Below are 57,218 nucleotides of genomic sequence, written 5' to 3' on the forward strand. Positions count from 1 at the left end.
TCTTGGCCTTAAGAGTAATAAAACTGAATTTGAAATTTTCACCAATAGTCCGCCTGACATAAAAAAACACCTTTGCCCTGTCCTGCAATATGGACATGGCTGGATTATTATGAAAAAAATCTCTGCTAAAATACCTGCTAATAAACAGTTTGATAATCAAATACTGCAGCTGCAAAATAAATTCATAAGCCACGGAATTATACCGAATGACTTTAAGAAGGCAAATTTGGCATTATCCAAAAAGCAGACCCTTACAGTTATTGATTATGGCAGTTTTATTCAGAAGTAATCCTCTTTTCAAATCTTGCTTCAATATCCCTTCCTCCCCATTCCCGATATTTCATTGTAAAAACCCGCAATAAATATTGCGGGCAAGCTTCATTTTTTACATAAACCCGGAAAACCACAGTCCAAGCGCGGTTCCAACATAGTTGCCAATGATATAGCCCAGCGTTCCTACAACGAGTATCGGTCCGATCAGGTCCTTCCAGCCCTTCGCAATGGCCATGGCCGCTGCGGTGGTTGGACCGCCAACATTCGCATTGCTGGCCAACAGGATTTCTTCGAGGTCATATTTTAATAGTTTGCCTGCAGCCAGAGATACGCACAGATTTACAACGACAATGATGAACACAAACACCAGCAGCAGCGGGGCATTTTCAATAATCAGCGGGATTGATGCCGGGATGCCGATCACGACAAAGAACAGGTATATCAGGAATGTGCCGATTTCCTGACTTCCGTTAATAGACTCGAAGTATTTTGGGAACATGGCCAGAGCAAGAAACGTCATGGTCGTCAGCATCAAATACTTATCTCCAAACAGACCATTTACGAGATTGGTAAAAAAAGAAACACCTTCTCCCGTTGGAATAGCTGTGTCCAGGAACTCAGCTATTTTAAAAGAAACAATCACCAGCAAAAAGGCTGTTCCCACGGATAACGCGATATCCTTTAAGGAAATGTCCTTTCTCTTCCAGAAGCTTTCCGCCAGTGTCTTCCCCTCTTCTCTTAAATTTCCGCTTTCCACCTGATCTGCATGTGGTGTTTTGAACCGGCGCCGAAAAAAACCAATCGCCGGTATCAGCATCAAAACGACGAAGTAAATGGCCATCATTAAATTATCGGCGACCACTGCTGCAGAAACCATTTCTCCAGGCGCTTCAAATTTGGCCGCCATGGCAGCGAAGTTAACTCCGCCTCCAATATAGGATGCGCTTAGCATCGCCCCCAATTTATCGAGTACTGGTATATGATCTTTCAGCAGGAAAAAGCTGATGATCACGCCTGCGGCAGTTCCAATGGAGCTGATCAGAAAGATAATCAGGAGCCTTCCGCTTTCTTGCCAGATTCTTTTGATCTTCACATGAAAAAGAAGCAATGGGATCGCAAGCGGAATGATAAATGTCCAGACTGCATCATAAACCGGCGATGCTGTCGGAATAATGCCCGTATTAGAAAGAATGATGGCACCAATCAGTGCAACAATCGCCCCTGAAATTTTTGCTGCTAAAGCGTAACGCTGCTCCAGAAAAATGCTTACCGAGGCCCACACCACAATAATTCCCCATAGCGTGACATAATCATCGGCTTTAATAAGTGTCTGCTCCAATAGCAATTCCTCCCCTTTTTCAGTTTCACTACTATTATAGTAGCCTACCTCTTTCTGAATTCAAAATATTCAAATCTTTCGGAGTGGTTTCGACAAAATTCGGGTGGTGCCTGTCACCAAAAATTTCTTTTTATTTTTTTGAAGCCGAAAGGGGTGTTTCGTACGTCTAGATGGCAGAGACTTTTTTAGAAGGAAGGTTATGGTGTGATAGAAGTTAGAGATTTGAGCCATGCGTTTGAGATTGGCAAGAAGGAGAAGAAGTCGGTTATTCCTGTATTGGAGGGTGTTTCTTTTTCAGTGGAGAAAGGCGAGATTGTCACGATTGTGGGCAGGAGCGGTTCCGGGAAGTCGACGCTTTTGAATATCATCAGCGGCTTTATTAAGCCGAAGCAAGGAGAGGTCTGGATACAGGGTGAAAAGGTCAGTGATTATAGCGAAGGTAAATTTTCTGATTTCCGCCTTAAGAATCTCGGATTCATTTTCCAGAGCTTTCAGTTGATTCCGAGTATGACGGCTTACCAGAATGTCGAGCTCCCTCTCATTCTCAAAGGGATGACAGAAAAGGATAGACAGCAGAAAACCGAAGAGACGTTAAAGCGTGTAGGACTAAGCGAATATAAGGATCATTATCCAAGTGAGCTTTCCGGCGGACAGCAGCAGCGTGTCAGCATCGCCCGGGCGCTCGTTGTCAATCCTCCTCTCATTCTTGCAGATGAACCGACAGGCAGCCTGGACAGCGAAACAGAAAGCGAACTGCTGCAGTTTATTCAAGAGCTGAATCGTGATCTGGGTATTACGTTTCTGATAATTACTCATGACGAAAAAGTAGCAGCCATCGGCCATAAGACAATTGAAATCACAGATGGAAGGGTTATGGAGGGTGTATTGGCATGAAATTGAAAGATCAATTCCGATTTGTAAGACAAAATATGAAAAAGAATAAAACCAGGCTGTTTATGACGATTTTAGCTACAGCCATTGGATGTACCTTCCTCATTGTACTGGCATCCGTCGGCTTCGGCCTGCATAAATCAATCATTCAGGATGTAATGGAAGACAGCCTTGTGACGGAAATTCAAGTTCACGGCAAGGAAGAGGGCGAAGGAAATTATCAGGGCATCCAAGATAAAGATATTCAGTATTTCAAAGAAATAACCGGGGTAAAAGCAGTCACCCGCAGGCAATCCCTGCAGCAAACCCCGACTTTTAAAACTGGGGAATATACTGTTCAAACAGAAACCGTTTCGGCTTATTTTCCCGAAGAAGTGAAGGCCGGGTTTGAGCTGTCTGAAGGAAGGCTGCCAGAGAAAGAGAATGAAGTGGTAGTGGGCTCCTCCTTTGCAGACAATCTGGCAAAGGAACCGAAAGAAGGAGAAAATGCCTTTAATGAGGATGGCTCCATAAAAGAAGAATACGCCTACAAGGGTGAGTTAGTAGGAAAGAAGCTTGAAATGGAAGTTATTAAAACGGAGGATGGCAAAGAAGTCAAAAAGTCCATTCCCCTGACCATAACCGGGGTGACGAAAAAGCCTTCTAAAGAATGGCTGCAGATCCAAACAGTCTTCATTTCCGAAGATATCTTTAAAGAAGTGGAAACGTTCACCGGCACACCTGCCGGCAATCCGGAGCAAATGGAAGAGGCTCCCGTGGATACTGGAAGAACATACGATAGAGTGAGCCTTTACGCTAAAAATGTAGAAGCTGTTACAGGCATTAATGAAACATTGAAAGACGGCAATTATATGGTTTATTCCATCGTGAACGAGATGAAGCAAATCAATATGGTGTTTACGATTCTAAAAATTGGCCTGCTCTTCATCGGAACGATCGCTTTGATCATTGCCTCCATCGGTATTTATAATACGATGACGATGGCTGTTACGGAGCGCGCCCCCGATATCGGCATTATGAAAGCAATCGGTGCCCATCCGAAAACGATTAAACGGATTTTTGTCCTTGAAAGCAGCTATATCGGTCTGCTTGGCGCCCTGTTTGGCACCATTGTCGCTTATGGAATCAGCTATGCAGTCAACCTGGCCCTGCCGCTCGTGCTGGAACGAGTATTTGAAGAAGCCCCGCCTGAGGGCCTCATGCTTTCCTATATTCCATGGTCCCTTACGCTGATCAGTGTAGCGATTTGCCTGACCGTCACCATCTTCTCCGGCTGGCGTCCGGCCAAGCGTGCAACACAGGTGGATGTGCTAAAGGCAATGAGACGGGAAGTCTAATAGAAAAAACATCGCTGGCATTAGCCGGCGATGTTTTTTTATAGTTTGAATGCTTCTTCGCGAACCTTCTGCAGAAATTCTTCAACCACCTTCAGATTGTTTTTATCGCCGCCAAGCTTCAGCATGGCCCTTCCGACGAAGTTAACGCCTTTATTTTCCCCTTCATAAATAAATCTGGTTTGGGATTCATCGATTTTGATCAGAGTAAAGCCGAGGGTGATGGCAAAGGCTTTTCCTAATACAAAATGGATCCGCTTATGCTTTTTATCCTCTGTATCCTCATAGGCCAGTGTTTCGACAATGTAAGTCTCAAGGCGCTTGCCTTCTCTATAGGTTTGCCTGTGCTTAGCACCTGCTTCATTTTCCTTTTTTTCAATCAGGGTGTGCTCTTCAACCTTGGGCATAATTTTCTTTATGTGCCGGTCGGAAAACAGGCTCCACACCTTTTCTATATTCCTGTCAATCATGATTTCTTCCTTCCATTGAATCACGCTTCCTCCTCCTTTCCTGATTCCAAAAAAGCATCAATTTCCGCCATTTGTCCTTCGAGCTCCTCCATTTGCATCTCAATCAGCTTTCTTTTTTGCAGCAGCAAAGCTTCCAGGTTCGCAAATGATTCATCCTCCATCACTGAAATCATTTCCTGAATAGTGAAGCCTAATCCTCTCAGCTTTCGTAAAAGGATAGCCAAAAAATAGCTGCCGTCATCGTAATACCGGTAATGATTATGGGGGTCAATAAAAGCGGGCTCCAGAAGCTTCACTTCTGCGTAATATCGCAATGTTTCCTTCGTTAATCCGGTCATTTCCGCAAACTCGCTAATCTTGTACATCGCTTCCTCCCATTTATCTTAAACTGTGTGGTGCACCACAAGGTCAATGCTTTTTGATATATTATTTTGTTTTATGTATAACACAATGCAAGCCAGATAAAAAGGGACAGAAAAAGCCTCAAGCGGCCTATTGCGCTGAGGCTTATTTGGATTAATCTATTTGGCTCTCTTATTTTTTAAGTTTCGTTAATTCATCTACGATAAATTCCATTTGATTTTCAAGGGAAATGGCATCGTTAAACCAGAAAGATTCGGAATCAAATTCGATCACCCTGTTGTTTTGAACAGCAGGTATTTCCTTCCATACGCTTGTATCCATGAAGGAACCCTTCCCTGTTTCATCTCCTATTCCAACAAACATAATGTCACCGGCATACTCTGGGATCAGCTCAGTCGATATGGATTTATAGCCAGGCCCAAACACATCCTTTTCTACCTTTTCCGGTGCCTTCATTCCTAGGGCCTGATAAATAATTTCCGTTCCCCGTCCCCAATTCTTTCCGTAAATATATGTTTCTTTTCCCATTGTTTCGAGCACGGTTACAGTTACATCCTCACCTAAGGCGGCCTTTACTTTTTCCTTTTCTTCTTTCGCGTTTTCAGTCCATTCTTCAACCCATTTTTCTGCTTCTTTTTCTTTTCCGACAATTTTTCCAATTTCAACATGCTGCTGTAAATAATCGTACTCTGTATTTGTCAGGGCAACAGTTGGGGCGATTTCTGAGTATTTCTTTAAATTCTTATCAGATGAAAAAGCAATGATTAAATCAGGCTCTAATTCTATTAGCTTCTCGATGGATCCTTCCGCAACAACCTCTGTATTCTCCAGTTTATCACCGAAAAATTTATTTCCTTTTACCCATTCATTCACCGCTACAGGGGTGATTCCAAGCTTCAATACATTCCCCGCATAAATATGTGCCAATACCGCCACTCTTTTAGGCTTGGCAGGAACCTCGACATCCCCGTTCTCTCCATGGTATGTCCTTGTGCCGGAGTCATCGATTGAGCCTGATTTTTTTGCTGAGCCTTCTCCGCAGGCAGATAACATACAAGCGAACAACAGTGTGATGGCAATTACTATAACCTTCGTACTTTTCATTGTTTTTCATCTCCATTCATTTTCTATCAAATAGCATATGTAAATGATTATCATTATCAATAAGAATAATATACATCACCTAGTTTATCAATATCATTCTGGATAACATATCTTATTTTTGATCAGAATTCGACTTCCTCTAATTAAAAACATCAGACGTTAAGGCCCCCTTCCGTTCACTTCTGCAAGCTGATGCTTCAGCTGCCACGCAATAAAACATGAGGATAAAAAAGCATCGCCCTCCAGTGGCGATGCTTTTTACCCATTTAAAAATAAGGTAGCCGTTACATATTTCTTTGTCAGTGACTTGTAGTAGGCCGATAAAACGGTGAGGGATGCCGTGACAAGAATATTCGAGACGATGTCTTTCTGCTGATCCGTAAAATCCTGAAAGCCAGCCAATGCCTGCAATGCTTCTTGTTTGATGCATGTCTCTATGCCATCATGCATGCTTTCGCCTAATATATTATGATGATGGGTTTTTTCAAAAATAGACGCGTATGCAGCATAAAATGGGATCGGCTCAATTAAATCGTCAGAGCGGTCTTCCAGATCATTAAAAAGGAGAGTCAGTATTTTCCGGATTGAATCAAAATCAAGCGTTGCCTTCAGATCCTCCACGATGAACAGCATCGCTGCCTGGTCGACTGAATATTTTTTGCCGAGGTGCGGACTTCCAATCAGGTCCTTCACATCCCGCTTCACCCAATTCTGAACTGCAGTCGAAGATAAATGAGTGAATTCAATCTGGTTGCCCATTGCAACAATTTCGTTGATGGAAAAGCCGAGTTTCTTCAAATCTGCCCGCAGCAATTTTTCAAATATGGCCGGCATTTTCGTATCCAGAAAAGCCTCTGTTGATATTCCCTTTTTGGCATGGGCGGCTGTCCATGCCTGCTGAAGGATTTGTTTGGGCGAAAGCTCCCCTTCCCCCTTCAGCGATAGAAGGAAATCAGCCATACTTTTCCTTGATAGCTGGAATAATTCCAAGGTAATCATCCCCTGCGTTCTCTATTCAATGCTTTCATCCTAATCTTTTCAATGATGACAGTCAATGTCTATTTCCGTTTCGCCTAGTTATGGCTTGCCATTTTCATAGAAAAATTATATCATATAGTCAGATAACAAGTTCATATGAACTCGAAAATAGATAGGATGGGTGAGAAAATGGGAAAACGTATTTTTTACTTTTTATTGACAAACGTGCTTGTTCTATTAACGATCAGTATTATTTTCTCGCTGATTGGCGGAGGTAATTACATCAATGCCGAGGGCGGCATTGATTTTGGCGCATTGCTTGTTGTCAGTGCAGTGATTGGTTTTACGGGCTCCTTCATTTCTCTGTGGATGTCCCGCTGGATGGCCAAGAAAATGATGAATGTCCAGGTGCTGGATCCGAATGGCTCCCTTTCAGGTGCTGAACGCGAAATCGTAGAGAAAGTTCACCGCCTTTCAAGAGCGGCAGGCTTAACACATATGCCGGAAGTTGGAATCTACCACTCTCCTGAAGTGAACGCTTTTGCGACAGGTCCTTCGAAAAAACGCTCGCTTGTGGCCGTTTCAACAGGATTGCTCCAGGAAATGGACGACGATGCCATTGAAGGTGTCATCGCCCATGAGGTGGCACACATTGCAAACGGAGACATGGTCACCATGACCCTTCTTCAGGGTGTAGTCAACACATTCGTGGTCTTCCTTGCTCGAATTGCAGCATGGGTGGCATCCCGCTTTGTAAAAGAAGAAATGGCACCAATTGTACACTTTATAGCTGTCATCGTGTTCCAGATCGCTTTCTCAATTCTTGGAAGCCTTGTGGTCTTCGCCTACTCCCGCCACCGCGAATTTCATGCGGACCGCGGAGGCGCTGATCTTGCCGGCAAAGACAAGATGACACATGCCCTGCAGATGCTGAAGGCTTACTCCAGCCGCATTCAGGGTGAAGAACAGACAGCCATTTCCACTTTGAAAATTAATAACAGAAGAAAAGCTTCCTTATTCTCGACACATCCTGACTTAGATGAGCGTATTAGACGTTTGAGTGCGAAATAAGAAACTGTTGAAAGAAAAAAGCTATCCTTTTGCGGGATAGCTTTTCCTCATTTTAGTGATTGTTTTCCTCAAAATGGAGGGGTGTTTCCTAATTAGCTGAATCCTTTCCTGCAATAAAATGTTCATTTCCCCAATTTCACTTTTTATTTCTCCAACTCTCTGAAATTTGTTTGCCCCCTCCAATACCGGGGTAACTCCCTAATATATAGCGAGCACGCTGTATGATTACTCATTGTAAGGAGGATAAAAAGATGAACGGTTTCCAGCGTATTGCACTTGTTTTAACCATTATTGGAGCTATTAATTGGGGTCTGATCGGATTTTTTCAATTTGATTTAGTTGCCAGCTTATTCGGGGGACAGGATGCAGTGTTATCAAGAATTGTCTATGGATTAGTGGGAATTGCGGGATTGATCAATTTGGGTCTCCTCTTTAAACCAAACCGGGAATATGAAAGAGAACCTGAATCAAGGCCAGTACGATAAAAGAAATTCCCCCAGCTTTTAGGCAGCGGGGGAATTTTCAATCAAACGTTTGATTGAAACGATAAACCAGGAAACGCTCGTTTTCATTCCCCTCAAGTCTCTCCTCTTTGATCAGCTCAAAGGGAGTGCTGTTTTCCAGATAAAACAGATAATCTTCTGAAGGGTAGTAGAGAATAATATCCATTTTGCGCAGTTTTTCTTCGGCAGAGCGGAGTATGTTGTTGACGACTTTAATAAAAATCTGCACAGAAAACGGATTGAAAAAGTAAAAATGGGTGTCCTGCGGAGTGATATCATACTCCTGAGCCAGCATGCAGTGAAAGCTGATACCTGCTTTTTCCCCTTTGTATGTCCGGTGATTTATCATTGCCTCACGGTAAAAGTCATCACTCATTTCCACACCAGCAGCGGATGCACCAAAGGTATGGTGAATATAAAACGGCAGCCGGCCCTTGCCGCAGCCAAAGTCCACGAGGCGATCACTGCTTTTCAGCGTATATTCACTGAACAGTTTTTCCAGGCCCTCATAAGGAGTAGGTTCGTAGCGGTGGTAGTGAAGGGATTTGGGAAACCCTTTTTGGTCGCCATGTGTATGGATATTCAGCCATTCATCAAAGTCTTTCATAGCAGGCTCCTTAAAAAAATGCCGGCCGCGTTCCGATGAAGACAGCGACAGGCATTTTATATGTACTATTGTTTAGGTTCAATAACTAAATACTCCCGTAAAGTCTGCTGCAAAGTCCCTTTTGTTTCTGCCTGATCCTGGAACATTACACCAGCATGCACCATTTTTCGGACCAGTTCTGCTCGAAGACCTGTGATGACTGCCTCGCAGCCCATCATTTTTATACCGCTTAAAATCTTTTTGAAATGAACGATGACATCCACTTCCATGTCGGCAATTCCGGAAAGGTCCATGATTAAAGTCTGGATTTTAATGGATGCAATATCCATCAGAACCTTTTCTTCAATCGTCTGAATCCGGTATGAATCAATCATGCCAATCAGCGGCAGTACAGCGACAGACGTGCTGACCGGAATAATTGGCACGGATAAATGCTCTACCAGTTTGCGCTGGGATTTGAGCATTTCATCTTTATAATCAGAATAGCTGATAAAGAAATTATTTAAAAATTGGTCCACATAATCATTGACCACTTTTTCCATATGATAAAAGTCTTCCGATACTTTGTCCTGCTTTTTAATTTTGTCATATTGGTACAGAAAGTGCCACATTGTCCGTCTGATCGCCTGCACCCATTCCAGTTTTAAAAAAAGCGTCAGGGAGTGCTCAGCCCAGGCAACGCCTTCCTGTCTGGCAAAAGCAATCAGCTCTTCCTCTTTATCTTCAGCAACATATAAAGCCAATCTTTCTGCATTTTTTAAAAGATCAATATTCCCTCTTTGCAGAATTTCATTGATCTTAGAAGCTACATTTACAGCCTCTGACAATAATTTGTGCTGAAAGTGGTCTCGATTCGCAACAATAAAGCCCGCCATATCGCTTGTTTCTTTGTAGGTTGCTTCCATATCAATCATACGCCCCCTCGTGTTATATATTATACAATTCGTTTAAGTCGAAGAAAATCCTTCTCTTGAATTTGGTATTATAGATTACATCTTCATTTAGGCAGAATCCTACAATTTTATACCCTTTTAGTTTTATCCATAAACCATAAATTTAAATTTTTTTATTAAAAAGTAAAAAAAAAAAGCGTCGGATTGACGCCTCTTTAAATAATTCCTAGTGTGCTCAGGAACACAACCCCAATTGTAACCGGAACAACCACTTTCATCAGGATGCTCCACGCTGTGTACATAGCTGGTGAAATGTCGCTTCCGAGCAGAAATTCTTCTTTTATTAGCCCTTTATCCATTCTAAACGAAATAAAAAGGGCAATCAGCAGGCAGCCCAGCGGAAGCAGGATATTGCTGACAAGATAGTCGGTGGCATCAAAAATATTTTTCCCGAAGACCGTGAAGTCTCCAAACAGGCTGAACGACAGGGCAGCAGGAATACCGGCTGCAAACATGATTATGCCGGAGATCCAGGAGGTTTTTTTCCGTGAATGCTTACCGTTCTCGATGAAGGCTGAGACGATGATTTCCAGCATGCTGAACGATGATGTCAGAGTGGCAAATAAGAAAAGCAGCAGGAAGATCGCCAGGAACAGTTCACCCAAGGGGATCTGTGAAAAGACAGCCGGCAGGACCATGAACAGCAGCCCCGGGCCTTCCGTCGGTTCAAAACCGAATGCAAAGACTACCGGGAAAATCGCTAGCCCAGCCAGGACCGAGATGATGATGTTCATGATAACAACAGATCCGGCTGACGATGGAATGCTGACTTTCTTATCCAGGTATGAGCTGTACGTGACCATGCAGGAAAAACCGACGGCTAACGCAAAGAATGATTGTCCTAATGCATAAAGTGCCGAATCACCTGTGATCTTACTAAAGTCCGGGTTCAGGAAAAACTTGACCCCTTCCATTGCTCCATCAAGCGTTAAAGCACGTATGACAAGCACGATAAAAAAGATAAATAATAGCGGCATCATGTATTTGCTTGCAGCTTCAATCCCGTTTTGGATTCCAAATGTAATCACGACAATGTTAATAAGCAGAAACGCAGCCAGTCCCATGAGTGTCCAGCTTGGTGTAGATGTGATCATGCCAAAAAGTTCCGGATAGGCTGCACCTGGCTTGATGATTTGGCCGCCGATTGAGAGAACTGTGTAAATTAGCACCCAGCCCCCAACAACCGAGTAAAAGCTCAGCAGCAGGAAGCAGCCGATTACCCCTAGTTTCCCGGTAAACGTCCACAGGCTGTTTGGCGCCAGTTTATAATAGGCCGATACGGCTTCCTTCTGTGCACCACGCCCGATAATAAATTCGGAAATGAGCATGGGCAGCCCTACCAGAATCGTAAATACGATAAACATCAGCAAAAAGGCGCCCCCGCCGCTGTTTCCGGCTACGTATGGGAATTTCCATATGGCCCCCAGGCCGATCGCCGCACCGGCCGAGGACATAATAAAGCCGAATTTAGATGACCATTGCTCTCGTTTTGTACTCATCGTTTCCCCCCTGTTGTTATATTTTTAGGTGGTCCAGACTCTAGCTGCAGGTTTCTTGTTGTTTGAGTCCGAAGTTGGACCTGGTTCGGACTCTGACTCCTGTTTTTTCGCTGGTTGTGTCCGAAGTTGATCTTGGTTCGGACTCTGACTTCCGTTTTTACTCTGGTTGTGTCCGAAGTTGGTCTTGGTTCGGACTCTAACCTCCGTTTTTACGCTGGTTGTGTCCGAAGTTGACTCGGGTTCGGACTCTGACTTCCGTTTTTACGCTGGTTGTGTCCGAAGTTGACTCGGGCTCGGACTCTAACCTCCGTTTTTACGCTGGTTGTGTCCGAAGTTGGTCTTGGTTCGGACTCTGACTTCCGTTTTTACTCTGGTTGTGTCCGAAGTTGGTCTTGGTTCGGACTCTAACCTCCGTTTTTACGCTGGTTGTGTCCAAAGTTGGTCTTGGTTCGGACTCTGACTTCCGTTTTTAAGCTGGTTGTGTCCGAAGTTGACTCGGGCTCGGACTCTATCTCCCGGTTTCTTGCCTGATGAGTCCGAAGTTCCCCCAATAGCTTACAGCTCTGTACGGATATCCCAGAGTTCAGGGAAGAAGCGCTGATCCAGTACTTTTTTCAGATAGCCGACACCTGATGAGCCGCCTGTGCCCATTTTGAAGCCAATGATTCTTTCGACCGTTTTCATATGGCGGAAGCGCCACTGCTGAAGCCAGTCTTCGATATCCACTAATTTTTCAGCTAACTCGTATAACTCCCAATACTTTTCAGGATTTTTATACACAGTCATCCAGGCTGCACGGACGGATTCATTTTCCTTGTACGTCCTGGTTACATCTCTGTTCAAAATGTCATCATCAATTGACAAGCCGGCTTTGTGAAGCGCGCGGATGGCCACATCATAAAGGCCCGGTTTTTCAAAGGCTTCTGTTAACCTTGCATGAAGCTCCGGATCTTTTTGATAGATTTTTAGAACATGCTCAGTTTTATACCCTAACGCAAATTCTACCATACGATACTGGTAGGATTGAAAGCCAGATGCCTGACCAAGTGAATCACGGAACTCCATATATTCGGAAGGAGTCAGAGTGGAAAGTACATCCCATGCCTGAATAATCTGCGATTGCGTCTTCGAAACGCGTGACAATCTCTTCTGTGCTGTGGATAAATCATTGTTTTCGATCGATTCGATGGCTGCGCCCATTTCATGAAGAATCAGCTTCATCCACAGCTCGCTCACCTGGTGGATGACGATGAACAGCATTTCATCATGATGGCCGGAAAGCCTGTTTTGCGCGGATAAAATTTTATCAAGCTGAAGATATTCTCCGTAAGTCATGTTATTGGTAAAGTCTGTATGGATGCTCTTTTCAGAGGTTGTTGCGTTTACGTCCTGGTTTTTCTCGTTGATCATTTGAGTTCCTCCTTGGAATTGCTTCTTGTCGTTCTCGATTCGGCCTTGTTGTAATGTCTTGTATGTCAGGGACTGACCCGATTTCATTTAGCCGGTAAATCCCGCAGTTTGGCCGGATATTTATACGATATTGGCCGGTATTTCCTTCAAATCGGCCGATAAAGGTTATTTCTGATGGCTTCAAGGCAGAAAGTCAGCATTTTGCCGATAAATATCCCGCCTAAAGCGGGCGAATGACCGCCCGCACCGGGCTGCCGTCTCCATCTTTGATTGGAAGAGGCAAAGCAATCAGTTCATAATTTCCTTCATCTACGTCATCGAGCATGATGTTTTCCAGTATATGAACGCCATTGCGATATAAGGCATGGTGCGTCGCCATCTCTTTGCTGTCGAGCGCATCAACGGACGGCACATCGACTCCGAGCAGGCGGACTCCTTTCTCGCCAAGGTAGTCTGCCATATCCACGGTCAGTTCCGGAATACGCTTCGGAAACACTTCCGAATTATTCGGAACCGAAGTTTTGAGCAGGACACGTTCCACGCCTTCAAGGTCGAATCCTTTCAGAACTTCCGAATCGACTGTTTCAAAGGCAGATACATCAATTACATGCGCCGGCCCGATATACAGCTCGATGTCCAGATCCAGGATTTTTTCACCTTCATCATTAAAATGGAACGGTGCATCAACATGGGTGCCGGTATGCAGGCTGGTCGTAATCCGTCCGATATTGACAGAACCGGTTTGTTCTTTTGTATAAGCCGTTTCATAGCTGAACGGGGTGTCACCGGGCCAATGGGCAATGTCGCCGGTAAGAGGCTGTGAAATATCAATCCAGTTTCTTTTCGTCATGCGACAACTCCCCTCTTATTTTCAAATTGTTTATATTTCTCCTCTTCCATGATTCCTTTTAAAATTTGAACCGTTTTCCAAACATCCTCAAACGTGTTGTATAGTGCAACCGGTGCCAGGCGGATTCCATTTGGCGCCCGGAAATCCGGGATGACTCCTTCAGCCTTCAGTGCCCTGCAGATCCTAGCTGCTTCCGAATGCTCCAGATAAATATGGCCGCCCCGCTTCTTTTCATCAAGCGGATTGCGCAGGACAAATCCGTGTCCATCAAGCTCCTGCTGAACCAGCTCAATCATATAGCCTGTCAGTTGCAGCGATTTTTCACGTATTCTTTCCATGCCAGCCTCATTAAACATGCTGAGCGATCCGATAATCGGCGCCATGCTGAAGATATTTGGCGTTCCAATCTGATAGGCACCCGCATCTTCAGCCGCCGTCAGCACATGCTCCATATCAAACTGCTTATCCTTGCGGGAACTGAACCAGCCGGCAAGTCCCGGGACCTTTCCGAAGTGGCGCTTGTTCACAAACAGCCCTCCCGTTGAACCCGGTCCGCCATTCAGATGCTTATAATTGCACCAGAACGCAAAATCCACATCCCACTCACTCAAAGCATGAGGGACAGATCCAACTGAATGGCATAGGTCAAAGCCTATCTCAATCCCGCGCTTATGCGCCTCGGCAGTCAGATACTCCATATCCAGCACCTGGCCGCTCCGGTACAACACACCCGGCAGGACAATCAGCGCGATTTCATCCGTCATCGCTGCGACAATATCTTCCTCTTTCAATGTATGTCCATCCGCGCTTTTCACCCGGACAAGATGCTCTCCAGGATCATAGCCCTTCAGCTTCACCTGGCTTTGCAGCGCATAAATATCACTTGGAAAATTAAGCTCATCTGCCAGTATCTTTGTTCTTTTTCCTTCCGGCTTATAAAATGTAGAGACAAGCTGGTGAAGATTAACAGTAGTGGAACCGCTTACAATTACTTCCTCCGGGTTTGCCCCTACGATTGGCCCCATTTCTTTACCCAGTTTTTCAGATAGGTAGAACCAGGGATTGTCCCCTTCTGTCCAGCCGTCAATGGCATGATGCTTCCAGGATTCCAGCAGGTCGAGCAGTGATTTCTCTGCCCGTTTGGACAGCAGCCCAAGTGAATTGCCATCCATGTAAATTCCATCTTCCTTTATATAAAACTCTTCCCGATAGGACAGGTCATTTTGTTCATCCAGTTTGACAGCATACTCCTTTGTTATATCCATAAACTCCCAACCTTTCAGAATATTAATTATTTACGAAAATTATATTGTTTGATTGACACTATGTCAATGATATAATGTCAGTAAGATCAGATAACATATAAAGGATGAAAGTGATGAAAAAAACCGTAGGTCAAATGCCGGCAAGGCAGCAGAAGGCCATGAGAACACGCCAGAAACTTCTCCGAGCCGGAAAAGAGGTTTTTCTCGAAAATGGCTTTCAAAAAGCGACCATCTCCCAAGTGATCAAAAAAGCAAACACAGGCTACGGTACGGCGTATGTCTATTTTAAAAATAAAGACGAGCTTTTCATTACATTAATGGAAGACCACATGAACCAGTTTTACGAAGTGGCAGAGATGCCCTTTAAGCCACAGTCCAAAGAAGAAGCCTATGAGAATATTAAAAAGCAGGTGAGGCTGTTCCTGCAGCTCGCTTTGGAGGAGCGGGACATGATGAAGGCCGTAAAAGAGGCAATCGGCATCTCCCCTGTGATAGAGGAAAAATGGTATGCAATCCGTGAACGCTTCATCGAACGGATTTCCCTTGACATCCGCTACGCCCAGTCCCAAAAGCTTACCAAGGAGGACCTTGACCCGGCCCTCACCGCGAGAGGCTGGTTCTATTCGAATGAAATGTTCATGTGGGAGCTGGTTCTGAACAAGGAAAAGTATAAGATGGATGATGTGATTGTGAACCTTACGAGGATGTATACAGGCGGATTGTACAAATAAAAATGCCCAAAAGGTGCCTCCCCCTCAGGAAAGGCACCTTTTTTCAAATTCGCAGCCCTTCCGAACTGTTCGGAAGGGGCTTGAGATTTAAATCCACTCTTTTCCACGATGACGAATGAAATCAATATCTTTTTGATAGTGTTCATAGTGACCTTCATCAATCATTTTTTGAAAAGCAGGGTCACCTTCGCCGGCTTTTCTTTTCATGTACTGACATAATCCTTCTAACCGGAGCAATACCATCTCCAAATAGTCTTCTTCCATATTCTCCATACCATAGGAGTCCAAAAACAATTTAACTCGCTTTCTTGTGCGGCTGGCATCAAGGGATGGATTATAATGAATGGCTTCTCCTGCTTCATTATGATAATGCCTGCTTAATGGAACGCAGGTGTAAAGAGCATACGCAATGTCCCAGAGTCTTGGTCCTGGTGCCGCAAGGTCAAAATCGATAATGCCTGCCGACTTTTCCTGTCTAAAAATAATATTGTAAATGGCAAAATCGTTGTGGCAGACAACCTCATGGCTATCTGGAGTATTGTCTATTGGCATCCATTCACCAGATATCGGAAAGTCGCTCACAGCATCATGATATTGACGGAGCATCTTCGCTATTTCTATTAAAACATCATTGGACCACATGAATTCTTTTAAAGGGTAATTGCCTGCTTCTCCTTCTATAAACGATAAGATTTCTCTGCCTTTCTCATCTATCCCCAGAAACTTTGGCGCATTGCTGAATCCTTTGCTTTCCAAATGCTTTAATACACGGTGGATTCTGGGACTGTCTGGCTTTAATTCACGCCGGACAGTATCTCCCGATCGATAGACGCGAGAGACATTCCCTCCTGCCAGCAGCTCTTCGTTTTGATTCTTCATTAAAATTCCCCCAGTTCAGGGATTCGGCAGCTGTGTCAATAAAGATGTATTTTTACCCAAAAATAAAAGCAGATCTGCAAAAGGCGTCTGCTTGGCAATGGGAAATTAATTGTCCACACCATATATCCCTTGAATGATTTCAGATAGACAAATAAACGCATCCTTAGAAATCAAGGATCGCCGCCTGTCTCTATCCAATTAATGAATCAGTTCAAGTTAATCCACATGTGTAAAATAGATTCCCCTTTCTTTACATCTCTATTATGATATTATCATAACATTCTAACTTTTCAATAATTCTATTATCTCAAGACCGTACTCGATTCCCTCTTCTCATGGCTAATAAATTCCTCAATAAACTCCCGGTATTATGACAATAAGGACTGCCCTATGCACGGGGCAGTCCTCTTTTAATACTTCCGCAAAGTATTTAATCTACAACCGGAAACCAGCCCGGAGTGTTCACAATGGCCTGCCAGAGCGGATCCGGGATAACCAGTTTTTCCTGATCCTTTTTAGATAGGGTGACAGCAATTTCGGATTCTTTTCCTTCCTGCACCTTTTGCACCCAATCCGGCTCCATAATCAGCTCCCGTCCAAGGGCAACCATGGCTACTCCTGCTTCCAGTGCTTTAGCGGCTTCATCAGGAGTATGGATTGATCCAACTCCGATTAGCGGTACACGGTTATTGATCGTTTCTAATAAATGCTCAATCCTTGTTTTGGATTCGTCGGCTCCGCGTCTTGGCTTGGACCAGAAATCCATCAGGGAGACATGAAGGTAGTCAAGCCCTTTATCTGATAGCACATCGACCAAATGAAGTGTATCATCCATAGTGATTCCCGGAGTGGTCGGTTCCTCTGGAGAAAAACGGTATCCGACAATGAATGGCTCTTTCGCATGCTCTTGCACCGTTTTTTGAACTTCTTCTACCACAGCAAGAGGGAACGCCATGCGCTTTTCCAGACTGCCTCCAAATCGATCCTCACGGCGATTGGAATGCGGTGAAAAGAACTGCTGAATTAAGTAGCCGTTAGCGCCATGGATTTCAACGCCATCAAAGCCTGCCTCGATGGCCCGGCGGGTAGTCTCGCCAAAAGCGGCAATGATATCCTCCACTTCTTTTTCCGTCAGTTCCCTTGGCGTATGGCTGCTTCCTTCAGATGCAACCGCACTGGCGCTGACTGTTTCCCCATTTGGCACCAGCTCCGGCGGACACTCCCTGCCTCCGTGAAAAATCTGCAGAACAGCTTTGGCCCCCTGCTCTTTAATACTTGCAGCCAGTCTCGAAAGACTTGGAATCATTCCATCATGATCCCCGCCAAATTCACCGTGAAACCCTTTTCCGTTCGCGGTCACATTGGTGCATGCGGTAATGACCATACCGACCCCTTTTGAGCGCCGTATGTAATAATCGATCTCGGCATCTGACACCGTCCCATCAGGATGGGAGGAGAAATTAGTCATCGGGGCCAGGACCACCCTGTTTTTTAGTTCCATTTTATTTTTTAACTGCAAAGATTCTACTAGCGGTTTATAACTTGTATTCATCTGCGTCACTCCTTTTTCATTCACACCTAGTTTGGTTAATGTTTACACAAATTAAACGGGCATGAAACCTACTGTAATGGTATAAGTTACAGTTTAGGAAGTCAATTATTGAATTCACAAAAGGAACAGAGGGACAGTTACCTGCCCCTCTGCTTTCTCTTCCTGGTTGTTCAGCCAGTTCCCTGGTCCCAGGATATATTTTCAATAACCACATCCAGCTTGCCGCTTGGGATCGTGAGTGATGTTTTTTCACCCAGATTTTTTAGCAGAAGCTGCCTGCCAACCGGAGATAAAAACGAGATACAGCCATTATCAGGGTCTGACTCTTCCGGGAGGCAAATGTGATAAACTTCCCGGTCATCCTCCCCGTCAAATAATACAGTTACCTTTGTGCCAATCAATACTTTCCGCAAAGGCTGTTCTGCCGGCGCCTGATTGCAAAGTTCAATGTATTGCTCTACTTCCCTTACATAAATACTGAGAAAATCCTTTCTCCTTTCCTTTAGAGGAGTGGAAGAAAGATAAAGGCCATTCAGCTCCTGATGATTTTCATCAATATAGGTCAGCTGTTTAATAAAGAATTCTTTTTCAGTGAGAGCCTCCAGACTATGGTTCATAATAGATAACCCCCCTGCTTGGATCAAACACTCTGCAAAACTTCATTTCTGTGATCATTCTCCCTGCACCATCCTTTTTTGAATATATAAAAAGCAGACCTTTCCCGTTTGCAAAGAAAGGTCTACTTTATATTACCAACATAGCATATAGACACCAGAAAAGCCAGCTAACTTAGGCAGTCATTGGCAAACCCCCAGAGGATTCCCATCAGGGTCAAAGAAGGTAAAAAATCTCGTGCTCCCTTCCCCGCCAATCGGGTTTACACTGACCCCTTTCTCAAGTAGCATTTTATGTGTTTCTTCAATATCCTCGGGAATGAAATTATAATATTTCCCCACGCCAAAATGATTTTCCGGAAACTTCATCGGCTGATGAGGACTGGTTCTCACAAGGCAGACGACCGTTTGAGCATGGTCTCCAATCCGCATGACAGCTGCCTCCTTTTCCATATAAATCAGCTGGAAACCCAGTATTTCTCTGTACCACCTTGCTGATTGCTCCGGGTTTTTTACCGGTATAAAGATTCCTTCCACCCCTTTCAGCAGCGGCTTGCTCATTAGAACTCCTCCTTTTCATCTGTACCATACTCCTGCCTGCCTGTCCCTTCCAGGATTTTGGCATCGCACTCAAACATTCGCACATCCGCCATTACAACCACTTCCTTTGCTATCTTATTACTTCTCCTATTTGTATTATTTTTCCTTTTTGTTCTGCATGAAAAAACGCTCCTGCTTTTGCAGGAGCGTTTAAGTTTGATTGACTCTTTTCTCATACAGCCGGTCTCGGAACTGGAAGGCTGAATACTTTCCCAAATTTTAAGCATTCTAATTGTGTATGGGAGGTGATGGATTTGCCGCGTCAAAACAATAAACCAGCGAACCAGAAAACAAATTCCGCTGCAGTAAACCGCCAAGGTTCAGGGTCAGCATATGAAAAAGAACGTGCCGGGAATATAGAAGGGTACGGTCAGCCCTACCCTGAAAATGGTGCTAAACAATAAGGGTGAGTTAGAGTGAATTGATCTTAATTCACTCTTTTTATATGGCCTTCATCACTTTTGATGGCTTCTCTGCAGGCTTTTTCCATGCAAAAGTTAAACCGGTTCCCGCTGCAGTAACGATAGCTGCGAAGTAGTATGGGTAGTTAATATCGATATCAAACAGCATACCCCCTATAATAGGTCCGCTGATGTTTGCGAGGCTTGTAAACATTGAATTCATTCCGCCGACGAAGCCCTGTTCATTTCCGGCAATATTGGAAAGATAGGTGGTGATAGCCGGACGGAATAAATCGAACCCTATAAATACAATGAAGGTTACAAGCAATATCGCAAAGTAAGAATGAACAACAGTCATTAAAAATACAAGCAGGCCGGATAATAGCAGGCTATAGCGGATCAGTCTGATTTCGCCCCATATGCGGGTCAGGCGGTCAAATAGCAGGACCTGGGATACTGCGCCCAAAATGGCTCCGCCCATGATGACAATAGCTATATCTGAAGGTTTAAACGAAAACTTGTGATCCACAAATAAACTAAAGAAGGATTCAAAAGCAGCAAGCCCAAATGAAGCAATAAAAATCAGGATAAAAGCAAAGAGATACTTTGGTTCCAGCAAGCGTCTGAAGCCGCTCTTTCCTTCTTCTTCGGCTCCTTTATTAGTTTCCTCATTGCGCTCAGGCTCTTTTAATAAAATCAGGGAAAGCACCGCTGCAAGTGCACCAAGTCCCCCTGCAAAGAAAAATGGCACACGTGTTCCAAACTCTGCTAAAAATCCGCCGATCCCCGGACCGATGATAAACCCAGTGCTGATAGCCGCTGACATATACCCAAGTGCCTTCGGTCGGGTCTCAGTTGTCGTAATATCGGCAATAAAGGCTGTTACGGCCGGCATAATAAACGCGGCACTAATCCCGCCTAAAATCCTCGAAACGAACAGAACCTCAATTTCTTGGCCGATCCCGAATAAGAATTCTGATAGGCCAAAAATAAACAGGCCGATGACGATCATGATTTTCCTGCCCCACTTATCGGCTGCTCTCCCTGCAATCGGGGATACAATTAGCTGGGCAAATGCGAATGCGGCTGTCAAATAGCCGACCGTGGTTCCTGTTATGCGCAATTCATTCATCAGCGTAGGCAGAACAGGAATGACCAGGCCGATTCCCAAAAAGGCAATAAATAAATTTGTCAATAATAGCCCCAATGTGATTTTTTGTGTTTTCATCTATATCATGCTCCTTACCAAACAGTCAAACTTGATTTATTTATACGATTTATCCTAGTCTATATAGTAACTATATAGTCAAGGGCAGTGAGGTAAAAATGAGTAAAAAAGATAGAAAATATGTAACAACAGGTGAATTTGCAAAGCTTTGCAAGGTTAACAAGCAGACCATTTTTTATTACGACCAGATTGGAATTTTGTCCCCGGTCATGAAAAATGAAAAAGGCTACCGCTATTATTCGATTCATCAATTAGAGCTGTTTTTTGTTATTGATTTGCTGAAGGATCTTGGCATGTCGCTTAATGATATCCAGCAATACATGCAAAATAAATCGCCTGAAAGCTTTTTATCCATCATGTACCGGAAAAAAGAGGAGATTATAAAGAAGCGTCAGGAAATCGAAATGAAGGAGAAATTGATTGAAGCCAAAATAAGCTTAATGGAAGAAGCCTCCCATCTTGATTTTAACCGTATTACATTTCAGCCTTTGCCGGAAGCAACCCTGTATTTAAGCAGAAACATTCAAAACATATCGGACGAAGAATTTGTAGAAGTCATCTCGGATTTTATTAATGAATTGCAGATCGCACAGCTGGATTCAGGTTATCCGATCGGGTCCATTACAAAGCGTGAGCAGGTGCTCAAGGGGGAATACGCCAATTACAGCTATTTGTATATCGAACAGCCGAATCCAAAGGAAGGCCATCCCTATTTTCGGGCCGTAAAAGGAGATTTCCTTATCGGCTATCATGTGGGAAGCGAAAAAACGATCGGCGAAGCGTATGAGCGGCTTTTTTTTGAAATGGAACGGCTTGGTTTAACCCTGGGAGAGCATGTATTTGAAGAGTACATTTATGATACGGTTGTCCATAATGATAAGGAGCAGTATGTGACGAAAATTATGATGGAGGTTGACGGGGTATAATATTGAACAGGGATTATCCGGACAAATAAAAAGCAGGCTCATAAAGAGCCTGCTTTGAGTTTGACTGGTTTAAGATTAAGCTTTGCGAACGTTAGCTGCTTGAGCTCCACGCTGGCCTTGCTCAACGTCGAAAGTCACTTCTTGACCTTCTTCTAGAGTTTTGTAGCCTTCGCCTTGGATAGCTGAGAAATGAACGAATACGTCTTCTCCACCTTCACGCTCGATGAATCCGAAACCTTTTTCACTGTTAAACCATTTTACTTTACCGTTTTCCATTTTTGTTGCCTCCTTGTGTGTAAACCACACATTGTGTTACTATCCTTGCTCTCAGTGATCATCAAGACGTAAAGTTTTTACTCAAACTATCCTTTACACCGAACAAAAATAATTCTTAATCATCATAACACTTTTCAGAATTATATGCAAGGAAACTTCAAAATTCAAAGCACATTCGCGCAAATCTGTTACACTATTTAGTAAAAACGAGGTATTTCTGCCCCATATAATTGGTTATCGTATAAATGCCTGCCCCCATAAGAACTGCAAGCTCTTCAGGCGATACTTCATAGCCGAAAAGCGTAAAGCTCTTTATAGCCTCTGCAGCCATGCCGCTTATGGAATAAGATAATATATAGCACAGAAATAAAATGAAAATGAAGCGCACAGCACTTCCTGGAATGCTGGTCCCGCTCCTGAAAGTGAACGTTCGGTTCAGTAAAAAGCTGATAACTGCACCTGTACTGTTTCCCAAAAATGTCGCGGTCCAATAAGACATTCCTGCTAAATCCAGGAGCATGAATATCATGGTTAACCCGACTAATGTATTGACTGTTCCAACGATCAAAAAGCGAATAAAGGTATTAGTTCGATTCAGATAATGTTCTAAAGTGAATATCCGCGTACTCATTATCAGTCTCTCCATCAGTCACCATATGCCTCGAAATAGGCAGATTAAAAGCATCTACTTCAATTGAGAACCTGGGTCTTCGTTTTGTCTCTTTATAGATTTTTCCAATATATTCTCCAATTAGGCCAATGGCTGTCAGCTGAAGCCCCCCCAGCATCCAAATCGAGATAATTAAAGATGTCCAGCCAGTTTCTGTTTCTCCAAAATAGCGCAGGCCCAGAAAGTAGAGGCCAAATAAAAAGCTGAGCAGAAAGGATCCGATTCCCAATGCCAATACCATCCGGATCGGCGTCACGGAAAAAGAGGTAATGCCCTCAAAGGAAAAGGCCAGCATTTTTTTCAGCGGATACTTCGTTTCCCCGGCAAGGCGTTCTTTGCGGTCATAGTAAACACTGGCTGTTTTAAAGCCCAGCAAGGGCACAATTCCGCGGAGGAACAGATTGGCCTCCTCATAGCGCTGCAGCTCCTCCAGAGCCCGCTTGCTCATCAGGCGGAAATCCGCATGATTATAGACAAGATCTACACCCATTTTCCTCATCAGCTTATAAAATCCCTGTGCCGTGCTTCTCTTAAAAAATGTATCACTGTCCCGCTTTCTTCTCACACCATAGACAATGTCAAAACCTTCACGGAACTTCAGGATAAACTCCCTGATCACGTCAATATCATCTTGAAGATCAGCATCAATGGACACTGTGCAATCCGAAACTTTCCCCGCTGCCGTCAATCCTGCAAGCAGCGCATTCTGATGTCCTGCATTCCTGGCAAGCTTCAGTCCGCGCACATGGGGATTATTCAGGCTATGTTTATAAATAATCTGCCAGGTCCGGTCCCTGCTGCCATCATCTACAAAAAGGATTTTGCTTTTTTCCGAAACCAGTTCATCATCCATCAGTTCTTCAATCAGCCCATTCAGCTGATTAATGGTATCCGGCAGTACCTCCTCTTCGTTATAGCAAGGAACTACGATGGTAAGTACCGGGTTGGTCATTCTCATTCCCCCTGCTTATATGGCTTTATAAAGATAGATTTTCCATACCGAGCTTTTTGATTCAAAAACCTTCTCCAATACAAGCTGATTCTCTTCGGCATTGTCGATGGGAACGGATGAAAAAAGATAGGAGCCTCCCATGGACTTAAAGGCGTCTGTATTCAATTCCAGGTTCTTCAGCCTTTTTTTCGTGCGCTTTTTGAACATATAATGCTTGCCAAGCTCGTCTGTAAAGATATAGCATCTCCCGCCCCATTCATCATAATAGGTGCGGATCGTTTTATTTTTTTTAAGCTCTTTTTCAATGATTTTCCGAAATTGATATTTATAGGTTAAGGGATAGAAATTATTATAGGAATCCAGCGTGTAGAACCCATTATACTGGGCAATCGCCGGATGAAGCCCAATGCTTGCCACCCTGTAATCCTCCTGAGGAAGACCGATGTATTCTTTAATGGCCGAGAACTGCTCTTCTGCATAAAACTGTTTGAAGGTTGGCTTCTTCTGAAAAAGAATTTCCTCGTTAAAAAAGGACACGGCAACCACCTGGGCAAGCACCAATACAGGGATCAGCCTCCTCCATATCCCCCCGTATGACCAAAGTATTTTCAGCGATAGCGCAAATAAGACATAAACAACCATGGGCCTTAGAAAGTGATATCTCGCAAAGTTGAATGTATCAAGCACGTGAAAACGCTTTGTAAGGGGCACCCAGCCTTTGTAGAACCAGAAGGCATACCATGCAGATAACGCAAAGTTCAGGAAAAACAGGAACAAAAACACCTTCTCTTTTTTCCAATCCTTTTTCCAAAGTATCATAAAAAGGGACACAAACATAACCGGCAAAATAACCAGCGTGTGAATGGTTGCAGCATGATGGTGGCCGATCGCAAAATTCTTGAATGTCAGTCTGACGCAATGCCAAAAAGTGAGCCTCGCATGGAAATATTCATCCCGGCTGTTCGGCTCATCGTCAAAAAGGAAGGAATACACCAGCCTGTATTCAACGATGAAAAAGATTCCGGTCATATAAACAATCGATAAAAGAAACGGCCAGTTCCATTCCCTTTTCCTGATTGCGTCCACCAGCCAGAAAACCCCCATGGCACTCAGGAAAAAGAAAAAGCCCAGGACGATGCTTGCATATAAAGGCAAAAGGGTGAGGACCAGTATATTTTTCCACGACCGCTCCCCCTGCCTGATATTTAAGATGGCCCACAGGGCAAGCGGCATCCCCAGCGTGCTCAGCATGCCGGATGGCCAGAAAGGGGTGAAGGCAAAAGCAAGGGCAGTCCCGATCGTTATAGGTGCCCACTTTTTTTCTTTAAGAAAATGCTTTTTCAGAAGCAAATACATCCCGATAAAAGCAAACACTCTTGTGATTGTCTGGCTGAGTGCATACGCAATCATCGTCGGAAAAAGAGCATACAGCCACACAATTAAGGTAAATTCCGATCCAAACGCATTGCGGGATAAATTCCCGTTCATCACCTGCGGAATGACAGCATCTATGGGTCCTGTAAGCTGCCCGCTTTCAGCAAGGACTTTATACCACGCCAGATTGCTGTCCAGATTATCATGAACGCGTATATGTGCATTTTCACCTAATATGTATAAAGGGGAAACAAATAAAGCTAAAGCAATGCCTGCCAGAATAAGGAGATTTTTCTCCGCCGCCCATTTTTTTAGAAGCAATCTCTACACCTCTGGGTTCATGATTATTTACAATTTTAGGGTTCACGAACCGTGGCAAAATATTCAGGAAGGGATAATACAACCTTCCTCCGACATAAAAATAGAGGGGAAAGGGGGATTGCAATGATTAAAAAAGCGGTCATTCCTGCTGCAGGGCTCGGAACCCGTTTCCTGCCGGCCACAAAGGCACAGCCCAAGGAAATGCTCCCCATCGTCGATAAGCCTGCCATTCAATATATTGTGGAGGAAGCCATTGCTTCAGGAATTGAGGATATTATTATCATAACGGGGAGAAACAAACGGGCGATTGAAGACCATTTTGATAAATCGGTTGAAATGGAGCTGCTGCTGCAGAAAAGCGGAAAGTATAAAATGCTTGAGGAAGTGCGGGAAATCACTAATCTGGCGGATATCCACTATGTCAGGCAGAAGGATCCGCTTGGATTGGGTCACGCCATTTTATGCGCGAGAAAGTTCATTGGCAAAGAGCCGTTTGCCGTCCTCCTTGGCGATGATATCATTGACGGGGATCCTCCTGCCATGCTGCAAATGATGGAGCAATTTAACCAAACGGGATCAAGCATCCTCGGATGCAGCGAGGTTCCTCTCTCAGAAGTCAATAAATATGGAATTGTCGGCTATTCAGAACAAAGGGGCCCATTATACAAAGTGGATAGCCTCGTGGAAAAGCCTCCTGCTGAAAAAGCCCCTTCTGCACATGCCATTATTGGCCGCTATATCTTAACACCTGCGATATTTGACATGCTTGAGAATGGAACCCCGGACAGCAAAGGCGAGCTGCAGCTGACAGATGCTCTCCATGCCTTGCTTCGCCGGGAAAATATTTATTCCTATCTGATCCAGGGAAGCCGTTATGATATTGGAGATAAATTCGGCTTTCTTAAAGCCTCGATTGATTATGCACTAAAAAGACCAGAGCTGAAGGAAAAGCTTTCACTCTACTTAAGGCAAGCCCGCATATGAATTATGATATCCGTCAGGATGGGACCTGTGCCAGCGCCAGGCATCCCCGACAATCTGGCGGATACTTGTTTTTTCGGGCTTCCAGTTCAGAATTATTCTTGCTTTTTCAGATGAAGCTACCAGTTCTGCCGGATCACCAGACCGGCGGGGAGCTTTCGTTACTTTAAAATACCTGTTTGTTACCTCCGCCGCAGCTTCAATTACCTCTTTTACCGAAGCCCCTTTGCTGCCTCCCAGGTTAAAGACATCGCTCTCCCCTCCATCTTCCAGATAGCGGAGTGCGAGCAGATGGGCTTCTGCCAAATCTTCTACGTGAATATAATCCCTTATGCAGGTACCATCCTCAGTTGGGTAATCATCCCCAAAAATGGAGACAGATTCTCTTTTTCCAAGGGCCGCCTGCAGTATAATCGGAATGAGGTGGGTCTCGTTCTGATGGTCTTCGCCAATTTCTCCTGAGCCCTTTGCTCCTGCAGCATTAAAATAACGGAGCGACACGAATCTGGCTCCTGATGCCTGCGCCCACCATTGAATCATCCGTTCAACGGCAAGTTTCGTCTCACCATACGGGCTTGCAGGCGCAAGCGGTGCATCCTCCCGTATTGGCTGGCGTATTGCCTCACCATATACGGCTGCAGTGGACGAAAACACCAGTTTTTTTACCTTATGCGCTTCCAAAGCCTTTAACAGGCTATGGGAACCAAGCACATTATTATTATAGTAATTTAGCGGATCTTTCATCGATTCCCCTACCAGGGATGATGCCGCAAAATGAAAGACCGCCTCTATTCTCTCACGGGAAAGGACACTATTTAGAAAATCCTGCGATCTGATATCACCCTCATAGAATGCAGCCTTTGGATGGACCGCCTTTCTATGGCCAGTAGTCAAATTATCTGCCACTGCTGTTTTGTATCCCTTTTGTATGAGAAGATCTACAATATGCGAACCAATATAACCGGCTCCTCCAGTAACCAAGATTGTCATTCCATCACTCCTGCATAGGTTTACTTTCCCTTTTCTATATGCAGGTGCGGGCTTGAGTATGATAAAAGACGGGGTACCTCTTCAGGTTCGGACTCAATATAAAAAAGGGCCAGATTCATCCGGCCCCCGTAATTTCTTATTAAATTTAAATCGCAGCCTTGATCTGCTTCGTATAGAAAAAGCGCACGATAAAGAAGTAAACCACCTGGATGGCCAGGAAAACACTCAGAACAGCGACTGATTCTTTAAACAGATTAAAGTAGAACAGGTTGGATAACGCAGTCAGAGCAACGGCACCATGGATAAGAGCGACGAGGATTGGTGCGAAAAACAGGATCATAGTCTGTCTGTTTAAGACCTTTTGCAGCTCTTTTTCTGTCAGCCCCATCTTGGATATCGACTTGAATTTTTGTTTGTCCTCATCCAGATCCATGTAGAGCCTGAAGTACAGGAAGCTGCCGGCTGATACGAAAAAGACGATCCCGATAAACAGCCCGACAAATAATATCGGCCCAAAGCCTTTCATAATCTCGTATATTTCGTATTCAACTGATATAATTTCATATCTTGGCAATTCCTTGTACAGCTTTTCAGAGGCAGCCATTATGTGCTCCTCACCATCTGTTGCCTCCCAGGCGTAATAACTTTCCTGAAACCCTGGTTCAGGGAGCTTTTCATAGTCTTCATCTGATACGATATAATAGGAGTCCGTTGCCGGCAGTGCTTTCGAATGAATGACCTCCTTCGGCTTCAAAACGGTGCCCGAAGTCAGTGTAATGGTTTCATTTAGGAGCTCCTTCGTTTGCCCGAAGTTGGTCCCTTCAAACTCGACTGTCATGACTTGCCCGGCTTTTAACTCAATCGGATCTTCATCAATGAGTGCTGCAAAACGGTTATAGTCGGATTGACTCGCAATCAGAATGCTGTCCCCTCCAACTTCAAAGTAACGTAAAATCGCATGCGCCGATTCTGCTGTAACCTTTTCTTCCTTTAACGTCTGATTGATAAACTCTACATTCTTCACTTCATGTTCTTCAGTCGTTCTATAAGAAAACGTTGTGGCATTTGCATTCTTAATGCTGGAAGTCAGCACCGTCTGGAATCCGAATAAAGTGCCAATTGCACTGAATGCAACGGTTGAAACCATTGCCACCATGAAGAAGGTTCGCGCATTATCCTTCATGCGAAAGGCCAAATCTGAAAACAGCAGCATATTGGTTTTAAACCAATATACACTTTCATTCTTCTTTAATCTTCTAATAATATAAACACTCAATTGTGTAAATAACAGGTAGGTGCCAATGCAGACAACAATAATAACCGGCACCATTGCCGCTACAACAACCAGCCCTTTTGCGATTAGGGCAGCAGCATACCCCACCCCTATTAATAGGACAGCGAGCATCGTTAGAAAACGATTCGCTTTTGGCTCTCCCTTTGACATTTTATTACCCTTTATTAATTCAATCAGCTTTTTGCTGCGCAGAACATACGTCACAAATAAGGAAATGAAGAAAAATAAAATAATAAAAGAGATGAAGGTGACCAGGATGGCCTTCATTGGAAAATAAAAAGACAGAGTCTGCTCTATAATCAAGACATTTTCAGCAAGAAGGAGAATCGCCTTGGCAAACACAAGACCAAGGAGAATCCCCCCCAATGTGGCAAATAAGCCAATCAGCATATTTTCCAAAAATACCATGAGACGAATCTGTTTTATGCTCATGCCCTGTATCATTAATAACCCAAACTCTTTTTTCCGGGACTGCAGGAATGAACTCATCGAATATAGAACAAAAAAGAACGAAAACACATAGATAATGCCTGCAGAGGCATTCATTCCCTTTGTAACGACAGAGTTCATGCCATCCCCGCTTAAGGCAGGATGATTCGCAAAAATCGAGAAGGTAAAGAACACCATGACCGTAAATAAACTGCTGAGAAAATAGGCTGCATACAGCCGTTTATTGCGAATAACGTTATTAAACGCGAACTGACGAAAGGTCATGTGCATCCCCTCCCAGCAGTGAAAGTGTATCGATGATCTTTTGGAAAAAGGCCTGGCGGTTATCTCCGCGGTGAATCTCCGAATAGAACTTTCCGTCCCGAATGAAGATGACCCGGTTGCAATAGCTCGCTGCCTGCGCATCATGTGTGACAAGCATCATAGTAGTCTTCTCTGTTTGGTTAATCGATTCAAGCATTTCCATTACATCCTTGGAAGACTTGGAATCCAAATTCCCTGTAGGTTCATCGGCGAGTAGAAGCTTTGGTGTATGAATCATCGCTCTTGCCACAGCAGCTCTTTGCGCCTGCCCCCCGGATATTTCATACGTCCGTTTATTCATAATTCCGGAAATCCCCAGCTTCTCCGCTATTTCATGTGCTTTCCGCTTCATTTCCTTCACTTTTTTCCCGTCTAATGTCAGCGGTAGAACCATATTTTCTTCAACCGTCAAGGTATGAAGCAGGTTGAAGTCCTGGAAAACAAACCCCAGTTCACGGCGCCGGAATTGAGCCAGCTCCTCTTTTTTTAGTACATGGGGGTTTCTTTCATTGATCAGGATTTCTCCTGTTGTCGGTTCATCAATGGTGGCAATCATGTTCAGCAGCGTTGTTTTCCCGCTTCCCGAAGGTCCCATGATTCCGACAAACTCACCTTCTTTAATGGTTAAATTAATATCCGTTAACGCACGATAGGCGATTTTTCCTTCATAAATCTTGCTTACTTGCTTCACTTTTAGCATCACAAGCTCTCCTTTCACATTCAGTTGACTTGTGATCAGTATATCCTTCAGACCCATTTCAAAAAATCGATTTTTCTTTCACTTACCTTACAGGGCTGTAAGGTTCTGTGTTTCGCTAAAAATCAGCCTGAAAATTGTCCCTTTTCCGGGCTCGGATTCCAGTTCGATGCGATGGCCCAGATGATCAGCTGCCTCCTTCGTCAAGTACAGCCCCATACCTGTCGATTCCCTGAATTTCCGTCCATTCTCTCCTGTGTAAAAAGGTTCAAACACCCGGCGCTTGTCCGCCTCCGGAATCCCGACCCCATAGTCCTTCACTTCTAAGACAGCTTCCCCGTTTTTCTCAAAAATGTCGATATCAATCCGATTGCTCTTCCCTCTGGAATACTTGACCGCATTATTGATCAGCTGAGAAAGCATAAAAAACAGCCATTTCTCATCTGTCTCCACGATCATATCCTGCTTGTCCTGAATGAGATTTGGATACACCCCGTTCCGGATATAAAACCGTTTGTTCTCACCATTCACTTCATGAATGATTTTGGACAAGTGTACAGGTTTTATATGAAAATCCTGTTCGATTGTCCGGAGCCGCGCCATATAGAGGATGGTGCTCAAGCCCGTTTTCATCCGGTCCGTCTCTTCACGGATACTGGAGGAATCCGGTTCATCCAAGTTTTGTGCAATCAGCTCAATGACGGAAAGCGGCGTCTTCATCTGATGAACCCATTGATCCATAAACTTCAAATGCTCCTCCTGCCTGGATTCCAGCGCTTTGATTCCCGTCTGATAATGCCTGTACTGAACCTTTAGCAGATGATCAAGGGCCTTAGAAATCGGTGAATTTTCTGTTGTTTGAAAGGAATCGTCAAGGGAAGCAAGTTCCTCTGTCAGCCTTTGATAAAATTTGCGGCGGCTGGCATAGTGGTATGCCAGATAGGCTGTTAGAAAGAATAGGCCTAGGAAGATGCCATAGAGGGCAGGCAAAAGATGCCGATAGCCATCAAGCCAGTAAATGGCCAGAATCATAAAAAATTGAATGATCTGTACCCCGATTAGGAGTGCATGCTCTTTAAGGAATAATTTCATGTTTCTCCAGCCCTTCACCAGGTGACGATCAGACGGTAGCCTGCGCCTCTTACGGTTTCAACCGCCCCTGAAAGCCCGATTGCCTCGAATTTTTTTCGTACCCTCGCCATATTGACATTCAGCGTATTTTCATCCACATACACCTGCTCATCCCACAGCTTTTCCAGCAAATCTTCACGCCCGGCCACACGCGGGTACCGCTCCAGCAGACTTTCTATAATATCCGCTTCTTTTTTAGACAGCTGTACGGTTTTATCCTTGAAACACAATTCCAGCCTTTCCGGAAACAGCTTTAATCCCTCTGTCTCAAGCACCCGCTCCTGGGCCTGCGAGGCATATTCCCCGTAAGCCCGTCGCAGCTGGCTGCGGATTTTCGCCATCACAATTTCAGGATGAAACGGCTTGGTAATGAAATCATCGCCGCCATTCTCGAGCGCCATCACCTGATCCATCTCCCCTACCCGAGCCGAAATGAAAATAACCGGACAGATCGATTCCTTCCGGATTTGCCTGCACCAGTAATACCCATCAAAGCTCGGCAGATTTATATCCAGGAGCACAAGATCCGGTTTATGCCTATGAAACTCTTCCATCACATGATCGAATTGTTCCGCAGCCGCAGCTTCATAGCCATACTTCACTAAGTGTGACCTCAGGTGCTCTGCGATCTTCGGGTCATCCTCAATAATGAATATTTTCTTCATCCTCTCACTCCTTTGTCTTAGAAAATTATGCCATACGATATACAGGAAAAAAAGAGCTGCCTCAGCAGCCCTTCTAGAGGCAAGCTTTCTTTTCTAATGTACTGATCCATTTGTAATACCCCATCAGGATCATTAATAGAATCGGATTTACAAAGGCAGAATACCATAAATTCCACCATCCATAATGAAAGAAACCAAATGGATGAGGCAGCAGGGTGGCCGCTTCATAGCTCAGCAGGAAGATTTCCCAAATAATAAAGTAGCCCACCTTTTTCATAAAAGAGCCCGAAAAAGGATACCAATTAATAAACATCAAATTAACAGGCGGGATTAAAATGGTGTAGGACGGAAGTGCTTCCCAATCAATTCCTTGAGTAAAGTACCAGTATCCTTTGTACTTGAAATCCACAAAAATATCAAAGAATAATTGGAAGGCTATTGTAAAAATCCAGATATGGACAATTTTATTGACTGATATCCCTTTAATGGTCTTATATATGATCAAATTAAACAGAACTACTGAAGCAATTTGTAAAATCATTTTCCACTCCGAAACTTTTTTTGGATAGTATTTGCAGTTTGGGGAAATTCAATCCTTTCTTGATACTCACTTAGGGACCAGTTTCCCAGCATATACATATTGAACATGGATAGTGAAAAGTTAGACTGTTCTCCCCCAACATGACAAAAATGTCACTTTACATTCTGTTACATCGATGGCTGGCGGGAAGTATAGCCGGTATAGTGTGATAGTGAAGGAGGTCGAAAACATGACCAGAATGATACAAACCAAAAATCTATCAAAATCTTATGGGAAAACACAGGTCTTAAAAAATATTGATTTGACTGTTGAACAAGGGGAATTGACTGCCATTATGGGTCCGTCCGGATCCGGAAAAACCACCTTAATGAACACCCTGTCCACCATTGATGACTTTAGCGGGGGAAATGTATGGATAGAGGGAAATTCCCTTTTAGATATGAAAAAGAAGGATCTGCGGTCGTTCCGCCAAAAAAGAATGGGATTTATTTTTCAGGATTATAACCTGCTGGATACTTTAACGGTGAAGGAGAATATCCTCCTCCCGCTTTCTCTCCAAAAAACACCTGTTGATGAAATGGAAAAGCGGTTAGCCAGATTGGTTGATGCCTTAACGATTGAATCCATTTTACATCAATACCCTTCTGAGATATCAGGCGGTCAGAAACAGCGGACAGCTGCCGCTAGGGCAATCATTACAAATCCCGCCATTGTGTTTGCTGATGAACCAACAGGTGCACTCGACTCCCGGTCTGCTACCCAGCTGCTCGAACAAATTCAATTACTCAATGAAACCTTCAGGACAACTGTTCTGATGATTACGCACGATCCCTATGCAGCCAGCTACTGTCAGCGTGTTATTTTTCTCCGTGATGGAAGAATCGTCAATGAAATGTTTAAAGGCGAGCAGACGGAAAAGGAATTCTTTGATCGCATCCTGACGATTCAAAGTGCATTAGGAAGTGACCGGCGATGAACTTAGTGGATTTATCATGGAGAAATATGAAACGGAACTTCCGCTTGTATTCCATTTATTTCATCTCGATGTTTGTCGGCGTTGTCATTTACTTTACTTTCTCGGGTCTCATGTTTAATAAAGATGTAGTCGAAGCCATTCAAAATAAGGAAAACTACAAAATGGTTATTTCCCTGGCTTCGGTGATTGTCTTTTTGTTTATTGTCTTCTTTATTTTATATGCGAACTCTTTTTTCATGAAGCAGCGAAAAAAGGAATTCGGCATGTATTTGCTTTACGGCATGAAGGAGAGACAAATTGCCGCAATGGTCTTCTTTGAAACCTTATTCTTGAGCGCCATTTCAGTTTCCAGCGGGATTTTAATCGGTGGACTGCTATCGAAATTTTTCGGTGCGGTATTAATGAACTTAATGCGCTACAATGAGGATATTTCTTTTGCTTTTCCATTAGAGGCGATTGGATCAACTGTTCTGTTATTTGCCTTATTAATCATCATCATTACCATTCAAAGTTATGTAACTGTCCGGCGTGTCCAGTTAGTGGAATTGTTTCATGCAAAGGAAAAGATGGAAAAGCCATTTAGATTTTCTTTTGCCTTCGCGCTGCTGTCCATTCTATTGATTTCCGGGTCATACTATATGATTACCATAGGAGATACGGACATTTGGAAAAATCATTTTAATGAAACCTTAACAGCTGTAGCGGCGGCTTTGATTGCCGGGACCTATTTATTTTACCGGCAGTTCTCTGGCTGGATGCTCCAAAAGCTGAGCCAGCAGAAAAACTATTTTATGGGCAGTAAAATGTTATGGATCTCTTCTCTCCGTTTTTCCATTCGAGGAAATACAGTCAATTTCACCTTCAATTCACTGATTAGTGCGATTGTCATCTTTACAGTCGGATTTCTTGCTGTAGACTATGCCATGAAAAGCGAAGTGGTAAAAAAAGAGTACCCGAATCATTTTGCCTTTTCGACCCAGGATGATGAAACTCAAAGATATATTGAAAAAATGATGAATGAGTCTCACCCCATCCTTGGCCATGAAACCCTTACAGGAATTCAAACAGAAAAGATCCAAAACAGAAAGGCATTCTTTAGCTATCCCGAATATTACACCGAGGAATTTTACCTTTTCCCGGAGTCCCAATTAAATGCCATTGTTGATTTGAGAGGAACGGGAGAAAAAGTAGATATCGCCGGGGATGAGGCCATTGTATTAACAAGGGGGATTGATGAACCGGTAAAATATAAAGGTTCTCAGCCTGAAATAACCGTTTTGAAAGACCATACATTTCGTTTAGCGGAAAAAATACGGTACCCGCTGTTAACCATCCCAACGAGGCCTGGCGGAAAAACCAATCCGCAGCCTTCTGTGCTTATTGTTTCAGACGAGGCTTTTGAGGAATTAAGAAAAGAACGCACCCTTTTTTCATTTGAAATTTATCAAATTGAAGATCCCAAAACATCCAATGATGTATCACGGGAAATCCATGACATCGTGATGAAAACAGAAGGAGCCTATTATTCGGCCTATATTGATATGTATTCTATAGATACGGAGTCATCTTCTTTAATCTTGTTCTCTGTTGCCTTTTTTGCTGTTATTGCCTTGTTTGCTTTAGGGAGTGTGATTTATTTTAAACAGCTGCGCGAAGCTACAGAAGAACGGGAACACTACGCCATTCTGCGGAAAATCGGTGTGGACGACAAAGACATGAAAAAGATTATCCGCAAACAATTGCTGTGCGTATTTTTGCCTCCGCTCCTGCTGGGATTGCTTCACAGCTGGTTCCTTTTATATTATACGGTCATCCTGGTTATCAAAGATTTGCCTTCTTTAACGACCATTATTTTTTCCGTCATGGGATTATATGTTTTAACATATTTAATCTTTTACGCTTCATCTGTATCTATTTACTACAAAATTGTCAGCGAAAAAAACACACGATGAGCTTTACTCATCGTGTGTTTTTTTCATTAGTAAAAAGGGATCGCTATCAAGCGGGAAGTGAACGATAAATTGGGTGTATTCATTCACTTTCGACGTGCAGCTAATATAATGCCCCAGCTTATTGCACAGCTGCTGCGCTAAATATAAACCCATCCCGGTTGACTTCGAATGCAGCCGCCCCGTTTCTCCGGTAAAACCGCGATTAAATACTCTTGGAAGATCTTTTCTGCTGATGCCAATCCCATTATCCCGAATCACGAGCTGCTTTTCCTGCGGGGTTTCAACAACGCTAATAGTGATTTCTCCGCCAGGTTCCGTATATTTCAAACTGTTTGTCAGAAGCTGATTGACAATGAAATGGAGCCATTTAGGATCACTTTGAACTTCAAGCTTATCTGCCTGTATGTGCAGGCGGATGTTTTTTGAAATAAACGACTTGGAGTGGGACTTTACAATATCCTTCGTAATCTTGATTATATCGCATTTCCGGATATCGTAATCCTGATTAAAGCTGTCCAGTTTAGCGTAATAGAGTGCTTGATCAACATAATTTTCAACTTTGGCGATTTCTTCCCTTAAACTGTCTGCATCCATATCAGTCTGCTGCAGCAGGCGAAGTACCGCAATCGGAGTTTTGATTTCATGAAACCAGCTTACGATAAAATCATAATGTTCCTTCTGTCTTTCCTGAATCCGATTCATCTCCCGGATATGTTCCCGCTTCAGCTCATCGATGTGGGCCTTAGCAAACTCTCCTTCCAGAGACAGGCTTTCATAATCCGATCTTTCTATTTGCCGGATCACACGCAGATTTTGCTGATACCGGTATAATAAAAACCCGATTAAGACAATCGAAGATAAGGTAAAGGCATAGAGGAATGTCCCCCACGCCAGGCTGCCATGGATATCAGTAAAAAAGATGGCGGCTGAAATCAGGAAGCTGATCAGGTAGAGGACGATATAAGCCTTTTCATAGGATAGATAGCGAAGGAAATTCATTCGATTATATACCCTAACCCTTTCCGAGTGACAATGAAGTCCTCTAGTCCAAGTGCGCCAATTTTCCGGCGCATCCGATTCACATTCACGGTCAGTGTATTATCATCAACAAACTGCTCCTCATTCCACAGCGCCTGCATTAAGTCATCCCTGGACACGATTTTTCCGATATTCCGCATCATCAGCTGCAAAAGGATGAATTCATTCCGGCTTAGCTCATTGCTTTTCCCATCCAATTCAATCGTTGAATTGGTTACATTTAATTTCAGGCCGCGATGGATCAGACGGATATTCTCCTCTTCCTGATAGGTATACTTCCGGCGGATGAGCGCACTGATTTTGGCAAGAAGGATATCCAAATCAAAGGGCTTCTGGATAAAATCATCCCCGCCCATATTAATAGCCATTATGATATCCATATTCTGATTTCTGGAGGAAAGGAAAATGATCGGCACCTTTGAAACCGAGCGTATTTGCTGGCACCAGTAATATCCATCAAAAACAGGAAGATTGATATCCAATAAAATCAGGTGTGGACTTGTCTGCTCAAATTCCGTCAGCACTTGATCAAACTGAGTTACCTCTACCACATCATATTGCCACTTTTTAAGCGTATCAGCGACAATCCGTCTTATTTTTTCATCGTCTTCGATCATCATGATTCTATACATAATATCCCTCTTTGCTGGAATAATGACTTCGTTTAAAATTTTTAAGATACTGCTATTATTCCATACTGTAATCCGGATTTGAAATGATCACCTTATTGCTTGAGCTCATCAAGAGTCTTAAACATTCTCAAATACACATCACGAATGGATTCATCGGTCAATTCGTCATTATACAGCCCATACTCCCAAGTTTGAAGGGAATCATTTTCTTCGGAAGTCAGAACTCCCACAGCATAGCTTTTGCCAGCCTCCCACTTCCATGAATCACTATATTCTGTGTCTTCACCTAAAAACGGGATATGACTGCTTGCCGATACAAAAAAGAACGGAATGGATGACTCTGCATAGGTATCTGCATATTTGGCTTCAGCCGCTTTAGCAAGATTCTTTTCAGTTATGATAACTGCTTCATAAGAGCTTAATTCCTCAGCTCTAAGTTCATCAATAGATAGTTCATTAAACTTCACTTGGTCTACATCCAATCTTGGCGGGTCTCCAACGACCGCAATCCTTAATGCTTTTCCATCATACGGCTCGAGGTCAGGGGTTTGATTACAAGCTGATAGTATAATGGCGAGGAATAGCAATATAGAAGAAAACTCTCTCGTCATAAGCTTCACCGTACCTTAGAAAAAATAAAAAATAGCCCCTAGTATCCCAATCATCATTAGGGCAAAACTCTTTTTAAACTGTCTCTGCCTGAATGTAGACACGCATGCTGTCACCAGCCCGATGAACACTAATCCGGAGCCTATATGCTGAATGATTTTGATTTCTGAAATGCTGCCGGTAATAAAGACTTGAAAACCTATGCAGCAGCCTCCAAAAGTCAGGAAAAAGAAAGGGTTCTTCAGCTCTATTTTCACATCCTGCTGTTCCTTTTTGCTCATTTTTTTATAAGCATTTTGAAAGAAGAAAAAGGGAGCCACCCATATAAATATGATTAATATTGCCTGGAAGAAAAACATATGAACTCCTCTCGCCATTCTATTAATCTACCACTTCAAAATTATACCATATTCTAACAATAACAAAAAAAGCGCCCTCCAGTGGATAGGCGCCCTATAAACAATACTTATGATAAATGCCGTATTTTGCTATTGATCTGTGTACGCGGCTTCGCTTCCGGCACTTCTGCAGGATATCCTACACCGAAGATACCGACGACATCGTAATCTTCAGGGACATTTAACGTCAGTCTGGCTTTGGCAGAAGTCCCCAGAGAAGACCAGAAAGTCCCTACGCCTGATTCCCACGCCATCAGCATAAAGTTCTGGATAAAGCAGGATACGGCAGCCATATTCTCTGTTCGCTCCAGAGCTGTTGCTCCATGCTTGGACAGAATCGCGAGCACAATGGGCGCTCCCCCGAAATCGGTTTTATGATTCAGCTTAGCCCTTGTTTCCGGGCCAGCAAATAAAACTTCCCAAGGCTCCGTCATTTTGTGGTTGGGCGCCATGGTCGCAGCCTCCAGCCAGGAGATGATGGCACTTTGCTCCACTGCATCCGGTTTGAATTTTTTGATGTTGCGGCGAGTCGTGATTATTTTCTGTATATCCATTGTTCATTTCCCCTTTCATTTATCATTCATTTTACTGGATTAATAGATTATTTACATCACAGCCTTCTCATTATCAATGGATTTCCCGCTGGGCCGGGCTGCCAGGAACAAATAGGACAGTACAGCCCCGGCACTTGCGCATGCTATGACAATCCCCATCGATATCGCCGGGCTGTCTCCTAAGCCGACAAGGGGAGCCACACAACCTCCAAAGATTAAGGACAGTACCCCCAGTAATGCAGAGGCACTTCCTGCCGACTTGCCCTGATTTTGCATGGCAAGCGAGAAGCCTGAAGTACTCACCACCCCAATACTTGATACAACAAAGAATAACGGCAGCAAAATAGCGTACAAGCCTGCATCTAAAAGAAGCATGATTAATAGAGCAATAGCCCCAATGAAAGAGATGCATATGCCAGCCGTAAAAAGCTTCCTTTCGCTGATCCTCCCCGCCAGTCTTCCCGTTATTTGACTGGAAATGATGATTCCGAGACCATTGATGGCAAAGATCAGGCTGAACATCTGCGGGGTCGCCCCATAAATGTTCTGAAGGACGAAGGGTGAGCCGGATATATACGCAAACATGGCGGCAAACACCAGGCCTTGCGACAATGCATACCCTATGAAACTTCGATTCAATAAGAGCTGCTGAAAGGTCGATAATGTGTTTTTTATGCCGCCCTGTGAACGGGAACCGTCTGGCAGCGTCTCTGGCAAACCAAATAGTACGACAAGAAACATCACCAGGCCAATTACACTCAAAACGATAAACACTCCCTGCCAGGGAGCAATCCGCAATAACTGGCCGCCAAGTATAGGAGCAAGGATGGGGGCCACACCATTCACCAAAGCCAGCAGAGAGAAAAACTTAGTCAGTTCCGTGCCTGAGTATAGATCCCGGACAATCGCACGGGAGATGACAATCCCGGCTGCCCCGGCCAGACCCTGAATAAACCTCAGCACAATCAAGCCCCAGATGGACTGGCTAAAGGCGCACAGCAAAGAAACGCCAAAATAAATGAGTAATCCTATAAGAAGCGGCTTTCGGCGTCCGCGAACATCACTGAGCGGCCCTGCAAGCAGCTGGCCTAGGGATAGACCGAGCAGAAAAAAGGTTAAACTTAGCTGTACAAGGGACGGCTTGGTATGCAGGTCATTCGCGATATCAGGCAGAGCCGGCAAATACATGTCGATGGATAACGGAGCAAACGCTGCTAAAGTACCAAGCACGAGCGCCATCCATAATCGCCTGGATTTTGAAGGACCCGGGGCATTTCTTATACTTTCTACAGAATCATTCATTGGTTTTCCTGCCTTTTCCTATGAATTTGGACTTTGAGCTTAAAGATTATTGATAAGAATCCGTATGGCTTCTGAAACATCCACCTTTTTTTCCTGGCAGAAATGATTCAGCTTTTTGAACATCTCTTCGTCCAGCCTGACATGGATGGAATGCTTAAGTTTTTGGCCTTCAGGCTTCTTGGGCCGGCCCCTACCAATTTTCCGCTGTCCTTTTTCGTCCCTCCAAACGGCTATGGTCACATACCCGTCTTTTTCCAGCCATTTCTGAAGATCATTTTCCTTCCAAATGCGCGCTGCATCATTCTCATGCTTTTTCAGATATTCTGTAAGATCCTCACTTTCAAGACCTTTCTTTTTCGCTTTATGGATCATCTTATTTCTAAGAAACTCTTCGTATTGTTCGAATGATGTAAAGGTTTGTTCTTTCATAAACCCTCCGGATTATTTTTTGTTCTACAAAAAATAATAAAGAAGTTTATTTCACAATGCAATCTTTTTTGTGCTACAAAAAAAGAAAGCCAAATTTCTCCGGGAGAAGTTTGGCTTTCCATATGAATATCAATGTTTCTGAACCACCCCAGGCTCAAGATCTCTTTCTGAACCTTTTGAAGACACAATCAATACACCAATTCCAAGCAGTAAGAGAAGGATCCCTAACCAGGAAGTCATGTTTAAAGATTCCTCTAATAGAAAAACACCTAATAATGCTGCAGTTAAAGGCTCGGCCAGCGCAAGTGTAACAGCCGTTGAAGAGGAAACATAGACAAGCCCTTTTGAAAAAAGGAAATAGGCAATTCCCGTAGCCAGAATCCCCAGGTGCAGGCTAACAGTCAACCCCCGAACACTCCCAAGCCAGGACATGTCAAAAATAATTAAGAATGGCGATAGAAAGATGGCACTTAGTGTGAATACAACGGCAACGACTGATAGTGATGAATAATTTTCAACCAGATCCCTGCTGACAAGTGTATAGCATGCAAATGTTAAACCAGCCCCCAATGCCATGAATAGTCCCGCCGGGTCCATTTGAACGGAATTTTTGTTCACGAAAAGCAAAACACATCCCAAAACGGACAAGAAGGTAGAACACCACCAAATGGCAGACGGGCGTTTTTTTAAATAGAGCCATTCAAGAAATCCCGATAAGACCGGCGCACTCCCGATCGCTGTTACGGTACCAATGGCCACTCCTGTAAGGGTGACCGCTGAAAAGAACAATGGCTGGTACAGGGCCATACAAAGTGATGCCATCAGGGTATTCTTAATTGGCCAATTTTTCAGGTCCAGTTTCCCTGCCATCAGAACCATGAATAATAAAAATAAACCACCTGCCGCCAGACGGGCAGCCCCGATGGCAATCGGGTGTGCGCTTTCCGGAGCAAATGCCTGTGTGGCACCCGTAGTCCCCCAGAGCACTCCGGCAAGCAATATAAAAAATGGAGCTGCTTTCCCGTTCATGTTATCACCTCAATAAAAAAAGATAAAAGGAATCATTAAACTTATCTTAGAAAAATTCCTGAGAATTTTCTTTACCAAGTTTAATATCCCTTTTATCCATTCTTAAGGATCCTGTATTTTTGTGGTGCTATTCCTTCACAGCGGGTGAACCACCGGGTAAAGGAGGAAGAATTTTCGAAGCCTAATTCCCCGCTGATCACCGACATGGACCAGGAGGTTGACATTAATAAATGCTTCGCCTCTTTCAAACGGAGATCAGATATATAGGCTTTGGGACTTCTCCCGGTTTTCTTCTTAAACCATGCGGAATAATAGGCCGGATGATAATGTTCGATTTTCGCTAAAGTCTCAAGCCGGATGGACTCCTTAAAATGCCTATGAATATAGTCAACCGACGGGGGCTTGGCGATTTGCAGTTTGCTGGCCACATATCTGGTCAAATCTGCCAGGGAGGATGCACTCCCCTGATTCCCCGCCTCTTCAAGCAGCAAATAACGGATCGAAGCCCATTGCTGATCCAGCTGAATGTACATGCTGCTGGAATCTTCCGGCAAATAAGCTATCGGGATATCCAGGATCAAAAACTCATTCCGGTCCATCGACCTATAGTTATGATCAACCCCTTGCGGAAGGAAAAAGCAATAGTCCGGGCTAAGCTTGATTTCCTGCCATTTCGTCTTGATATCCAAGGATCCCTGTAACGGGAAAAGAAACTGGCCAAATTCATGCTGGTGCGAATGAAACTCACTGGGATAGGATCTTTTTTCGCAGGTGATGCTTTGCATTAAACTCCCTCCTAGTCTTTAATTTATTATAATCCGAAACTAAGAGGGATGAAAGATTGGGTAATGAAATCTATACTTAATAAAAAGCCAAATGTCACATGATGGGGATAAAATGGGGTGGCATCCGGATGGCAAATTTCTTTAGAATAGTCAATGCGATTATCTTATGAGCCATCGTCATTAAGTTTCTTCCAAAGAATCTTTAAAAAGATATTTGCCGGTCACACTGTTCTTCGCAGGTAATTACTTACACTTTCTCTTCTTAAAGGCGGCACTAAATTTCTTATATTTGATGCCCCTGCTTTCATATACGAGCCATTTTTTAACTTGTGGATCTTTCATTTTACATTGCAGATTCTCAATTTATGCCTTAACCAACCTCATCATGGACCTATTATTTGCTTTTCCCTTGAGTGCACTGGTTCAAAAATTGGTCATTATAAATTAAATAATAAACTCAATGGGCTTATTTATAATGTACTATGCTTTCGCATTAAAATTACGGATTTCAAATGATTTTCGAAAAGGAGACTAACCGCCTCAGTAAAAAGCCCATCAGTATGCATATCCGCTTTTTTTAACCAAGCTGCTACATTCTATAGCATCCAGAAAAAATCAGTCTTAATGGCAGTAATGAACAAAATGATGGAAAAAAACAAACAGCCTAGAGTTACAATAAAAGCCCTGCGGTTTTCGGCAAATTTCCACTCCATAATCGCTTGAACCGTCTCCGTAACAACGATTAATAACATTAGCAAAAACCAAGGCTCCCAATACCAGAGCGATTCCTGGATGTCTCTTTCAATATTAATTCCAAATCCAATAAAGAGGAGCACCATGAAGGAAATCCGAATGGTCCAATCGATTTTTTTATGTTTAGCATTAACATGGTTATAAGAAAAAAACTTTCTCTTCTCAACCTTGAGCCATTTTCTCAAACCCAGCTCAAATGAATACATCAATACTCCTGCAATCGTTACAATAAGGATAAGCTTTGGCCCAAACATCGGATCCGCTCCATACATACCATCCTCCCCTTTCTCCTTATTCTTATCTATATCTACGCATGAGAGTGGGAAAAGTTCCCTTAATGAGCTGCAGAAAAAACAAGGCTGAAGAGGACCATCTCTTCAGCCTTGTTTCTCCAATTTAAGCAGAGTCTGCTTCATTTCTATGCCCCCGCGGTAGCCGGTGATCGCACCATTTTTGCCGATGACACGATGGCATGGAACCGCGATTAACAGTGGATTAGCACCGATTGCTTTCCCTGCTGCCCTTACTGCCTGCGGCCTGTTTATTTTCTCTGCGATGTCAGAATAAGTGACTGTTTGTCCATAAGGGATATGTGCCAGTGCCTCCCAGACTTCCTCTTGAAACGGAGTGCCTTTCACATCCAGGTCCATTGAAAATGCTTGTCTTTTTCCCAGAAGAAATTCCTGTATTTCGGTCATGTATGGCTGCAATGCTTTATTATTTTCCACCAGCACTGCAGCTGGAAAATATTTTCCCAGCGACCTTTCAAAATCCTTAAACTCCGAGTCACATCCTATATAGCAGAGGCCCTTTTCTGTTCTGGCCAGATACAGGCTCCATTCTCCTTCCTCAAGCTTCGCCCATTCAATGTTCATTCTTCCGCTCCTCCCTTGTTTTGTTTCTATATGCAGCAGGTGTTGTACCCAGCTTCTTTTTAAATAAAGAGATAAAATAAGGGGTGCTGGGGAATCCTGCTGATGCACCGACATCGGCTATCGACTGCTCCCCTGCCTCCAGCAGATGGATGGCTTTTTCGAGCCGGAGATCCTGAATATATTCTGCGGGCGACTTCCCGGTGACACGTTTGAACACCCGCTGCAAATGATAGGGACTTCCATGAAAGAGGTCCCCCAGTTGCTGTAATGTAATCGGATCCTTATAATGCTGATCGATCCACCCGGTTATTTGCTTAATCCATACTTCTGCAGGCAGGCTGAGGCCATCCGGTTTGCAGCGCTTGCATGGCCTGAAATTTTGCGCCAGTGCTTGAGCGGCATTTTTAAAAATAGTGACATTTCCAATATTGGGAACTCTCGACCGGCACGACGGCCTGCAGAAAATTCCTGTCGTTTTAACGCCATAAAGAAAGAGCTCATCATAGGATTTGTCGCAATCCTTTATTGCGTTCCAATATTCTTCCGGAATCTGTTCATAAGCCACATGCACTCACCTCTGCTAAAAAGTATACACAAAAAAGAGGCCAAAACAGCGAAATCCTTAATATAAACGCAAGATAACGTAATCCTGAAAACTTACAATAAAGAAAAGGAGGAATGCAAATGAACTCTCATTTTGTTAACTGGAAAGAGGCTGAAAATGGCCTGGTCCTTTTCACCCCGCCTGACTTCAGCTTTTCCGAAAACCTGCGATATTTGTCACGATCGGCAAATGAATGCCTTTATGAGATTTCTGGGGAGACAATTAGACACGCCCTTTCCATCAGAAATGAAAAGCTGCTGCTTGAAATAAGCAGCGCTGCAGACCATTTTCTATCTGTCAGGATTCATAAGCCTGTCCCTCATCAAATGAAAGGAGAAATTGCCGCATATATTCATGATTGGTTCGACCTGGGGACCAGCCTGACCCCATTTTATGAGATGGCACAAACAGACCCCTTGCTGAAAATGCCTGCTGAGCAATTTTTCGGACTGCGGGTGATGGGCATTCCCGATTTATTCGAGGCTCTTGCCTGGGGAATCCTTGGCCAGCAGATTAACCTTACATATGCATATACACTAAAGCGGCGGCTCGTTGAAAAATTTGGGGAGTGCCTGAATTACGACGGGAGCAGATACTGGCTTTTTCCTTCTGCTGAAACAATAGCGGGGTTAACCATGGAGGATCTGGCCGACTTAAAAATGACCGTGAAAAAGTGTGAATATCTCATTGATGTGGCTCGCTTAATGGTAAATGGCGAGCTATCGAAAGAGGACCTGCTTAAGGAGGGAGATGTAAAAGCTGCCGAAAGAAGGCTAACGAAAATACGCGGCATCGGACCCTGGACCGCCCATTATGTCCTCATGCGGTGCCTGCGCTTCCCGAACGCTTTTCCTATCGATGATGTCGGCCTGCACAATGCGATTAAAGTGATCTCAGGCTCTGAAAGGAAGCCTGCGAGAGAGGAAATTCTGAAATATTCAGCCCGCTGGGAGAAATGGGAAGCATACGCTGCTTTTTATTTGTGGAGAGTTCTGTACTAAAAATCTTTTGACAGCATCAGTATCCCATGCTAGTATTTTCTTTAAATTTAAATTTTTTAAATTTTCGCGAGGGTTCCCGAAACCCGCACAACCAGACAATTTCATAACGAATGCTTCAGGTGCTGAACGATCTTGTTCAGTTAAAAGGGAAGACCGGTTAAAAGCCGGCGCGGTCCCGCCACTGTATTGGGGAGCGGCTTATATCAAACCACTGTTTCATCTGAAATGGGAAGGGTTAAGCTGCGGTGAACCAGAGCCAGGAGACCTGCCTGTTGTATGCACTTGTACTCTACGGGTATATAGAGAGGAGTGAGATAAGCAAGTTGGGGAAGCCCCGACTCTATTTAACTATGCACAACTATCTCTCTTTTCAATGAAAAGAGAGATTTTTTATTTTACAGAGAAAAAGGACGGGAGTGTTGTCAGATTGAGTAAAGTGAAGAGTTCGAGCTTAGGATATCCTCGTATTGGAGAACAGAGAGAATGGAAAAAGGCGCTGGAGCAGTTTTGGAAGGGCGCTACTGAAAAAGAAGATTTTTTAAAGCACATGGAGGAGCTGCGCCTGAATCATCTGAAAAAACAGCTGGACCAGGGCATTGATCTGGTTCCTGTCGGCGATTGGAGCATGTACGATCACATGCTGGATACGGCTGTTATGTTTGGGCTGGTGCCAAAACGTTTCGACTATACCGGCGGCAAGGTCACATTGGAGACCTATTTTGATATGGCCCGGGGAAGCGCTTCTGCTGTTGCGTGTGAAATGACAAAATGGTTTAACACCAACTACCATTATATCGTTCCCGAGCTGGACCAGCATACTCCTTTCCTGTCTGAAAACCGGCCGCTTCAGTTCTTTAAAGAAGCGAAGCAAAAGCTCGGCATCACAGGCAAACCGGTCATCATCGGCCCCATCACCTTTGTCAAATTAGCGAAAGGCTATAAAAAGGCCGAACTCGCGCAAATGGTGCACCTGTTTGTGCCTTTGTATGCCCAGATACTCAAAGAGCTTGAGGAAGCCGGTGCTGAATGGGTGCAGATGGATGAGCCGATTCTATGCAGCACGCTCACCCATGAAGACAACCAGCTTTTTAAAGATGTGTACGGGCTATTAAGCGAAGCAGTCCCGGGCATCAAGCTGATTCTTCAGACTTATTTTGATTCAGTGGAATTTTTTAGAGAATTAGTCTCCCTCCCTGTTCACGGAATAGGCCTTGATTTTGTCCATGATGATGGACGGAACCTGGAAGCCTTGAAGAAATTTGGATTTCCAAAGGATAAAACGCTGGCCGTCGGTGTGATTGATGGCCGCAATATTTGGAGAGCTGATTTGGAGAAATGCTTCAGGCTGCTGGAGGAAGTTTCCGAATACACTGAGAACCTGATTGTCCAGCCGGCTTCTTCTCTCCTGCATGTTCCGGTTACTGTTAAAAATGAAGAAGAATTGCATCCTGTATTAAAAAACAGCCTCTCTTTTGCGAATGAAAAGCTGCGGGAAATCGCCATTCTTTCAGATGGACTTCAAAACAGCAGAGAGAAAGCGGCCGATGAAATAGCCGCAAGCTCAGCTGCCAACCGAACATTCGCGGACCTGCCCGAACGAAAGCATCAGGAGGTAAGAGAAAAAATGGCGAACCTTCAGGCATTGAACAGGGAACGGTCCGCTCCGTTTGAAGTCCGGCATCAGGCGCAGGAAGCTGCCTTTAAGCTGCCGATTCTTCCAACAACCACCATCGGCAGCCTTCCACAGACAGCTGAGGTCCGGAAAGAGCGCCTTAAATGGCGTAAAGACGAGATCACACATGAGGCCTATGAACAATTTATACAGGCTGAGATCAAAAAATGGATCAGCATTCAGGAAGATCTGGGATTGGATGTGCTGGTCCACGGGGAATTCGAGCGGACCGACATGGTTGAATATTTCGGCGAAAAGCTGGGTGGCTTTCAATTCACGAAATGGGGCTGGGTGCAATCCTATGGGTCACGGTGTGTCAAACCGCCGATCATTTATGGGGATGTGTTTTTCAAGGCACCGATGACACTGAAGGAATCCGTCTATGCGCAGTCTCTGACATCCAAGCCGGTAAAAGGGATGCTGACAGGACCTATCACCATTCTGAACTGGTCATTTGTCCGGAATGATCTGCCCCGCTATGCAGTAGCAAACCAGATTGCTCTGGCATTAAGAAAAGAGATCGAAACCCTTGAGGAGCACGGTATCCGGATGATCCAGGTGGATGAGCCCGCACTAAGGGAAGGGCTTCCTTTAAAAAGGGAGAATTGGGACAGCTACCTGCATGCAGCTGTGGATGCCTTTAAACTGGCTACGGCATCTGTGAAAAATGATACCCAAATCCATACCCATATGTGCTACTCCAATTTCAAAGATATTATCGAAGCCATTGATGCACTGGATGCAGATGTCATTTCCATCGAAACCTCCAGAAGCCATGGCGAGCTGATTGGGGCCTTTGAGGAAAGCATCTATTCGAAGGGCATTGGACTTGGCATTTATGATATTCACAGTCCACGGGTACCAAGTGTGGAGGAAATGACCCGTAATATTGACCGGGCACTGAAGGTCCTGGATCCAAGGCTGTTCTGGATTAACCCGGACTGCGGCCTGAAAACACGCGGCATAGCAGAAGCCACCGGGGCATTGGCCGTGATGGTGGATGCCGCGCGCCAGGCCAGGGAAAAACTGCTGGCCCAATGGCTTGAAGCGGAAACTGCAGAGAATACCCATTCAACAGAAGTGTCGAAAACCGTCCAGACCCGATTGGTCCTCCCGCCTGACACGAACCATCTGCAGACGATCTTTGGCGGAAAAGTGCTGGCCTATATTGACGAAATTGCGGCACTGGCGGCTATGAAGCATGCCAACAGCGCGGTCGTGACTGCCTCCATTGACTCGGTCGATTTCCTCTCGTCTGCTAAAGTCGGGGATGCGTTAAGCCTGGAAGCCTATGTCACTTCCACTGGCCGGACATCAATGGAGATTTACGTGAAAGTCACGTCTACGAACCTCCTGACAGGCGAAAGCACACTGACGACCGAGTCCTTCCTGACCATGGTTGCCGTAGATGAAAGCGGGAAGCCGGTTCCGGTTCCGAAAGTCATCCCATTAACAGATGAAGAAATCCGGCTGCATGCAACGGCAGCTGCAAGGAAGGAACACCGGATCAATCGGGCGAGCATCCGCTGATGAGGGTTTACTCCCTGAAGTAATGCCATAACTCAGAGTAAATTAGGGGACAGGGTTCCCCCCTGTCCTTTCTATGTCAGAAAAAAGTACAGCGGGGTCATCACAAGAAATAAGGCTTGAAAAAAACACCCGCCAGCACAGCCAAGACAGCCTTCATCCGCCAGCTGTTCACCCGCTTCATATATATTCTCCCCTACATCCCAGCCATTGTCCTCTTCTTCACCCTTGTACTTTTGGCTATTCTCTTTGTCTTGAATCATAGATACTCCTTTTTTCTGATAGATAATAATTTTTCAGAAAAAAAGAAAAGACCCATGTGGCCCTCCCTTTAATAATGAATCTTATATTTCTCCGCCAGTATTTTTATATCCAGCCTGTAGAGAAGATCAATCATCCGAGTTCCGATCATCTGGCAGATCACGGCATACACAATGACCTTCCAGTCCACGACAACCCCCGTAAGAAGCAGCAGACAGCCATTTATGTAAAATAATGTCCGTCCCGGCGCACTTCCCCTTGCTTTAGAGATGATTAGCGCTAGGATATCCATGCCACCGGAGGAAGCCCCCATCCGGAATAAAATGCCGACTCCTATTCCGAAAATAACAGCACCCAGCAGTAAATCCAACAGGACCGGATTAAGTGGCTCTGATGCTAAGGGAGTCAGAAGATCGATTGTTACGGAAGTGACTGATACACAATAGAGCGTCCAGATTACACTGCTTTTCCCCAGCCACTTTGCTGCTGCGAGGAGAAGGCCTGCGTTCAGCACCCACAATGTGACCGAATAAGGTGTATTCATCAGATAATTTAATAGTACTGCCAGACTTGCAGCGCCACCCGACGGGATAAAATGCGGAAACAAGAAAAAAGTCATCGCGATTCCCTGGATGACGGCGGCCATTCCCAAAATCAAAGATTTATAGAGTACGTGCATGACAAAAACTCCTAACGTTTTTCCTTACTCTATCTTATAATAATTCCATAGAATAAGAAACCATGCGAGGTGATAGAATGTCCATTCCTTTTGAAACAGAACGGCTCCTGCTCCGGACCATGCAGGGAGATGACCTGGAAGCCGTTTATGAGATTTGGGGCAGCCCCGAGGTAATGAAATACTGCGGCGGCGCCAGTACTAAAAGCCGTATCGAGCGCTCTATCGATTTTTATAGGGAGCTGCAAAATGAAAAGGGCTACTCGGTTTACACTGTTCTGCAAAAAGAAACCTCTGCCATCATTGGGGTTTGCGGGTTTAACCCGGCAGAAGATGAACATGAAGCCGAGCTTATTTATCATTTTAATCAGCATTACTGGGGAAAAGGATATGCTGCAGAAGCATCCGCTGCATGCTTGGCTGTTATAAGGAAAAATTGCCCGCGTATCCGGAAAGTGATTGCGGCTGTGGATCCGGCCAACCCTGCTTCCGGGAAGGTGCTCCGGAAAATCGGCATGACCCCGGCTGGGATGAAGTGGTTTGAAGATACACAGCAGGAAGAACTGTGTTTTGAACTGGAGCTTGCGTAAACAATTCACCTTCTTATTTTGCTGAGAAATAAAAAACGAGTCTGCACTTGCTGCAGACCCGGCTCTTTTATTCTATTAAAATCCAACTGCCTTTTTTCCGCCCACAACAGGCAGGCTGATGTAACTTTGCCCGAGCTTTACTTCAAACGTGGCCTCTGTTGTGGATGGAATGGTACGTCTTCGGTCGCTTCCGGCGATGATAATGCCGATTCGGTGACCTTTCTTAAATACATAGTCTTCAGGCAAAACACTCCACTCAAACTTATAATTCTTGCCTCCTTTTAAAGGTTCCTCCTTCTCAATCGTTTTCCAGTTTTTCGGATCAAACCATCCTCTTGTCACGACTTCATATGGTGCTGTGTGAGTAGTTTTTTCTGTTTCTTTGTAGCATGCATCATCAGTTGAGATACTTTCTCCCCAACAGCTTTCTGTATTGAGAGTTCGCACTCCCTCTCCCGGGCCTTCATGATGAATGCGGGTATCCGTTCCATAATCTACAATGAGAACTGTCAAATTAGAGTCTTCCTTATTGACCTTTGCCCGAAGTGAAATTTCAGGAATGCCACTCAAACGGACATCTTCTGCAAGCTGTGGAGATAAAAATGCCAGGCGGTCGCTTTTGACAGCCGTTTCATTGGTGACCATCTGCTGCTCAGTTTGTGTCGGGTTATCTGTAAAGGATTGCTGAAAATTGCCCTTCACAGGTCCAGTTGTCAGCATGCCATTTGTCTCTTCATTCTCACCTGGCGCTAATCGTATTTTTACATTTGCTGCATTTTGATCGGGCCATGAGGTTTGGGTTTCCCAATTATCCGCACCTCTTTCAATATCAACGGCAGGCTCGTCCATAATGCCGTTCTCAATATCCATCAGCCAGTAGTCAAACCAGCGCTGCAGTGTATCAACCCACTCTGCTCTTCGGAAGTCAAATGGATCGACATGGCCCGTTTGCGTGAGCCATAGTTTTCTCGGAACATCTTCTTTGGATAGAGCTATCCACCAATCCGCGAGGTGATTCATTTTTACATTGAAATCATTTAATCCATGAACTGCAAACACACTTGCTTTTACATTTTTTACGTCCTTAACGTAATTTCTTTCATCCCAAAACTCATTATAATCTCCCGATGGGTCATCCGCTTCCGCATTCAAGCGATCAAACACCGGCTTACAGGCCTCTTTGCGGGAGCTGCTGGCCACTCTGCTTGCCAGGCCTCCTGGCCCGTTGTTGTAATATGTAAGCCCCTCATGGCGATAATAATTGTACCAGCTGCTAATGGCACCAATTGGAACAATTGTCTTTAAGCCTTCCACTCCTGTAGCGGCAACCCCATTGGCCAGCGTGCCGTCATAGGACTTTCCAATCATTCCGACATTCCCGGTTGTCCAATCTGCTTTCACTTCATTATTATCATGATCCCATGCTTTTGCTCTGCCATTCATCCAGTCAATTACAACCCGGATGCTTTCAATTTCCTCATATCCGCCTGTTGTCGGACAGCCATCAGAATTGTTCGTCCCAACCATCTCGGGCAAAGCGACTGCATAACCTCTTGGAACAAAATAATTATCATAAAATAGAGGAAACTTCTCATTAATGCCATCCTTATCCCCGTCTTTCACTTCACTTTCATTTCCCCGCCCCATACTCTCATAATACGGACTCGCATCCATGATCACGGGAACCTTGAGTCCCTCTTCTGTTTCTTTCGGACGAATGATATCCACGGCAATTCTGTCTTGTTTTCCGTTTTCATCCGAATCCAGTGTGGATTCGACATAGACCGTCTCACGAATCGCCTCTTCATATGAATAAATCGGCTGAGACTTTGCCTCCTCGATTGGTGCTGCCTGTGCCGGTTTCTCTTTCACAGCTGCATTGGCAGGCGTGTAAGCAAATGATGATAGAGTCATAGAAATGACCGCTAACAAAGCTGCAGATCTGAGAAGCTTTTTCTTTCTCATAGAATCCCTCCTCTATTATTTGCAACTCATTATATTTCGAGTATGGAAATATTAATAGATTACTTTTTCCTAAAATTCAATATTTTTGAAAAAATGTTACTTAGTTACTAATAGTAGGAAAGTCTCGGAAGTGGCAGTCTTCCTTTTAACAGAACGTTACAACACTAGTCGAGGATATACAGATGCAGCTGCTGGAGAGTCATCAATTTGACAGCAGGAACTGATTTTTTGACAAAAAAAACCTGGCACTCACCAAGAGTGCCAGGTACCTATTAACAAACCGAATCAGTAGATTTCGGGTTCTTCAATCCAAACAGCGGACGGATGAACAGCGCTACACCTGTTCCGAGCATAGCCATGATCGCCCATACCCAGCCGTGCAGGCTGAAAGATGCGATTCCTCCGAAGTAGGCACCGATGTTGCAGCCGAATGCAAGGCGGGAACCATATCCCATCAGCAGTCCGCCGACAACCGCAGCACCTGCAACACCCGGCTTGATTTTGCCAGGCTTGAACGTTCCCTGTGATGCCGCTGAAATGAAGGCACCCAGGATGATGCCGAAGTTCATGACGCTAGTAGAATCAGCCAGCACTGTGTTTTTCAATGCTGCCAGGTTCGGTTCAGTCGCAAAATAACCCCATGATGTTACGTCGATGCCCATTGCCATCAGTGCTTTTCCGCCCCATAATGCGAATGCGGATGTGATGCCCCAAGGCGTTCCGCGGACAGTAAGAGTCAGTGCATTCAGCACAGCCAGAACGATTGCTGCTGCGAACAAAGGCCATGAACCTCTCAGCACTTTTTTCCATCCAGCCGTTGTAGGCAATGCTTTCATCATTGGCGCTTTGCGCTTTTTCGCGATTTGAAGGGTTACCCAATAGATCAGGCCAAATACAGCAAGCTGAACAACCAATGCCCCGCCATATCCAAGACCCGTAGAGGTAGCCAAAGAAATCGGCGGCAATGCTGGTGTTTCTTCCATCCAGAATGAGAAGTGATACGCTCCGATCGTGGAACCAGCGATGAAAGAAATAAGCGTAAGGATCATGGAGGATTGCCCTCCCCCTACAGAGTACAATGTACCGGATGCACAGCCATTCCCAAGCTGCATCCCAATTCCAAAAATAAAGGAACCAAATAGGACACTGACTCCTACAGGAGACACATATCCTTTAGGCTCAATTCCTGTAAAACTGAAGCCAGTGCTTAAAATAACCGCAAACAATGCTGAAGCAACGGCCAGCATCAGCATATGCGCCTGCAGCCCCTGCCCGTTTCCCACGCTGGCAAATCGCCTGAAGGCAGACGTAAAGCCGAACCGTGCGTGCAGCAGGGTCATGCCGATTGCAATTCCAATAATGAATAATACTCCCTGCGTCATGTCTGCTGCATTTATGATAGAAATGAACAAAATGATAGCCGCAAGAACACCAGCTGCAACAAATGGCTTTTGAATCGGATTTAAGTTTGAAACAACTGTTGTAGGTGCTGAAATCCATGATTTATTTTTCATTTCAACTTGAGCCAACTTCATTCACTCCTTTTCTTATCTTTTTAGTCGGATTAAAGTGCTATTTTATACTAAATTATTTTAAAAGTAAATGGTGAATTTTTCATTCCACCAATGATTTCCGGTGGGACACCTGATATAATTATATATTTGGAGAGTCATAATTTCATAAGGCAGGAAAGGAAAGGATATCATTGCTTAAGCGGCTAAAAGGGCCTTCATGGGCCGTCATCTTCGTCTTCATTGCAGGCATTTATTACTTCATCAGCTCTGGAGCAGACAGCAGTCTCCAGGCTTTTTCGAGAACAGAAACCACTTCCCCGGCAGCTTTCCCCGGATTAAATCTTGAAACCCGGACAAAGGAAACGAAATCTTATACCCTTGCGATTAGTACTCCGATAACGAAATTCGAGAATTTGAACAAACCGATGAAAGATTGGATTCAGGCTCAGGAATCAGAATTTCTGAAGACGGTCAAAGCAAACCGGCAGCTGATGGACAGTAAGGAATTCCGTGCCCATCTTAATATTAAGGCAGAGCCTAAAAAAATCTCCGATACCATGTACACCCTAGTTTTTGAGGCCTACCGATATTCCGGCGGCGCAAACGGCCAGGCTGAGGTTAAAACGTTCACCGTCGATATCGGCAAGCAGAAAATGGTTCAGCTTGAGGATGTTATCCATATGGATGAGGAATCCCTGGCGACACTCAGGACGCTGATAAAAAATCAAATGGGCGAGAAGGAAGAACTCCAGGACTATCTGTTTGAGGACTTCCTTGACGAGGCGCTTGAAAATCCGCTGAACTGGAAATGGGCACTAAGCGGCAAGCATTTCACGCTTTATTTTAACGAATATGAAATCGCGGCCGGTGCAGCCGGTGCAGTAAAAGTGAAAGTTCCCATCGAACAGATTCGTCCCCTCTTAAAGGATGAAATCATCCGGCATTTGGAGCTTCCTGACATTCAGGCTCCTGAACCGGAAGTGAGCGAACCAGAAACAGCTCCGCTGGATCCGGCCGGCAAGTACATTGCCCTTACTTTTGACGATGGGCCACACCCAAAAGTAACACCGCTAATCCTGGATATCTTAAAAAGGCATAATGCAAAGGCTACCTTTTATATGCTTGGCAGCCAGGCGCAATTTTATCCTGCCCTTGCAAGCCAGGTGGCAGAAGAAGGTCATGAAATCGGCAACCACAGTAACAGTCATGCGGATCTTTCCTCCCTCGGCGCAAAAGAAATCCGCAAAGAAATGGAAGAAGCCAGCGCCAAAATCAAAGAAGCCAGCGGCCAGCTTCCCGCAACCGTCCGCCCGCCTTATGGCGCCATGAATGAGGATGTGAAGAAGATTGCCGGAATGGCCCAAACACCGCTTATTCTGTGGTCTGTTGATTCACTCGATTGGAAAACACTCAATGCCCATTCAATCAAAAAAATAGTGAAGGCTAATGCCGTGCCAGGCTCGATCGTCTTAATGCACGACATCCATATGCCAACTGCTCAAGCACTGCCGGAACTCCTGACTTATCTGGAAAAAGAGGGCTACGAATTCATTACCGTCTCTCAGCTTCTGTCCCTGCAGGAGCAGGAAGTAACCGGCACGTTTTTTGGAAAAAGATCATAAGCATACAGCTAAACGCTCAGGTTTTTTCCTGAGCGTTTTGTTTTATGCGCCTGTCCCCTTTTCATAAAACTGAATGGAACCGCCGCCCGCCCCGAAAACCTCTCCTCTATGCAACCAGCCATATTTTTCATAATACCCTTTTAAATCTGTCTGGAGATAGAGTTTTTTAAAACCAAGCTTTGCCGCTTCTTCAATAGCATGATCAAGCAGGCTGGATCCAAGCTTCTGTCCTCGGCTGCCGGGATCAATGTACAGACAGGCAAGCCACGGCTGCAGATCCTGCCGGCTATTGAGATCATTGCGGATTAAGGCATATATGCCAATGATTTCCTCATCCTGGATAGCTGCATAAAACCTTGGGATTCCGTCATCTGTATTCCCGGAGTGAATCATGCAATCCTGGTAAAAAGTGAAGTTTTCACCTGATCCCCACTTCTCCCAGAAATATTGAACTGCACTATCCAATAAATAAGGATGTTCGTGAACTGCGATAATTTTCATTCTTCTTTCCTCCCGCATAAATTATGCCCCTTTAATCTTGGTCCTGGATGAACTCTTAGCCGAGGTTAACCGCCAAATAAAGTTGATAGGAATAAAATTTTCCAGCAAGCGAAGAATAATAATATTTATGTCTTTATAAAGGGGTAACCCGCCATGGACCGTTTTATTAATGAAATAAAAGCAGAGCTTGGCAACAATAGCGATTTTCATCTTCAAAGGGACTATCTTGCGGATGCTGCCGTGATGCTGATGGGATTTAATACACTCATTGATTTTATCAAAACGAGAACAGTGCTGCACAAGCTTGCAGAGAGCCTCCTTTCCCTGAATCAGCACCCTCAGGATTTATGGGAGGCAATAGGAGAAGTGATGGAGGGGGATGTCCGAAAGGCCATTTCATCCATATTTGAAGGCAAACTGATCATACATTTTGAAAACACCGACCGTTTTATCATTATGGAGCCTGTTCCGCCTATGCTTGATCGCTCGGTTGATTCACCCACAAACGAAAATGTGATTCAAGGAGCATTGGATGCTTTTACAGAAGGAATTGATACGAATATCGGCATCGTCCGAAAACTGGTGAACTCGGACAAAATCAGAATCGACTCATTCTCAGCCGGCCGCAGCCGCAATAACAAACTTTCCATGCTGTATATAGAGGGTGAAGCAGATATAGAGCTGGTTAACAGCATCCGTGATCATATTGAAAAGAACATCCAAATGGAAGCAGGTGATCTGCAGGGGCTTGCCAAAATGCTTGGTTTTCCATCTTGGAACGCTATCTCTAAATTTAATACAACCGAGCTTCCCCATCATGCGGTCCAGAATCTGAGAAAAGGAAAAGTAATTCTGTTCGTGGATCGCTTGCCTTTTGCGCTTATTCTTCCAAATCTGTTCTGGGATATGTTCGCTGCTGAAAATGACCGAAATTTCCCCCTGCCTATCATGCTGGCAATCAGGCTAATCAGAATCATCGGCATTTTAATCACACTGATCACACCCGGGCTTTATGTGGCACTGGTTTCCGTAAACCCTGAAGTCCTTCAGATCCAGCTGGCTTTATCAGTTGCCCAAAGCCGTGAAGGCGTACCTTATCCAGCCTTGGTGGAAATTATTTTTATGCTGCTTATTCTGGAATTAATCCTGGAAGCCAGTGTAAGACTGCCAAAATCCATAGGCCCCACCATTACAATGGTTGGAGGAATTATTCTGGGGCAGGCTGCCGTGGAAGCGAAATTAGTCAGCAATCTCCTAATCATCATTCTTGCCGCTACTACCATCGCCAACTCAACTATCGTAGGATTTCAGAATACTGTTGCCATCCGGCTTTTCAAGTATGCCATTGTGCTTCTGGCAGCGATATTTGGCATCCTGGGACTGGTTGCCGGTTTGGTTTTCATTTGCGCTTATCTGGCAAGCCTCAATACCTATGGCAAGTCCTATCTCTACTTAAATGTAAAAGGG

59 protein-coding genes, 1 pseudogene and 1 riboswitch (2 of these 61 cut by a window edge) are annotated in these 57,218 nt (G+C 44.4%); of the genes and pseudogenes, 17 read left to right on the plus strand and 43 right to left on the minus strand.

Annotation, left to right across the window (positions count from 1 at the left end; translation table 11 throughout):
• Positions 1-289: the 3' portion of a hypothetical protein gene (locus tag AC6CHU_RS15325; protein WP_251284554.1), read on the plus strand. It extends 233 nt beyond the left edge of the window; 289 of the gene's 522 nt are visible here — the last part of the coding sequence; its start codon lies off the left edge, out of view; the stop codon is at positions 287-289.
• A gap of 96 nt (positions 290-385) precedes the next feature.
• Here the strand turns inward: AC6CHU_RS15325 and AC6CHU_RS15330 are convergent, their stop codons facing one another.
• Positions 386-1,612, minus strand: coding sequence for a DUF819 family protein (locus AC6CHU_RS15330; RefSeq protein WP_159862161.1), 1,227 nt, complete (start codon positions 1,610-1,612; stop codon positions 386-388).
• 204 nt (positions 1,613-1,816) lie between these two features.
• Between AC6CHU_RS15330 and AC6CHU_RS15335 the strand changes: the two genes are divergently transcribed.
• The gene (locus AC6CHU_RS15335) at positions 1,817-2,506 is read left to right on the plus strand and encodes an ABC transporter ATP-binding protein (protein ID WP_159862162.1); all 690 of its coding nucleotides are present in this window, start codon (positions 1,817-1,819) and stop codon (positions 2,504-2,506) included.
• Complete coding sequence (locus tag AC6CHU_RS15340; RefSeq protein WP_159862163.1) at positions 2,503-3,840, plus strand: ABC transporter permease; 1,338 nt, start codon at positions 2,503-2,505, stop codon at positions 3,838-3,840. Before AC6CHU_RS15335 ends, AC6CHU_RS15340 begins: the two co-directional genes overlap by 4 nt.
• Before the next feature lie 38 nt (positions 3,841-3,878).
• Here AC6CHU_RS15340 and AC6CHU_RS15345 read toward each other — a convergent pair whose 3' ends face one another.
• From AC6CHU_RS15345 to AC6CHU_RS15360, 4 genes are all read right to left on the minus strand, one after another.
• On the minus strand, positions 3,879-4,331 hold the full coding sequence (locus AC6CHU_RS15345) for an SRPBCC family protein (protein WP_159862164.1): 453 nt from the start codon (positions 4,329-4,331) through the stop codon (positions 3,879-3,881).
• Positions 4,328-4,672, minus strand: coding sequence for a MerR family transcriptional regulator (locus tag AC6CHU_RS15350; RefSeq protein ID WP_159862165.1), 345 nt, complete (start codon positions 4,670-4,672; stop codon positions 4,328-4,330). Before AC6CHU_RS15350 ends, AC6CHU_RS15345 begins: the two co-directional genes overlap by 4 nt.
• Before the next feature lie 169 nt (positions 4,673-4,841).
• On the minus strand, positions 4,842-5,774 hold the full coding sequence (locus tag AC6CHU_RS15355) for an iron-hydroxamate ABC transporter substrate-binding protein (protein ID WP_159862166.1): 933 nt from the start codon (positions 5,772-5,774) through the stop codon (positions 4,842-4,844).
• A 258-nt stretch (positions 5,775-6,032) separates the two neighbouring features.
• Entirely contained in the window at positions 6,033-6,764 is a 732-nt protein-coding gene (locus AC6CHU_RS15360) for a DUF1836 domain-containing protein (RefSeq protein ID WP_159862167.1), read from the minus strand.
• A gap of 177 nt (positions 6,765-6,941) precedes the next feature.
• Between AC6CHU_RS15360 and htpX the strand changes: the two genes are divergently transcribed.
• Together htpX and AC6CHU_RS15370 are read left to right on the plus strand one after the other, a co-directional pair.
• A complete protein-coding gene (gene htpX / locus AC6CHU_RS15365) occupies positions 6,942-7,823 on the plus strand; it encodes a protease HtpX (protein ID WP_159862168.1) in 882 nt (293 codons plus the stop codon).
• A gap of 251 nt (positions 7,824-8,074) precedes the next feature.
• A complete protein-coding gene (locus tag AC6CHU_RS15370; RefSeq protein ID WP_159862169.1) occupies positions 8,075-8,308 on the plus strand; it encodes a DUF378 domain-containing protein in 234 nt (77 codons plus the stop codon).
• A gap of 37 nt (positions 8,309-8,345) precedes the next feature.
• Here the strand turns inward: AC6CHU_RS15370 and AC6CHU_RS15375 are convergent, their stop codons facing one another.
• From AC6CHU_RS15375 to kynU, 6 genes are all read right to left on the minus strand, one after another.
• Entirely contained in the window at positions 8,346-8,933 is a 588-nt protein-coding gene (locus tag AC6CHU_RS15375) for a class I SAM-dependent methyltransferase (RefSeq protein ID WP_159862170.1), read from the minus strand.
• Between the two features lie 65 nt (positions 8,934-8,998).
• Positions 8,999-9,838, minus strand: coding sequence for an STAS domain-containing protein (locus tag AC6CHU_RS15380; RefSeq protein WP_159862436.1), 840 nt, complete (start codon positions 9,836-9,838; stop codon positions 8,999-9,001).
• Between the two features lie 203 nt (positions 9,839-10,041).
• Positions 10,042-11,385 (minus strand): sodium-dependent transporter, encoded by a 1,344-nt coding sequence (locus AC6CHU_RS15385; protein WP_159862171.1) that lies wholly within the window; start codon positions 11,383-11,385, stop codon positions 10,042-10,044.
• 555 nt (positions 11,386-11,940) lie between these two features.
• Entirely contained in the window at positions 11,941-12,795 is an 855-nt protein-coding gene (kynA, locus tag AC6CHU_RS15390; RefSeq protein WP_201306450.1) for a tryptophan 2,3-dioxygenase, read from the minus strand.
• Positions 12,796-13,015: 220 nt separating this feature from the next.
• On the minus strand, positions 13,016-13,645 hold the full coding sequence (gene kynB / locus AC6CHU_RS15395) for an arylformamidase (protein ID WP_159862172.1): 630 nt from the start codon (positions 13,643-13,645) through the stop codon (positions 13,016-13,018).
• Positions 13,642-14,910, minus strand: coding sequence for a kynureninase (gene kynU, locus AC6CHU_RS15400; protein WP_251284548.1), 1,269 nt, complete (start codon positions 14,908-14,910; stop codon positions 13,642-13,644). The genes kynB and kynU overlap by 4 nt, the downstream gene beginning before the upstream one ends.
• A 113-nt stretch (positions 14,911-15,023) precedes the next feature.
• On the opposite strand from kynU, the gene AC6CHU_RS15405 reads away from it, so the two are divergent.
• Entirely contained in the window at positions 15,024-15,641 is a 618-nt protein-coding gene (locus tag AC6CHU_RS15405; protein WP_159862174.1) for a TetR/AcrR family transcriptional regulator, read from the plus strand.
• An 87-nt stretch (positions 15,642-15,728) separates the two neighbouring features.
• Here AC6CHU_RS15405 and AC6CHU_RS15410 read toward each other — a convergent pair whose 3' ends face one another.
• The 4 genes from AC6CHU_RS15410 to AC6CHU_RS15425 form a co-directional block, all read right to left on the minus strand.
• On the minus strand, positions 15,729-16,520 hold the full coding sequence (locus AC6CHU_RS15410; protein WP_159862175.1) for an aminoglycoside phosphotransferase family protein: 792 nt from the start codon (positions 16,518-16,520) through the stop codon (positions 15,729-15,731).
• Between the two features lie 430 nt (positions 16,521-16,950).
• Positions 16,951-18,072, minus strand: a complete 1,122-nt coding sequence (locus tag AC6CHU_RS15415; protein ID WP_251284547.1) for an NADH-dependent flavin oxidoreductase — start codon at positions 18,070-18,072, stop codon at positions 16,951-16,953.
• A 170-nt stretch (positions 18,073-18,242) separates the two neighbouring features.
• The gene (locus AC6CHU_RS15420; protein WP_159862177.1) at positions 18,243-18,689 is read right to left on the minus strand and encodes a GreA/GreB family elongation factor; all 447 of its coding nucleotides are present in this window, start codon (positions 18,687-18,689) and stop codon (positions 18,243-18,245) included.
• A gap of 180 nt (positions 18,690-18,869) precedes the next feature.
• Entirely contained in the window at positions 18,870-19,247 is a 378-nt protein-coding gene (locus AC6CHU_RS15425) for a VOC family protein (RefSeq protein WP_159862178.1), read from the minus strand.
• Positions 19,248-19,540: 293 nt separating this feature from the next.
• Between AC6CHU_RS15425 and AC6CHU_RS15430 the strand changes: the two genes are divergently transcribed.
• Positions 19,541-19,690 (plus strand): hypothetical protein, encoded by a 150-nt coding sequence (locus AC6CHU_RS15430; protein WP_159862179.1) that lies wholly within the window; start codon positions 19,541-19,543, stop codon positions 19,688-19,690.
• Between the two features lie 37 nt (positions 19,691-19,727).
• On the opposite strand, the gene norA is transcribed toward AC6CHU_RS15430, so the two are convergent.
• Positions 19,728-20,915, minus strand: coding sequence for a multidrug efflux MFS transporter NorA (gene norA, locus AC6CHU_RS15435; RefSeq protein WP_251284546.1), 1,188 nt, complete (start codon positions 20,913-20,915; stop codon positions 19,728-19,730).
• Positions 20,916-21,013: 98 nt separating this feature from the next.
• Here norA and AC6CHU_RS15440 point away from each other — a divergent pair, with 98 nt between their 5' ends.
• Positions 21,014-21,841, plus strand: coding sequence for a MerR family transcriptional regulator (locus AC6CHU_RS15440; protein ID WP_159862180.1), 828 nt, complete (start codon positions 21,014-21,016; stop codon positions 21,839-21,841).
• Positions 21,842-21,916: 75 nt separating this feature from the next.
• Here AC6CHU_RS15440 and AC6CHU_RS15445 read toward each other — a convergent pair whose 3' ends face one another.
• From AC6CHU_RS15445 to AC6CHU_RS15460, 4 genes are all read right to left on the minus strand, one after another.
• Positions 21,917-22,117 (minus strand): cold-shock protein, encoded by a 201-nt coding sequence (locus tag AC6CHU_RS15445; RefSeq protein ID WP_159862181.1) that lies wholly within the window; start codon positions 22,115-22,117, stop codon positions 21,917-21,919.
• Positions 22,118-22,310: 193 nt separating this feature from the next.
• On the minus strand, positions 22,311-22,748 hold the full coding sequence (locus AC6CHU_RS15450) for a GtrA family protein (RefSeq protein WP_159862182.1): 438 nt from the start codon (positions 22,746-22,748) through the stop codon (positions 22,311-22,313).
• The gene (locus AC6CHU_RS15455; protein WP_159862183.1) at positions 22,702-23,739 is read right to left on the minus strand and encodes a glycosyltransferase family 2 protein; all 1,038 of its coding nucleotides are present in this window, start codon (positions 23,737-23,739) and stop codon (positions 22,702-22,704) included. Before AC6CHU_RS15455 ends, AC6CHU_RS15450 begins: the two co-directional genes overlap by 47 nt.
• Before the next feature lie 15 nt (positions 23,740-23,754).
• The gene (locus tag AC6CHU_RS15460; RefSeq protein WP_251284542.1) at positions 23,755-25,434 is read right to left on the minus strand and encodes a DUF6044 family protein; all 1,680 of its coding nucleotides are present in this window, start codon (positions 25,432-25,434) and stop codon (positions 23,755-23,757) included.
• 123 nt (positions 25,435-25,557) lie between these two features.
• Between AC6CHU_RS15460 and galU the strand changes: the two genes are divergently transcribed.
• Positions 25,558-26,418 (plus strand): UTP--glucose-1-phosphate uridylyltransferase GalU, encoded by an 861-nt coding sequence (gene galU, locus AC6CHU_RS15465; RefSeq protein ID WP_159862185.1) that lies wholly within the window; start codon positions 25,558-25,560, stop codon positions 26,416-26,418.
• Here galU and galE read toward each other — a convergent pair.
• The 6 genes from galE to AC6CHU_RS15495 all read right to left on the minus strand — a co-directional run bounded on the left by galE (position 26,398) and on the right by AC6CHU_RS15495 (position 32,486).
• On the minus strand, positions 26,398-27,405 hold the full coding sequence (gene galE / locus AC6CHU_RS15470; RefSeq protein WP_498122232.1) for a UDP-glucose 4-epimerase GalE: 1,008 nt from the start codon (positions 27,403-27,405) through the stop codon (positions 26,398-26,400). The two genes, galU and galE, sit on opposite strands and share 21 nt — an antisense overlap.
• 145 nt (positions 27,406-27,550) lie before the next feature.
• Positions 27,551-29,413 carry an FtsX-like permease family protein gene (locus AC6CHU_RS15475; protein WP_498122234.1) on the minus strand — a complete coding sequence of 621 codons (1,863 nt, stop codon included), beginning with the start codon at positions 29,411-29,413 and terminating at the stop codon, positions 27,551-27,553.
• Positions 29,388-30,152 carry an ABC transporter ATP-binding protein gene (locus AC6CHU_RS15480; RefSeq protein ID WP_159862188.1) on the minus strand — a complete coding sequence of 255 codons (765 nt, stop codon included), beginning with the start codon at positions 30,150-30,152 and terminating at the stop codon, positions 29,388-29,390. The genes AC6CHU_RS15475 and AC6CHU_RS15480 overlap by 26 nt, the downstream gene beginning before the upstream one ends.
• 87 nt (positions 30,153-30,239) lie before the next feature.
• A complete protein-coding gene (locus AC6CHU_RS15485; RefSeq protein WP_498122236.1) occupies positions 30,240-31,241 on the minus strand; it encodes a sensor histidine kinase in 1,002 nt (333 codons plus the stop codon).
• A 14-nt stretch (positions 31,242-31,255) separates the two neighbouring features.
• The gene (locus AC6CHU_RS15490) at positions 31,256-31,945 is read right to left on the minus strand and encodes a response regulator transcription factor (protein WP_159862190.1); all 690 of its coding nucleotides are present in this window, start codon (positions 31,943-31,945) and stop codon (positions 31,256-31,258) included.
• 73 nt (positions 31,946-32,018) lie between these two features.
• On the minus strand, positions 32,019-32,486 hold the full coding sequence (locus AC6CHU_RS15495; RefSeq protein ID WP_498122238.1) for a hypothetical protein: 468 nt from the start codon (positions 32,484-32,486) through the stop codon (positions 32,019-32,021).
• A gap of 229 nt (positions 32,487-32,715) precedes the next feature.
• Here AC6CHU_RS15495 and AC6CHU_RS15500 point away from each other — a divergent pair, with 229 nt between their 5' ends.
• Positions 32,716-33,462 (plus strand): ABC transporter ATP-binding protein, encoded by a 747-nt coding sequence (locus tag AC6CHU_RS15500; protein ID WP_498122240.1) that lies wholly within the window; start codon positions 32,716-32,718, stop codon positions 33,460-33,462.
• Positions 33,459-35,414: an FtsX-like permease family protein gene (locus tag AC6CHU_RS15505; RefSeq protein WP_159862192.1), complete on the plus strand. Its 1,956-nt coding sequence runs from the start codon at positions 33,459-33,461 to the stop codon at positions 35,412-35,414. The genes AC6CHU_RS15500 and AC6CHU_RS15505 overlap by 4 nt, the downstream gene beginning before the upstream one ends.
• A 3-nt stretch (positions 35,415-35,417) precedes the next feature.
• Here AC6CHU_RS15505 and AC6CHU_RS15510 read toward each other — a convergent pair whose 3' ends face one another.
• The 12 genes from AC6CHU_RS15510 to AC6CHU_RS15565 form a co-directional block, all read right to left on the minus strand.
• Complete coding sequence (locus AC6CHU_RS15510; RefSeq protein WP_498122242.1) at positions 35,418-36,413, minus strand: sensor histidine kinase; 996 nt, start codon at positions 36,411-36,413, stop codon at positions 35,418-35,420.
• The gene (locus tag AC6CHU_RS15515; protein ID WP_159862194.1) at positions 36,410-37,084 is read right to left on the minus strand and encodes a response regulator transcription factor; all 675 of its coding nucleotides are present in this window, start codon (positions 37,082-37,084) and stop codon (positions 36,410-36,412) included. The genes AC6CHU_RS15510 and AC6CHU_RS15515 overlap by 4 nt, the downstream gene beginning before the upstream one ends.
• A gap of 92 nt (positions 37,085-37,176) precedes the next feature.
• A complete protein-coding gene (locus tag AC6CHU_RS15520) occupies positions 37,177-37,695 on the minus strand; it encodes a hypothetical protein (RefSeq protein ID WP_236566104.1) in 519 nt (172 codons plus the stop codon).
• Positions 37,696-37,710: 15 nt separating this feature from the next.
• On the minus strand, positions 37,711-38,052 hold the full coding sequence (locus AC6CHU_RS15525) for a hypothetical protein (protein ID WP_159862196.1): 342 nt from the start codon (positions 38,050-38,052) through the stop codon (positions 37,711-37,713).
• A 107-nt stretch (positions 38,053-38,159) separates the two neighbouring features.
• Positions 38,160-38,645, minus strand: coding sequence for a nitroreductase family protein (locus AC6CHU_RS15530; RefSeq protein ID WP_159862197.1), 486 nt, complete (start codon positions 38,643-38,645; stop codon positions 38,160-38,162).
• A 51-nt stretch (positions 38,646-38,696) separates the two neighbouring features.
• Entirely contained in the window at positions 38,697-39,947 is a 1,251-nt protein-coding gene (locus AC6CHU_RS15535) for a multidrug effflux MFS transporter (RefSeq protein WP_159862198.1), read from the minus strand.
• A 39-nt stretch (positions 39,948-39,986) separates the two neighbouring features.
• On the minus strand, positions 39,987-40,376 hold the full coding sequence (locus tag AC6CHU_RS15540) for a hypothetical protein (protein WP_159862199.1): 390 nt from the start codon (positions 40,374-40,376) through the stop codon (positions 39,987-39,989).
• Between the two features lie 129 nt (positions 40,377-40,505).
• Complete coding sequence (locus AC6CHU_RS15545) at positions 40,506-41,405, minus strand: EamA family transporter (protein ID WP_159862200.1); 900 nt, start codon at positions 41,403-41,405, stop codon at positions 40,506-40,508.
• Between the two features lie 92 nt (positions 41,406-41,497).
• On the minus strand, positions 41,498-42,190 hold the full coding sequence (locus AC6CHU_RS15550; protein WP_159862201.1) for a helix-turn-helix transcriptional regulator: 693 nt from the start codon (positions 42,188-42,190) through the stop codon (positions 41,498-41,500).
• 596 nt (positions 42,191-42,786) lie between these two features.
• Positions 42,787-43,215 carry a DUF4181 domain-containing protein gene (locus tag AC6CHU_RS15555; protein WP_159862202.1) on the minus strand — a complete coding sequence of 143 codons (429 nt, stop codon included), beginning with the start codon at positions 43,213-43,215 and terminating at the stop codon, positions 42,787-42,789.
• A gap of 105 nt (positions 43,216-43,320) precedes the next feature.
• Positions 43,321-43,818: a methylated-DNA--[protein]-cysteine S-methyltransferase gene (locus AC6CHU_RS15560; RefSeq protein WP_159862203.1), complete on the minus strand. Its 498-nt coding sequence runs from the start codon at positions 43,816-43,818 to the stop codon at positions 43,321-43,323.
• Complete coding sequence (locus AC6CHU_RS15565) at positions 43,808-44,383, minus strand: bifunctional transcriptional activator/DNA repair enzyme AdaA (RefSeq protein WP_159862204.1); 576 nt, start codon at positions 44,381-44,383, stop codon at positions 43,808-43,810. Before AC6CHU_RS15565 ends, AC6CHU_RS15560 begins: the two co-directional genes overlap by 11 nt.
• Before the next feature lie 119 nt (positions 44,384-44,502).
• Between AC6CHU_RS15565 and AC6CHU_RS15570 the strand changes: the two genes are divergently transcribed.
• The 3 genes and pseudogenes from AC6CHU_RS15570 to AC6CHU_RS15580 all read left to right on the plus strand — a co-directional run bounded on the left by AC6CHU_RS15570 (position 44,503) and on the right by AC6CHU_RS15580 (position 48,625).
• A complete protein-coding gene (locus AC6CHU_RS15570; protein ID WP_498122245.1) occupies positions 44,503-45,423 on the plus strand; it encodes a DNA-3-methyladenine glycosylase family protein in 921 nt (306 codons plus the stop codon).
• 100 nt (positions 45,424-45,523) lie between these two features.
• A riboswitch (cobalamin riboswitch) is annotated at positions 45,524-45,710 on the plus strand.
• A 140-nt stretch (positions 45,711-45,850) separates the two neighbouring features.
• Positions 45,851-48,127, plus strand: a pseudogene (metE, locus tag AC6CHU_RS15575) (5-methyltetrahydropteroyltriglutamate--homocysteine S-methyltransferase); the annotation flags it as partial.
• Between the two features lie 48 nt (positions 48,128-48,175).
• The gene (locus AC6CHU_RS15580; RefSeq protein WP_311315900.1) at positions 48,176-48,625 is read left to right on the plus strand and encodes an acyl-CoA thioesterase; all 450 of its coding nucleotides are present in this window, start codon (positions 48,176-48,178) and stop codon (positions 48,623-48,625) included.
• A 71-nt stretch (positions 48,626-48,696) separates the two neighbouring features.
• On the opposite strand, the gene AC6CHU_RS15585 is transcribed toward AC6CHU_RS15580, so the two are convergent.
• Positions 48,697-48,885 carry a hypothetical protein gene (locus AC6CHU_RS15585; RefSeq protein WP_159862207.1) on the minus strand — a complete coding sequence of 63 codons (189 nt, stop codon included), beginning with the start codon at positions 48,883-48,885 and terminating at the stop codon, positions 48,697-48,699.
• A gap of 68 nt (positions 48,886-48,953) precedes the next feature.
• Positions 48,954-49,562 (minus strand): YitT family protein, encoded by a 609-nt coding sequence (locus tag AC6CHU_RS15590; protein WP_159862208.1) that lies wholly within the window; start codon positions 49,560-49,562, stop codon positions 48,954-48,956.
• Between the two features lie 77 nt (positions 49,563-49,639).
• Between AC6CHU_RS15590 and AC6CHU_RS15595 the strand changes: the two genes are divergently transcribed.
• Positions 49,640-50,149 (plus strand): GNAT family N-acetyltransferase, encoded by a 510-nt coding sequence (locus tag AC6CHU_RS15595; protein ID WP_159862209.1) that lies wholly within the window; start codon positions 49,640-49,642, stop codon positions 50,147-50,149.
• A 75-nt stretch (positions 50,150-50,224) separates the two neighbouring features.
• Here AC6CHU_RS15595 and AC6CHU_RS15600 read toward each other — a convergent pair whose 3' ends face one another.
• The gene (locus AC6CHU_RS15600) at positions 50,225-52,114 is read right to left on the minus strand and encodes a Xaa-Pro dipeptidyl-peptidase (protein ID WP_159862210.1); all 1,890 of its coding nucleotides are present in this window, start codon (positions 52,112-52,114) and stop codon (positions 50,225-50,227) included.
• Positions 52,115-52,386: 272 nt separating this feature from the next.
• Positions 52,387-53,628, minus strand: coding sequence for a YeeE/YedE family protein (locus tag AC6CHU_RS15605; protein WP_201306468.1), 1,242 nt, complete (start codon positions 53,626-53,628; stop codon positions 52,387-52,389).
• 191 nt (positions 53,629-53,819) lie between these two features.
• On the opposite strand from AC6CHU_RS15605, the gene AC6CHU_RS15610 reads away from it, so the two are divergent.
• Complete coding sequence (locus tag AC6CHU_RS15610; RefSeq protein WP_159862212.1) at positions 53,820-55,250, plus strand: polysaccharide deacetylase family protein; 1,431 nt, start codon at positions 53,820-53,822, stop codon at positions 55,248-55,250.
• A gap of 42 nt (positions 55,251-55,292) precedes the next feature.
• On the opposite strand, the gene AC6CHU_RS15615 is transcribed toward AC6CHU_RS15610, so the two are convergent.
• Positions 55,293-55,751: a GNAT family N-acetyltransferase gene (locus tag AC6CHU_RS15615; protein WP_159862213.1), complete on the minus strand. Its 459-nt coding sequence runs from the start codon at positions 55,749-55,751 to the stop codon at positions 55,293-55,295.
• A gap of 153 nt (positions 55,752-55,904) precedes the next feature.
• Between AC6CHU_RS15615 and AC6CHU_RS15620 the strand changes: the two genes are divergently transcribed.
• Positions 55,905-57,218 carry the 5' portion of a spore germination protein gene (locus AC6CHU_RS15620; RefSeq protein ID WP_498122248.1) on the plus strand. Its footprint extends 21 nt past the window's final position, so the window shows 1,314 of its 1,335 coding nt (coding positions 1-1,314); it begins with the start codon at positions 55,905-55,907; the stop codon falls past the right edge of the window.

The sequence above is a fragment of the Cytobacillus sp. GQ23 genome (assembly GCF_059758675.1).

Coding starts and splice junctions, on each gene's coding strand:
- AC6CHU_RS15500 (WP_498122240.1), top strand. CDS start 32,716: ATGACCAGAATGATACAAACCAAAAATCTATCAAAATCTTATGGGAAA.
- AC6CHU_RS15415 (WP_251284547.1), bottom strand. CDS start 18,072: ATGAATACAAGTTATAAACCGCTAGTAGAATCTTTGCAGTTAAAAAAT.
- kynB (WP_159862172.1), bottom strand. CDS start 13,645: ATGACGAAAAGAAACTGGATTGATATTTCACAGCCTCTTACCGGCGAC.
- AC6CHU_RS15475 (WP_498122234.1), bottom strand. CDS start 29,413: ATGACCTTTCGTCAGTTCGCGTTTAATAACGTTATTCGCAATAAACGG.
- kynA (WP_201306450.1), bottom strand. CDS start 12,795: ATGATCAACGAGAAAAACCAGGACGTAAACGCAACAACCTCTGAAAAG.
- AC6CHU_RS15515 (WP_159862194.1), bottom strand. CDS start 37,084: ATGTATAGAATCATGATGATCGAAGACGATGAAAAAATAAGACGGATT.
- galU (WP_159862185.1), top strand. CDS start 25,558: ATGATTAAAAAAGCGGTCATTCCTGCTGCAGGGCTCGGAACCCGTTTC.
- AC6CHU_RS15615 (WP_159862213.1), bottom strand. CDS start 55,751: ATGAAAATTATCGCAGTTCACGAACATCCTTATTTATTGGATAGTGCA.
- AC6CHU_RS15350 (WP_159862165.1), bottom strand. CDS start 4,672: ATGTACAAGATTAGCGAGTTTGCGGAAATGACCGGATTAACGAAGGAA.
- AC6CHU_RS15535 (WP_159862198.1), bottom strand. CDS start 39,947: ATGAATGATTCTGTAGAAAGTATAAGAAATGCCCCGGGTCCTTCAAAA.
- AC6CHU_RS15530 (WP_159862197.1), bottom strand. CDS start 38,645: ATGGATATACAGAAAATAATCACGACTCGCCGCAACATCAAAAAATTC.
- AC6CHU_RS15545 (WP_159862200.1), bottom strand. CDS start 41,405: ATGAACGGGAAAGCAGCTCCATTTTTTATATTGCTTGCCGGAGTGCTC.
- AC6CHU_RS15425 (WP_159862178.1), bottom strand. CDS start 19,247: ATGAGCAAGCCGCTGCTGAAAGGGGTGGAAGGAATCTTTATACCGGTA.
- AC6CHU_RS15585 (WP_159862207.1), bottom strand. CDS start 48,885: ATGATTCAAGACAAAGAGAATAGCCAAAAGTACAAGGGTGAAGAAGAG.
- AC6CHU_RS15495 (WP_498122238.1), bottom strand. CDS start 32,486: ATGATTTTACAAATTGCTTCAGTAGTTCTGTTTAATTTGATCATATAT.
- AC6CHU_RS15340 (WP_159862163.1), top strand. CDS start 2,503: ATGAAATTGAAAGATCAATTCCGATTTGTAAGACAAAATATGAAAAAG.
- AC6CHU_RS15445 (WP_159862181.1), bottom strand. CDS start 22,117: ATGGAAAACGGTAAAGTAAAATGGTTTAACAGTGAAAAAGGTTTCGGA.
- AC6CHU_RS15450 (WP_159862182.1), bottom strand. CDS start 22,748: ATGAGTACGCGGATATTCACTTTAGAACATTATCTGAATCGAACTAAT.
- AC6CHU_RS15540 (WP_159862199.1), bottom strand. CDS start 40,376: ATGAAAGAACAAACCTTTACATCATTCGAACAATACGAAGAGTTTCTT.
- AC6CHU_RS15405 (WP_159862174.1), top strand. CDS start 15,024: ATGAAAAAAACCGTAGGTCAAATGCCGGCAAGGCAGCAGAAGGCCATG.
- htpX (WP_159862168.1), top strand. CDS start 6,942: ATGGGAAAACGTATTTTTTACTTTTTATTGACAAACGTGCTTGTTCTA.
- AC6CHU_RS15520 (WP_236566104.1), bottom strand. CDS start 37,695: ATGACGAGAGAGTTTTCTTCTATATTGCTATTCCTCGCCATTATACTA.
- AC6CHU_RS15370 (WP_159862169.1), top strand. CDS start 8,075: ATGAACGGTTTCCAGCGTATTGCACTTGTTTTAACCATTATTGGAGCT.
- AC6CHU_RS15550 (WP_159862201.1), bottom strand. CDS start 42,190: ATGCAAAGCATCACCTGCGAAAAAAGATCCTATCCCAGTGAGTTTCAT.
- AC6CHU_RS15525 (WP_159862196.1), bottom strand. CDS start 38,052: ATGTTTTTCTTCCAGGCAATATTAATCATATTTATATGGGTGGCTCCC.
- AC6CHU_RS15555 (WP_159862202.1), bottom strand. CDS start 43,215: ATGTATGGAGCGGATCCGATGTTTGGGCCAAAGCTTATCCTTATTGTA.
- AC6CHU_RS15355 (WP_159862166.1), bottom strand. CDS start 5,774: ATGAAAAGTACGAAGGTTATAGTAATTGCCATCACACTGTTGTTCGCT.
- AC6CHU_RS15490 (WP_159862190.1), bottom strand. CDS start 31,945: ATGAAGAAAATATTCATTATTGAGGATGACCCGAAGATCGCAGAGCAC.
- AC6CHU_RS15385 (WP_159862171.1), bottom strand. CDS start 11,385: ATGAGTACAAAACGAGAGCAATGGTCATCTAAATTCGGCTTTATTATG.
- AC6CHU_RS15380 (WP_159862436.1), bottom strand. CDS start 9,838: ATGGAAGCAACCTACAAAGAAACAAGCGATATGGCGGGCTTTATTGTT.
- kynU (WP_251284548.1), bottom strand. CDS start 14,910: ATGGATATAACAAAGGAGTATGCTGTCAAACTGGATGAACAAAATGAC.
- AC6CHU_RS15505 (WP_159862192.1), top strand. CDS start 33,459: ATGAACTTAGTGGATTTATCATGGAGAAATATGAAACGGAACTTCCGC.
- AC6CHU_RS15595 (WP_159862209.1), top strand. CDS start 49,640: ATGTCCATTCCTTTTGAAACAGAACGGCTCCTGCTCCGGACCATGCAG.
- norA (WP_251284546.1), bottom strand. CDS start 20,915: ATGAAAACACAAAAAATCACATTGGGGCTATTATTGACAAATTTATTT.
- AC6CHU_RS15510 (WP_498122242.1), bottom strand. CDS start 36,413: ATGAATTTCCTTCGCTATCTATCCTATGAAAAGGCTTATATCGTCCTC.
- AC6CHU_RS15480 (WP_159862188.1), bottom strand. CDS start 30,152: ATGCTAAAAGTGAAGCAAGTAAGCAAGATTTATGAAGGAAAAATCGCC.
- AC6CHU_RS15570 (WP_498122245.1), top strand. CDS start 44,503: ATGAACTCTCATTTTGTTAACTGGAAAGAGGCTGAAAATGGCCTGGTC.
- AC6CHU_RS15560 (WP_159862203.1), bottom strand. CDS start 43,818: ATGAACATTGAATGGGCGAAGCTTGAGGAAGGAGAATGGAGCCTGTAT.
- AC6CHU_RS15605 (WP_201306468.1), bottom strand. CDS start 53,628: ATGAAAAATAAATCATGGATTTCAGCACCTACAACAGTTGTTTCAAAC.
- AC6CHU_RS15590 (WP_159862208.1), bottom strand. CDS start 49,562: ATGCACGTACTCTATAAATCTTTGATTTTGGGAATGGCCGCCGTCATC.
- AC6CHU_RS15440 (WP_159862180.1), top strand. CDS start 21,014: ATGAGTAAAAAAGATAGAAAATATGTAACAACAGGTGAATTTGCAAAG.
- AC6CHU_RS15375 (WP_159862170.1), bottom strand. CDS start 8,933: ATGAAAGACTTTGATGAATGGCTGAATATCCATACACATGGCGACCAA.
- AC6CHU_RS15455 (WP_159862183.1), bottom strand. CDS start 23,739: ATGACCAACCCGGTACTTACCATCGTAGTTCCTTGCTATAACGAAGAG.
- galE (WP_498122232.1), bottom strand. CDS start 27,405: ATGACAATCTTGGTTACTGGAGGAGCCGGTTATATTGGTTCGCATATT.
- AC6CHU_RS15600 (WP_159862210.1), bottom strand. CDS start 52,114: ATGAGAAAGAAAAAGCTTCTCAGATCTGCAGCTTTGTTAGCGGTCATT.
- AC6CHU_RS15410 (WP_159862175.1), bottom strand. CDS start 16,520: ATGAAGAATCAAAACGAAGAGCTGCTGGCAGGAGGGAATGTCTCTCGC.
- AC6CHU_RS15485 (WP_498122236.1), bottom strand. CDS start 31,241: ATGAAATTATTCCTTAAAGAGCATGCACTCCTAATCGGGGTACAGATC.
- AC6CHU_RS15420 (WP_159862177.1), bottom strand. CDS start 18,689: ATGAACCATAGTCTGGAGGCTCTCACTGAAAAAGAATTCTTTATTAAA.